Raw genomic sequence first — 57105 nt, 5'->3', positions numbered from 1 at the left:
CCTCGGCGCCGGCCTCGGCGCCCGCCTCGGCAGCGGCCTCGTCGGCAGCGTCGTCGTCAGCGGTGCCACGCGGGGTGACGATCTGGACGACGAGCGCCTCGGCGTCGGTCTCGAGCTCGGCACCGGCCGGCAGCTCGAGCTGCGAGGCCAGGACCTGCGCGCCGTCCTCGAGGCCCTCGACGTCCACGGTCACGTGCTCCGGGATGTCGGTCGCCTCGACGAGGAGCGAGACGGAGGAGAGGTCCTGGACGTGGATCGTGCCGGAGAAGGACTCGCCCTCGACGACGACGGGCACGTCGACGGTGACCTTCTCGCCACGACGCACGACGACGAGGTCGATGTGCTCGATGATCTGGCGCACCGGGTCGCGCTGGACGTCCTTGACGAGGGCGAGCTGGGCCGCACCCTCGATGTCGAGGTCGACGACCGCGTTCGCGGTACGGACGAGCAGCATCGTCTCGTGGCCCGGGAGGGTGATGTGCTGCGGCTCGGTGCCGTGGCCGTAGACGACCGCGGGGATCTTGTCAGCGGCGCGGAGCTTGCGCGCAGCGCCCTTGCCGAACTTGGTGCGGGTCTCCGCTGCGAGCTTGGTGTAGTCGGCCATGGTGCCTCCTGGTGTCGGGGTCGACGCCGGGGTGCCGGCATCGGGGGGTCTGTGGTGTTGCAACTCGAACGCGTGCACGCGTGAGGAACGCTCCCAGGACTGGGCCGGGTCTCCCTACCGCGTCGATCACGGCCGCGCGCTGCGCGGCCCTCGCCGAAGTCGGTTTGCGAGTCTAGCAGGGGCTGCCGGGCGTGTCGCGCCGAGTGCCGCCCGCGGTCGGACGGGAGGGCCGTGGCGCCGCCGCCACGGGCTACGGACCGAGCGGGTTCAGCGACCGACGTCCCGGCGGTGGCGCTGCGCGGCGCGCAGGAGGTCCCGCGCGCGGTCGCTCGCCTCCTCTGCCTCGTCGCGCGCGTGTTCGGCACGCTCGACGTCGGCGTTCGCCTCGGCGAGCTGCCGTTCGAGGTCGGCACGGCGGTCCTCGGCGGCCTCGAGCTCCTGCTCCGCGGCGTCCAGGGCCGCATCGGCATCGCGGGACTCCGCGCGCGCCGTGGCCTCGGCTTCGCGAGCGGCGCGGCGCTCGGCAGCCGGGTCGACGCGCGGTTCGGGTTCCGGCTGGGGCTCCGGCTCCGGCTCCGGCTCCGGCTCCGGACGGGAGGCACGGCTCCCCTTCCGCGGTCCCCTCGCGCTGGTGATCGGGATGGGTTCTGCGTCGGTGCCGGACCACGCGTCGGGGACCGCATCCGGGTCGGCGAGCGCCCCGTCGAGGTCGACGTCGTCGAACCCGGCGCTCTCGAGTGGTCGGAGGAGCAGCCCGGAGCGGACGGCCGCGCCCGCGTGCTCGTCGGCCATCGCGGCCTCGATCGTCGCGCGGACCTGGTCGAGGACGGCGGACGTCAGCGGGTGCCCGGCGTCGGACGCCAGGTCGGCCCCGGCCTGTGCCAGCGCCGCGACGACCTCGGACCGCTGCTGTCGGAGTCGTCGGATCTCGTCGGGGTCCGCGTCCACCTGGGCCTGCCGGATCGCGGGCCCGAGCTCGACCGCCTCGTCGAGTGCCCCGTCGTGGGCGAGCAGGTCGATCGCCCACGCCGCGGGCGCGGGCTTCCGCAGACCACCGATCCGGGTTGCGAGCGCACGGTCGTCCTTCCGCACCGCACGCTGCCGCGCGGTGCGTTCCCGCACGAAGTCCGCGGGCGCGACGAGGAGCAGTTCCCTCGCCACGTCCGCGAACTCCATGCCCCCAGCATGCCCGTGCTGCGGAGTGGGACTACCAGTCGTGCACGGTCCCGTCGGCCAGGCGGTTGAACGGCAGGTAGGCCTGCTCGTACGGGTACTTCCCCGCCTCGTCGACGTCGAGCGTCACCCCGAGGCCCGGCTCGTCGCCCGGGTGCAGGTACCCGTCCGTGAAGGTGAAGGTCTGCCGGAACACCCGGTTCGTCCGCGGCCCGTGCTGCATGTACTCCTGGATGCCGAAGTTGTGGATCGCCATGCCGAGGTGCATCTGCGCCGCGAGCCCCACGGGCGAGATGTCGGTCGGCCCGTGGAACCCGGACCTGACCTGGTACAGCGCTGCGTAGTCCATCGTCTTGCGCAGCGGGGTGACGCCGCCCATGTGGGTCACGGCACCGCGCACGTAGTCGATGAGCTGGTCGCGGATGATGTCCTTGAAGTCCCAGATGGTGTTGAACACCTCGCCGATCGCGAGCGGCGTCGTGGTGTGCTGCCGGACGAGCTTGAGCGCCTCCTGGTTCTCGGCGGGGGTGCAGTCCTCGAGCCAGAACAGGTCGTACGGCTCCAGGCTCTTGCCGAGCTTGGCGGCCTGCAGCGGGGTCATCCGGTGGTGGCCGTCGTGCAGGAGCGGCAGCTCGGGGCCGAACTCGTTGCGGACGGCCTCGAACACGGTCGGCACGTGTCGCAGGTAGGCCCGGGTGTCCCAGTCCTCCATCGCCGGGAACGCTCCGCGCTGCGCGGGCTCGAAGTCGTACCGGACGCCGGCGTTGCCCTCGGTCGTCCTGTTCGACGCGATGCCGTAGATGCTCTCGAGCCCGGGGACGCCCGTCTGCACGCGGATGGACCGGTAGCCCTCGGCCTGGTGCTCGCGGATCGAGTCGAACAGCTCCGGGAGCTCCTTGCCCGAGGCGTGCCCGTACGCCATGAGCCCCGTGCGCGACGCACCGCCGAGCAGCTGGTAGAGCGGCATCCCGGCGACCTTGGCCTTGATGTCCCAGAGGGCCATGTCGACGGCGGCGATCGCGGCCATCGTGACGGGGCCCCGACGCCAGTACGACGAGCGGTACAGGAACTGCCAGGCGTCCTCGATGCGGCTGGCATCGCGGCCCGCGAGCAGCGGCACGACGTGCTCGGACAGGTAGGCGGCCACGGCGAGCTCGCGGCCGTTCAGGGTCGCGTCGCCGAGACCGGTGACGCCGTCGACGGTCGTGACCTTCAGGGTGACGAAGTTCCGGTCCGGGCTCGTGACGATGACCTCGGCCCGGTCGATGAGCTGCCCGCGGTCGGTCGACGCCCAGGTGTCGGGGCGACCGGCCGTCGGGTCCGTCGCCGCTCCGCCGTCGGCCGCCCCGGGGACGGGGGCGGCCGGGTTCGTGGTGCCGGTGTCGGTCATGCGTGGACTCCTTCGTCGACGGTGCCGCGTGCGGGTGCCGCGGCGGTGCGGATGCGCTCGGCGGCCGCGGTGACGGCGGCCACCACGGGGGTGGTGTCGAGGTCGGGCGCGACGACCCCCAGGACGTCGTGCACGTCCGAGTCTGGCCCGGGCGCTCCGGTGTCGTCCACCAGCTCGGGCTGCGTGGTGCAGTGCAGCCACCAGGCGGCGAGCAGGGTCGCGGCTCCCGGACCGACGCCCGCCTCCGGGTCCCGCTCGAGTCGCCGACGCAGGACGTCGACGACGCGGACGGGCAGCTTCTGCGAGCCGCCTGCGGCGATCTGCCGCAGGGTGTGCCGGATGCGCGGGTTCGCGAAGCGCTCGACGAGCGCGGCCCGCGCAGCGGTGACCTCGTCGGCGGGCAGCGGGAGCTCGGCGGCGGCCTCGTCCCAGAGCTGCTCCACGGCACTCCTGCACCGCGGGTCGTCCATCGCGGACGCGACGGTCTCGTGGCCGAGCAGCAGCCCGAGGTACGCCAGGAGCGAGTGCGACCCGTTGAGCAGCCAGAGCTTCCGCTGCTCGTAGGGGGTGACGTCGGGCACGAGCCGGACGCCGGCCGTCTCCCACGCGGGACGGTCGATGCCGTCGAAGACGTCCTCGAGCACCCACTCGGCGAAGGGCTCCGTGACCACCGGCACGCGGTCGCCGTCGAGCGCCCCGGGCAGGTCCCTGATCTCCTCGAGGTCGGAAGCGGTGGTGGCGGGTGTGATCCGGTCGACCATCGACGACGGGAAGGCGACCGTCGACGCGATCCACGACCGGAGCGCCGGGTCGTCCGTCGCCCCGAGCACGGCGTCGCGGAGCACCTCGCCGTTGTGCGTCAGGTTGTCGAGCGACACCAGCGCGATCCGGCCGCCGCCGGCGGCCCGGCGGGCGGCGAGCCCGTCGACGAGACGGGCCGGGATGGCCGAGTCGGCCCGGTAGCCGGCCTCGGTGACCGTCAGCGTGATGATGGTCGTCCCCGGGGACGCGACCACGCGCCTCCAGGCCGTGTCGTCGCTGCCGGGGTGGGCGGCCACGATCGTGTCGACCACCTCGGCGGTGTCGCCGTCGGCTGCGCGGGTCACCAGCGTGTAGCGGCAGTCCTGTGCGGCGAGCGCCTCCGCCGCCGCAGCGGACCGACCGGTGAACGCGGTGATCCCCCACACTTCGCCGCTCGCGCGGAGCGTGTACCAGGCGAGGTGGGCGCGTGCGAAGGCCCCCACGCCGAGGTGGACGACGCCGGGACGACGGCTCATGCCGTCACCGGGACCAGGGAGCGCAGGTAGGCCAGGTTGTCGGCGGTGCGCTCGGCGAGCGGCATGTCGGTGGAGAAGTCCTCGATGGTGACCCAGCCGTCGTAGCCGTGCTGCCGCAGGGCGTCGAGGTACTCGGACACGGACGCCTGGCCGTCGCGGAGCGGGGCCCACTCGTTCCGCCAGATCCGGCTGCCGTCGGCACGGGTCTCGCCGGTGTCGACCCAGCGGGCGTTCTTGACGTGCGCGTGCGCGAGGTACGGCCCGAGGAGCTCGAACGCGGCGAGGTGGTCCTCCTGCCCCTCGATGACGAGGTTGCCGAGGTCGTGGATGACGCCGACGTGCTCGGGGTCGAGGCCGTCCACCAGCCGGAGTGCGGCGGACGCCGACGGCGTGATCGTCATGTGGTGCAGCTCGACGAGCGCCTTGACGCCGAGGTCGGCCGCACGCGCCGCCGCCCACTCGAGGTCGGCGCGCGTGCGGTCGAAGAGCTCGCCGTACGTGGCACCCGTCCGCTCCCGCTCGCGCCGGTACCAGGGCATGGTCAGACGCACCTGGCGCGCGCCGAGTTCGCTCGTCACCCGGAGCATCGTCTCGACGCCCTCGTGGTCGGACACCGGCTGGTACCCACCGATGCCCGAGTACTCGAGGCCGGCTGCCTCGGTGGTGCGGGCGATCTCGCCGACCCGGTCCGCGATGCCGGTGAACTGCCACGTCGAGCGGTTGCCGGCCCAGAAGCCGGAGGAGCCGTCCTCGGTGCGGTCGTCGACGATGCGCCACTCGATGCCGTCCCAGCCCTGCTCGGCCAGGGTCGTGGCTGCCTGCGTCGGGGTCCAGTCGGGCGTCGACGCGGTGAACACGGAGAACCTCACCGGACTGCTCCTTCCCGGGGAGCGACGACGGGTTCGACGTCGTCGTACCGCCCCTCGATGACGTCGTCGATCCGCACCGGCTGCCCGAGCGTCGCGCTGACGTACAGCCCGCGGACGGTGGCGAGCGACACGAGGGCGTCGTCGACGGTGACGCCGGGGTCGCGGCCCTCGCGGATCGCGGCGACGATGTCCGTGTACTGGCGGGCGTGCCCGGCAGCGAAGTGGTCGGGCTCGGCCGGGCCGCCGACGACGTGCTCCGGCGGGACGACGTCGTGCTTCTGGTCGACGGCGTCGGCGACCGCGGTGGCGTTCGCCGTGGTCGACGCGGACTCGAGCGTCGCCGTGTCCGGGGCGACGTGGAAGTACGCGAGCCGGTCGTCGTCGACGATCGCCGACCCGTGGGTGCCGTACACCGCGTAGCGCGCGGAGAGTCCCGGGTAGGCGGCGGTCGTGCAGTGGATCACCCCGAGGGCGCCGTTCCGGAACCGCACGGTGGCGACCGCCGTGTCCTCGACCTCGATGCGGTCGTGCGCGAGGAGCCCGACCTGCGCCGAGATCTCCTCCGGCCGGCCGAGCGCCCAGACGAGCAGGTCGACGGTGTGCACGCCCTGGTTCATCACCGCACCGCCACCGTCGAGCGACCAGGTGCCGCGCCAGTCGCCCGAGTCGTAGTAGCCCTGCGAGCGGTACCAGGCGACGCTCGCGACGCCGGAGGTCACGGTGCCGAAGCCGCCGCCGCGCGCGGCTCCCGCGACCGCGACCGAGGCCGGGTCGAAGCGGTGCTGGCTGATCACGCTCGTGACGAGTCCCCGTGACCGGGCGTCGGCGGCGAGCGCCGCGATCTGGCGGGCCCGGGGCATCGTGGTGTCGAGCGGCTTCTCGATGACGACGTGCTTGCCCGCGGCGAGCGCCGCCTCGGCCAACTGGACGTGCATGCCGGACGGGGAGCAGATCGCGACGACGTCGATGTCGGTCTGCGCGATGGCGTCCTCGATGGTCGCGGTGGTGATCGGCCGGTCGGCGCCCGTCGCCTCGACCTCGTCGGCCGCGCCCGTGGCGGCTGCGGGGACGGCGTCGACGAGGGCGACGACCTCCAGGTCCGGGTGCTGCACGGCGACGCGGGCGTGGTGGCGTCCGATGACGCCGGCGCCGACGACCGCCAAGCGGAGCGGACGGGAGGGCTCGGGTGGAGTGGTCATCGCAGGGTGACTCCGATCTGGTCGGTGAGGGAGCGGAAGGCGCGGCCGGCACGGCCGAAGGCGGCGGGTCCGGAGAACCCGCCGAGGCTGTTCACGTCGGTCAGGTGCGGCTCGAGCGAGGCGTACCCGGAGTACCCGGCGTCGCGGAGGGCGGTGAGCGTCTCCAGCAACTCGCCGTCGCCCTCCCCCGCCGGCACGACGGATGCGTCGGCGGCCAGGGCGTCCTTGACCTGCAGGTAGTCGACGTACGGCGCGAGCTGTTCCCAGCCGTCGGTGAAGGGTCGGACGCCGCACTGCACGTAGTTCGCGTTGTCCCACGCGAGCCGGAGCGACGACGACCCGACGCTCTCGACGATGTCGAGCACGCGCTCGGGCACGTCGCCGTAGATGTCCTTCTCGTTCTCGTGCAGCAGGGTGACGCCCTCGCGCTCGGCGAGGTCGGCGAGCGCGCGCATCCGGACCATGACGACGTCGCGCACCTCGTCCGCGGTGCGGCCGTCGAAGTAGAACGAGAAGATCCGGATGTTCGTCGTCCCGAGGGCGTGCGCGGCCGCGATCGCGCGGCCGAGCCGCTCCACCTCGTGCTCGACGGGCCGGTCGACGACGACCTTGCCGATCGGCGAGGCGATGGCGGAGACGGTCTGCCCGCGCTCCTCGAACACACGGTGGAGGCCGGCGAGCTGGTCGTCGTCGAGGTCGACGACGTTCACGCCCCAGGCGCTCCGCACCTCGATCGCGCTGGCGCCGAGCGCCTGCAGCACGGCGACCTGGACCGCCGGGTCGGCGTCGATCTCGTCACCGAAGCCGGAGAGTTCCCACGTTGGCTGGGTCATTGCGTTCCTTCCTGTGTCGGACGGGAGGCGCGTGGCGGGGCCGAGGCGCGCCTCCCGTCCGTCGTGTGGTTGCGTGCGCTCCTCGGCGGAGCCGGCGGACTCGTCACTTGACGGAGCCGGCGGTCAGGCCGCCGACCAGGTAGCGCTGGAAGATCAGGTAGAGCGCGACGACCGGCACCGCGCAGACGATCGAGGCGGCCATCATCTGGCCGTAGATCGGCACGGCGCCGCCCTCCTGCGTGGTGCCGAGCACCTGCAGCACCACCGCGACGGTGCGGGTGTTCGGGGTCGTCATGATCGTGCTGAAGAGCACGTCGTTCCAGCCGAGCAGGAAGGCGAAGATCGCGGACACGACGATGCCGGGCCACGAGAGCGGCAGGACGACGCTCCGCAGGATGCGGGTGCTCGAGGCGCCGTCGATGCGGGCCGCCTCCTCGAGCTCCTTCGGCAGGCCGCGCAGGTACGTCACCATCACCCAGGTCGAGAACGGCAGGGCGAACGTCAGGTAGGTGACGAACAGGCCCCAGCGGGTGCCGATGACCTGCACGCCGGTCGCGCTCGCGATGTTGGCGAAGACGACGAACACGGGCAGCAGCAGGAGCGTCCCCGGGATCGACTGCAGGGCGAGGAGCCCGCGGAGGATCGTCAGGCGGCCGAGGAACCGGAAGCGGACGAGCACGTACGCGGTGGACACGGCGAGCGCGGCACTGGCGACGGCGACGGCGCCGGCGGTGAGCAGCGAGTTCACCAGGCCCTGCCCGAGCGCGACCGTGTCCCAGATGGCGACGTAGTTCGACAGCGTGAACTCGGACGGGAAGTACTCGCCACGGGCGACTGCGACGTCCGAGTTCACCGAGCCGAACAGGATGTAGAGCACCGGCGCGGCGATGAAGGCGATGAGGACGGCGATGACCGTGACCAGCAGCCACCGCGGCAGGAGCCGGGTGACGTCGGTGTCGTAGGGCCGCCTCGGGCGCTTCGCGCCACCGGCGGTGATGCTCTCGGTGAGGGTCGCGGTGGGGCGGGTGCGGGTCTGGCTGAACACGCTCATGCGCGGGCTCCCTCCATGTCGGCGGCGGCCGGGGCGGTGAGCAGCGCGCGGTCGGCGCGGCGCTGCTTGCGGGTGGGCCCCGCGTCGTCACCGGTGTCGAGCTGCACGGCCCGCAGGTAGACGAACAGCGGGATCGCGACGATCACCAGCGAGCAGATCGCCATCGCCGCGGACAGGCCGAAGCGGAAGGACTGGAAGCTCGCGATGTAGGTCAGCACGGGCATCACCTCGACGCTCGACGGGAGCGGGATGCCGAACAGCACGAACGGCAGCGTGAAGTTGTTGATGTTGTGCAGGATCGAGATGATGACCGCCAGGCTCAGCGGTCCGCGCAGGTACGGGAAGACGATGTAGCGGAGCTTCGCCCACCACGTCACCCCGTCGAGTGCCGCTGCCTCGTGCACCTCGTTGTCGACCGCCTGGAGCCCGGCCAGGGACAGCAGGTAGACGAACGGCCAGCTCGTCCACACCATGACCCCGGCGAGCGCCCAGTACGACGCGGAGCCGTTCAGCCACAGGACGTCGGTGCCGAGCACGGTGTTCACCACGCCCTGCGGCTGCAGCATCGTCCGGAAGAACGTGCCGACGACGAAGGCCGGCAACACGTACGGGATCAGGTAGATCGACCGGACGAGCCCGCGGCCGGGGAACCGGTTCTGCGTCGAGATCGCCGCGGCGACCCCGATCGGCACGGTCACGGCGGTGACGAGCACCGAGAGGGACACCGAGATCCAGATCGAGTCGAGCAGCGGCGAGTCGGTGAAGGCCTCTGCGAAGTTCGCGAACCCGACGAAGGGGGCGCTGAACCACTGGCGCAGCGTGTACTGGTCGAGGTCGAGCATCGCGATGTACACACCGACGAGCAGCGGCACGACGATGACGGCGAGCATGAGGACGCCGCCGGGCAGGAGCATCCAGAGCGGCCGCTCGCGTTTGTACAACGGGGTCTTCCCGTGCGGGCGGACCTCGCGCGCGGTCTCCTGGCGGGGCCGGGCCTGCGTGGTGGTCATCACAGCCCTCCGTTCTTCTGACGGTCGAGTGTTGCCTGGGCGTCCCGCTGCGCCGCTGCGAGGCGCTTCCGGAGCTGGTCGTCGCTGACCTCGCCGCGCTTCAGCGACGGGATCGACTGCACGACGACGTCGACGAGCGAGAGCTGCACGTCGGACCACGCGCCGGTGAAGGCGGTGGGCTTCGACAGTTCGCCGGCGCGGACGATGGGTGCGAGGTCGGGGTTCTGCTCGGCGATGCGGTCGGCCGCGGTGGTGTTCGTCGGCAGCTGCCCGAACAGTTCGAAGTACCGTTCCTGGGCTTCCGGCGAGGACACCTGCCGCACGAACGCGAACGACAGGTCCTGCTTCGACCCGTAGTCGGCGACGACGAGGTTGTCGCCGGACAGGATGCTCGCCGCCTCGATGCCGTCGGCGGGACGCTCGGTGGCGCCCGGTGGCACGGTCGGCAGCAGGGCGTACTCGTACTTCCCGTCGACGGCGGAGCCCTGCAGCGAGTTGAGCGACGTCGTCGTGGTCATCGGGAAGAACGCGGCCTTGCCGTCGGCGAACTGCGCGAGCGCCTGCGCGTTGTTCCAGCCGATCGCGGCGGGGTCGACCACCCCGTCCTTCGTCACCCAGTCGAAGTACGTGCGGTACGCGTTCTCGACCGCGGGGGCGTCGAGTTCGGCCCTGCTGCCGTCGACGATGGTGTTGCCGGCGTTCTGCGCCATGCCCCAGACGAACTTCCACGGGTCGAAGCCGTCGGCGTAGGCGACGGCCATGCCGTAGGTGCCGTCACCGGTGGTCTTCCGGGCGTCCTCGGTGAGCTCGTCCCAGGTGGTGGGGAGTTCGGTGATGCCGGCGCGTTCCAGGAGCTCGGTGTTCACCGCCATCACGAACGGCCGGCTGGCGAACGGGATCCCGATCTGCTCCGTGGTGCTCGGGCCGGAGATGCCGAGGGAGGCCGGGGCGAACTGGTCCTTGCCGCCGACCGCGCCCCACTGCTCCGGGCCCATCTCGACGAAGGCGCCGGTGGCGTACGCGGTGGGGGTGAACGTCGTGCCGATGGCGTACACGTCGGGGCCCTGCCCCGAGATGACGCTCGTCTGGATCGCGGTGAGTTCCTCCTGCGCCGAGGAGTACGTCTCCCACTGGATGTCGGCACCCGTGGTCCGCTCGAACTCGGCGGCGGTCTCGCGCTGCCACTGCGCGCGTTCCTCTGGGTAGGTCGTGTCCGCGGCCATCATCACGCGGAGGGTGTCCGGGTCGTCGCCGCTGCCGTCCACGATCGCGCACCCCTGCAGCGAGAGGGCGGCGACGGCGACGACGGCGGCACCGACCAGGACGCGGGTCCTGCGTCTTGCTGTGCTCATGCGGGGGTTTCCTCCTCGACACCTGCACCGGGCGACTCTGCCCGGGACGTCGGCTGCGCTGCCGGCGTGGCACCCACTGTCCCGTCCGTGGCAACAACCGGCAACCGGTTGCCAGTTGTTGCCATCGCGGCCTAGCTTCGGCTCGTGAGCAGCGCAGACACCGACACCGCCCGGCGGGTGACGATCCGGGACATCGCCGACGCGACCGGGGTCGCACCCTCGACCGTGTCGCGCGCGCTGTCCCTGCCCGACCGGGTGAACCGTGCGACGCAGGAGCGCATCCAGCAGGCCGCACGCGAGCTCGGCTACGTGCCCAACTCGCAGGCGCGAGCGCTGACGTCGGGACGGACCCGGGCGGTCGCCGTCCTGGTGTCCGACATCACGAACCCGTTCTACTTCGACGTCATCCGGGGCACGCAACACCAGCTGTCGGCCGCCGGGTGGACGCAGCTGCTCGTCGACACCGAGGAGTCCGCCGACGCCGAGATGGCCGCGCTCAGCGCCGTCGCCGGGAAGGCCGACGGTGCGGTGCTCACGGCGTCCCGCCTGTCGGACACGCAGATCGCCCGGTTCGCGGAGCGCACGCCGCTCGTGGTCGTGAACCGGCGACCGACCGGTGTGCCCTCGGTGCTCATCGACACCCCCGGCGGGGTCGAGCAGGCGGTGCAGCACCTGGTGTCCCTCGGCCACCGTGACGTGCTCTACGTCGCCGGACCGGACAGCTCCTGGTCGAACGAGCGTCGCTGGCGCGCACTCGTGCGGGTCGCGAAGCGGCTGGGCGTCCGCGTCGCGCGGATCGGTCCGCACGCGCCGTTCGTCGACTCGGGTGCGGCCGCGGCCGACGCCGCCGTGCACGCCGGTGCCACCGCGTGCATCGCGTTCAACGACCTCATCGCGATCGGCATGCTCACGAGGCTGCGGGAGCGGGGTGTCCGCGTCCCCGAGGAGATGAGCGTCGTGGGGTGCGACGACATCTTCGGTGCCGACTTCTGCAACCCGCCGCTCACCACCATGACCTCGCCCATCGAGCGGGCCGGCCGGGTCGCGATCCGGATGCTGCTCGGACGGCTCGGCGCGATCCCCGCCGACGAACCACCCGGCGAGCACATGTCGGGCGCCGTCGCGCTGCCCACCCACCTGACCGTCCGCGAGTCCACCGGACCGGCACCGGTCCGCCCCGCCTGAAGGAGTCGACGATGACCCCCACCACCACGACCACCGCACTGGCATCGCACCCCGACCGGCTGTTCCCGGCCGACCCCGGTACGCGTGCGGTCGCCAGGACCGTCTACGAGGCGGTCCGTGACGCACCGATCATCTCCCCCCACGGGCACGTCGACGCGGTGCGCATCGCGGACGACCAGCCGTTCCCGGACCCTGCCGCCCTCCTCGTCACCCCGGACCACTACGTCCTGCGGCTCCTGCACGCCAACGGGGTGGGACTGCACGAGCTGGGTCGGGCCGACCTGTCGGGGACGCACCCCGTGCCTCCCGGCCGCGAGGTCTGGCGGCGACTCGCGGAGCACTGGGCGGACTTCGCCGCGACGCCCGTCCGCTACTGGTTCGAGACGGAGCTGCACGACGTGTTCGGCCTGACGGAGCAGCCCTCGGCCGCGAACGCGGACGAGCAGTACGACCGGATCGCCACGCTGCTGACCACCCCGGCGCTCCGACCGCGCGCGTTGTTCGACGCCTTCGGCATCGAGGTGCTCGCCACCACGGACGGCCCGACGGACGACCTCGCGGCGCACGCGCGCCTCGCCGCCGACCCGACGTTCACCGGCCGGGTGCTGCCCACCTTCCGCGCGGATGCCGTGTTCGACCCGTCACGTCCGGACTGGAGGGACGTGGTCGCCTCGATCGGCGCGGCCGCCGGCATCGACACCGGGACCCACGACGGCCTGCTGGCGGCGTTGCGGAACCGGCGCCGGTACTTCATCGAGCACGGCGCGACCGCCACCGACACGGGCGTCCTCGACGCTGGATCGATGCCGCTGTCGGCGGCCGAGCGTTCCCGCATCCACGCGGCGGCGCTGCAGGGCCCGTCGGGCATCACCGCGGCGGAGGCCGTCGCGTACCGCCACGACATGCTCTACCGGTGGGCCGAGATGAGCGTCGAGGACGGCCTCGTCATGCAGCTGCACCCCGGGGTGCTCCGGAACCACCACGCCCCCACCCTCGAGCGCTTCGGCCCGGACACGGGGCACGACCTGCCCGCGGTCGGGGCGTTCACCGAGCCGCTCCGTCCGCTGCTCGAGGCCTTCGGCACCGCGCCCGGGTTCCACCTCGTGCTCTTCACGGTGGACGAGACCGTGTTCTCGCGGGAGATCGGACCGCTCGCCGGCTTCTACCCTGCCGTGTACGCGGGAGCCCCGTGGTGGTTCATCGACACCCCCGCTGCGATCGGCCGGTACCGGTCGGCGGTCACGGACTCGGCGGGGTTCACGAAGACCTCGGGCTTCATCGACGACACCCGGGCGTACTGCTCGATCCCCGCGCGGCACGACATGGCGCGGCGTGCAGATGCGGCGTACCTGGCGTCGCTCGTGGTGACGCACCAGCTGTCGGAGGAGGACGCGGTGCACACGGCGCGGCGGATCGTGTCGGACATCCCGCGGGCGACGTTCAAGCTCTGACCGGCATGATGCACATGTGACATGCAGAATGTTCGGCGGCGGGGCCGAGGTCGAGTCAGGGTGGGGCGTTCGTCGAACCCGATCCCTGACCGAGGAGCGCCATGTCACGTCGTCCGTCGTCCGCACGTCATCCCTCGTCCGCTCGTCATCCCTCGTCCGCTCGTCGTCGCTCGTCCGGTCGCGCCGTCGCTGCCCTGGGTGCGGTGGCGCTCGCCGTCCCGGCCGTCCTGCTCGGCCCGTCCGGCACCGCCGCTGCCGCGACCTCGCCGGCGGCCGTGGTCGCCCTGGCCGTCGAGGTCGCCGCCGACGGCCGCGATCCGTTCACTCCGGACGACGGCCCCGGGGCCGACCGGGGTCCCGCGAACGGCGTGGTCCGGACCCGCGACGCCGTGACGTACCGGGTCACCGTGACCGCCGGCGACGGGACCGCGCACCACGAGCGCTTCTTCCTCGACGCCCCGGCGGGCACGAGCTGGGCCGGCGTCCCGCTCGCGTGCAACGGCGCAGGGTCGGTGGTCGAGGGCCGGCGGCTCACCTGCGACCTCGGGGACGTCCCCTCGGGGCACGCCGTCGCCGTGCCGGTCGTGCTGGACGTCTCCGGGGACCTGCGGAACGGCGACCGCATCGCCGTGACCGGCACCGCGACCGCAGACGACGCCGAACCGACCGCACCGGTCACCTCGGCGACGACGGTCGTGTCGGCCGCACCGCGGTACAACCTCAGCAAGGCCGTGGTCGGTTCGACCCTGCGCACCGACGTGCCGGGGCCGGACGGCGTCCCCGGCGTCCAGCTGTTCTACCCGATGACGGTCGACTGGCAGTCCCCCGTGCCCGGGCAGGGACTGCTCGGGTTCGAACGGAGCACGGGTGACATGCACTTCACCGACGACCTGTCCCACCTGCTCGGCGATCGACCGTCGGGCGCGGTGCTCTGGAACGGCGGTCGACCCACCTGCGGCCGGAACGGCGAGGACGGCGTGCAGTTCGGCGGCCTCCCGGGCGGCCGCGGGGGTGGCGAGCGGGCCGTGGCCGACTCGGGCAGGATCACCTGCACGCAGGCAGCGCCGGGCGGCGAGGTCGACGTGACCATCGCCGGCGCCGTGACGGACGCCGCGCGCATGCCCGGTCGGAACATCGGCGGCGGCCCGATCAGCGGCGGCGCGAAGCCGTACGTCGTGAGCGGCTGGATCGCCCTGTGGATGCCCACCCCGTCGGTGCCGACGTCCCTCGAGTCGGTGAACACCTTCACGCCGCTGCAGACGACCTCGGTCAGCGGAACCCCGAACTTCCCCGACGGCTCGGAACCGACGGCGGACAACAGCGCCCGGCGGAACCTCGTCGAACTCGGACCGGGCAGCGCGGGGAAGCGACTCCGGCGCCTCGGCAGCGACGGCACCAGCGTGACCGCGGGATCGGCGAAGGAGGGCGACCCCTGGGCCACGGGCGGCACGCGGCTCCGCAGTGACGTCACCTTGTCGAACACCGGGCTCGCACCCTTCCGCGGCGCGGCCCTCTGCGACACGTTCGACCGCCGGACGCAGCGCCTGACGGCGGTCGGCGGTCGGGCTCCCGCGTGGACGAGCGGTTTCGAGCACGCCCGGGTGCAGTACGCCGCGTACGACATGGCGTCGCCCGCCGCGGGCCAGGTCCGCACGTGCGACGACGGCGACGGACCCTGGTACGACGACCCGGCGGACGTCCCGGGCGGCGCAGCCGCGGTCGGAGCGATCCGTGTGACCGGCGACCTGCCCGGCGGAGCGTCCGGTGGTCTGTTCTCCACCGTGACGACGCAGCGGGCGCCCGACGGGACACGTGCGCGCGACTTCGGGCACGCTCGCTTCGGTGACCACCGACCGTCGTGGGTGCACGACCAGCAGGACCCCGACCTCGCTGCCGGCGGGCTGGCCGACAGCGTGGTGCTCACCGAGGACCTGGTCCGCGTCGGCAAGGCGGTCGTCGATCCCGGGCACGATGCCGCCGACACCCCCGACCGGACGAGCTCGGTCGTGCCGGGCAACACCGTCGACTACGCGCTCCGACCGACCCTGACGAACGGCTTCGCCGACGGTCGTCCGACCACCGTCACCGTCCGCGACGTCCTGCCCGCACACACGTCGTACGTCGAGGACAGCGCCTCGGTGGCACCGGAGGTCGACGCGGTGCAGGGCGCCGACGGCAAGGAGCACCAGCGCCTGACCTGGACGCTGCACGACGTCGAACCGAACACCCGCATCGCCCCGATCACGTACGCCGCACGGGTCGACCGTTCGGCTCCGGCCGGCCCGATCACCAACACGGCGACCGTCGAGTCGCCGGCCGACCGGTCCGACGAACGCTGGCGGACCGCGGAGCGCGGCCTCGAGGTCGTCACCACCGGCGGGGTCGGGGTCGAGAAGCGCACGCCGCGTCCCGTCGTCGTCGTCGGCGACCACCCAGAGTGGGACCTCGACGTCACGAACACCGACGACACCCCGATCGGCGACCTCGACCTGATCGACGTGCTGCCGTACCGAGGTGACACACGAGGCTCGGACTTCCACGGAAGCCTCGGTCTCGCGGAGCCGGTCGACACCGACCCCGCCGGGGACGAGGTCGTGCGTTACACCGACGCCGATCCCGCCGATGTCTCCCTGGACGGCGCAGACCCGAGCAACCAGCCCGGCGGAGCGACCCGCTGGTGCGCCGAGGACGAGTTCAGGGTGAACGGCTGCCCGGACGCACTCGCGCAGGTGACCGCGGTCCGGGTCGAACGGCAGACCCCGGTCCCGGCCGGTGACACGGTCACGCACCGGCTCACCCTCGCGACGAGCGGGGAGCAGGACGGCGACCGCTACGTGAACCGCTTCGGACTCAGGACGGCCGACCTGGCGCTGCCGGTGCAGTCGAACCCGTCGACCGTCCGGGTCGTCGCCGGGGCGATCGGCGACCGGGTGTGGGACGACCGGGACGACGACGGCCTGCAGGACGACGACGAGCCCGGTGTCGGCGGCGTCCCCGTCGCCCTGACGGGGACGGACGACCACGGCGACGCGGTCGGACACCGCACGATCACCGACGACCACGGCGGGTACCACTTCGACGGGCTGCGGCCGGGCGACTACCGCGTGCGCTTCTCGGCGCCGGACGGGACGCACTTCACCGAGGAGCACGTCGGCGACGACCCGGCGATCGACTCCGACGCCGGACCGGACGGTCAGACCGCGCCGGTCACGATCGACAGGGTCGCGAGTGCGACCGGTGCACTCGAGGGGGTGCGCCGCGACACGACCGTCGACGCCGGTCTGGTCGCGGCGGGCGCCGGAGAGGGCGGCGACGACGGTGGGGACCCCGGTGAAGACCACGGTGAAGACCCCGGAGCCGGCGGCGGTCCCGGCGGGCCCGGGAGCCCCGAGGACGGTGCCGGCGAGCGTCCGGGGGCCGGAGGTGGTGCCGGTGCCGATGCGGGCGATGGTCCGTCGCGTGGTGGTGGTCACGAGCGTGCCGGTGCAGCCCACGAGACAGCCGGGCGACTCGCGTACACCGGGACGGCCATCGTTACAGCGGTGGCACTGGCGCTCGCGCTCCTTCTGCCCGGGCTGAGCCTGCTCGTCAGCCGACGACGTTCCCGACGGACGTTGGACTGACGCTCGGTCCGGCGACCCGTGCGGCGGGGTCGTGGCACCTCCGGGCGCCTCGGCCCTGCCGTCCGCAGGAGCGGGAGTCGGGCGGTGGCGGCAGGTCGGAGGCCGTCGGTAGCGTCGAGCCGTGGAACAGCCCCCGGCGAGCGCCCCGAGCGGACCAGCGGACGACGTCGACCGTGTCGTCGCGGCCTACGACGACCGGGCGGACGAGTACGCCGAGGTCCTCGGGTCGATGGGCGCCGTGCACCCCGAGGACCGGGCCCTCGTCGAGGCGTGGGCGGACGCGACGCCCGGGCCGCTGCTCGACGTCGGCTGTGGCCCCGGACACTGGACCGCGCACCTTCATCGCCGTGGCCACAGCGTCATCGGTGTCGAGCCCGTCCCGCGGTTCGTCGAGCTCGCTCGTGCTGCCGCTCCGGAGGTCGACTTCCGGTCCGGGACGATGGAAGTGACCGGACTGCCCGACGGTGGTGTCGGCGGTGTCCTCTCCTGGTACTCCCTCGTGCACCACCATCCAGACCGGGTGCTGGCCGCGCTCACCGAGGTCCACCGCGTCCTGGCCCCCGGCGGCGGGCTCCTCGTCGGGTTCTTCGAGGGTCCGACGCTCGAGTCGTTCGACCACGCGGTGACGACCGCCCACCACTGGCCCGTCGAGCGGATGGTCGCTGTGCTGGAGGACGCGGGCTTCGCGGTCGACGCCGTGCACCGACGGACCGACGACGGAGCGCGCCCACACGCGGCCGTCGTCGCGTACCGAGCGTGATCACGGCTGCCACCCTGGTGTGACCAGTCCGGTCTCGTACGCGAAGACCACCAGCTGCGCGCGGTCGCGGGCACCGAGCTTGATCATGGCGCGCGAGACGTGCGTCTTCGTGGTCATCGGACTGACGAAGAGCCGTTCGGCGATCTCCGTGTTGGTGAGGCCGAGGGCGACGAGTTGCATCACCTGTCGCTCGCGTTCGGTGAGCACGTCGAGGGCCGGGGCCAGTGCGGACGGCTTCGCGTGCGTCGCGTACGCGGCGACCAGGGATCGCGTCGGTCCCGGCGAGAGCAGCGACTCGCCGGCGTGCACGGTGCGGACGGCGCGCAGGAGTTCGGCGGGCTCGGTGTCCTTCACGAGGAACCCGGCCGCACCGCCGCGGATCGCCTCGAACACGTACGAGTCCTCCTCGAAGGTCGTGAGGATCACCACGTGCACGCCGTCGAGGTCCGGGTCAGCCGAGATGCGCTGCGTCGCGACGAGTCCGTCCGTCCCCGGCATGCGGATGTCCATCAGGACGACGTCGGGGTGCTCTCGTCGCACGGTCGCGACGGCCTCGTCGCCGTCGCCGGCCTCGCCAACCACCGTCATCCCCGGTTCGGCGTCGATCAGGGCGCGGAGCCCGGCACGGATGAGCACCTGGTCGTCCACGAGGACGACGCGGATGCTGTCGTCGCTGGTCGTCACGACGGCTCCTCGATCTCGGCCGGACGGGGCGTCGGTCCGGAGGCGCTCGCGGTGTTCGGTAGCCGAGCGGTCACTCGCCAGCCCCCGTCCGACGTGGGCCCGGCCGAGAGGGTGCCGCCGACCGCCGAGGCCCGCTCGCGCATCCCGATGAGGCCGTTGCCCGACGGCCCGAGCAGCGGCGCGGTCAGGACGTCGGTGGCGTCGTGGTCCGGGGACGGGGCGTCCTCCACGGACAGCTCGAGGACGTCCGGTCCGACCCGCACCGCGATGCGCGCCCGGTGCGCGGGACCGTGCTTCATCACGTTCGTCACCGACTCCTGCACGATGCGGAAGGCCGTTCGGTCGCTGGTCCGGTCCAGCAGCGCGAGGTCGCCGTCGACCCGCGCGGTGACGTCGACCCCGGCTGCGCGTGCCCGCTCGACGAGGTCCGCCAGGCGGTCGAGGCCGGGGACGGAGTTGCGGTCAGCGGAGCTCGGCTCCGCCGCACTGCCAGTGGAGCCGACGTCGGGCACTCCACCACCGGGCGGTTCGTTCCTCGGTCCGTCCGTCCCGGCGGCGTCGAGGTCCTGAGGTCCGTCGACCGATCGGAGGACACCGAGGATGGTCCTGAGCTCGACCAGGGCCTCGCGGCTCGTGTCACGGATGTCCGCGAGTGAGCCGCGCGTCTGTTCGGGGAGCTCGGACCCCAGGTGGAGCGCGACGCCCGCCTGCAGGTTGATGAGCGACATGCTGTGCGCGACGGAGTCGTGGAGTTCCCGGGCGATGCGCACGCGCTCGTCACGCGCACGTTCCTGCTCCGCAGCGGCCCGTCGGCGCCGTCGTTCGGCGACGCGCTCGAGACGGACCCGGACGAGCTCGGCGACCGACAGCGTCACGGCTGCCCACGCGACGGCCAGGAAGACCGCGTCGAGGTTCCGATCCGGCGCACGGCCGAGGAACCCGTCGGCGGTCGGCAGCACCGCGACCGCCAGCCCGAGCGCGACGCCCGCCGCGGCCCGGCTTCCGCTGAGCCACGCGTTCACCGCGGCCATCGTCAGCGCGGCCACGAACGGCCCCCGCGGACTGACCAGCAGGGCGTAGCCGATCGTCGTGACGAGCGTCACGGCGAGGACCCCCGTCGGCCACCGCCAGCGCCAGGACAGGACGACCACTCCGGTGACGAGCAGCACGATCGCGAGCGGACCCGGGTGCGCGGGGTCCATGATCGAGGAACCCAGGACGTGGGACGCCCAGGGCGGGCCGCCGCGAGAGCCGGCGGCGGCGTCCGACGCACCGGTCGGGAAGCGTGCCGCGAGCAGTGTCCCGACGATCTGCACCAGTGCGACCGGCAGCACCCGACCGAACCGGGCGAAGCGGCGGACGCCGTCTCGCTGGTCGCCGGTCGCCTCGGCGGAGGCGGTGGGAGTGCGGTGCATGTGTCCGAGCCTAGGGTTGCCCCGATGCCACGGCGTCGGGCCGTGGCAGGAGCTGTGGACTACTCCCCGGGGAGTAGCCGGCTGTGCAGGAAGGGCGACGGTACTGCCGCGGGAGCAGGCCGGAGTCGGCCTCCGTGGTGGACGCGGGACGCGCCTCCAGGCCGGACGCTGGGACGGTCGCCCGACCGGGCGACGCGACCCGCCCAGGAGGCCATCGTGCACACCGCTCTCTCGACCATCGCCGCCGCCGGCCCGTACGGGCACGGCGGCCCGCCCTTCTTCCTGTTCCCGGCGTTCTTCCTGCTCGTGCTCCTGGCGGTCGCCGTGGTGTTCGGTGTCCTGCGCCGCGGCAGCTGGCGTGCACGGTCCGACGCCCGGGCAGTCCTCGCCGACCGCTTCGCGCGTGGCGACATCGAGGCGGACGAGTACCGCTCGCGTCTCGCGGAGCTCAGCCGGAAGTGACCGACAGCGCCGACGTGATCGTCGCCACGGTGTCGTCGACCGATCCCTCGATCGACACCGCGACGGCGGTCTCGTCGGGCTGCGGCCGCTCGAGGGTCGCGAACTGCGAGTCGAGCAGCGACGACGGCATGTACTCGTGGTGGCGGTGCGCCTGACGATCGGCGATGAGCTCGTACGACCCGTCGAGGAACGCGATCACCAGGTCGGGCGCCGCGCTGCGGAGCCGGTCGCGGTACACCCGCTTCAGCGCGGAGTTCGCCATCACGCACCGGTGGCCCGACGCCTGCACCTCGGCGATCCGGGCCGCGCACGCGTCCAACCAGGGCCAGCGGTCCTCGTCGGTCAGGGGCGTGCCATGGCGCATCTTCTCCTTGTTGGCGGCCGGGTGCAGGTCGTCGGCGTCCACGAACGTGCTCGGCCGGCCCTGCTCGGCGAGCGCGTCGGCCAGTGCCTGGCCGATCGTGGACTTGCCGGAGCCGGAGACCCCCATCACGAGCACGGGCGGGAGGACGTCGCGGTCGGTCATCCCTCCACAGTACGGGTCGTCCGCTTCCCGTCCCCAGTTGCCGAAAGGCCTGTGCCGACCCAAGGTGTCGGTCGTACCGTGGGCCTCGACACGTCAGGACGAAGGAGACTCAGGTGGCGGACAACGAGCAGCACGACGACGGCGGCACGGCGAACATCGGTGTGGTCGGCCTGGCCGTGATGGGGTCGAACCTGGCCCGCAACCTCGCCTCGCGCGAGGGCAACACAGTCGCGGTCTACAACCGCACCTACGCACGCACCCAGGAGCTCCTCGACGAGCACGGCGACATGGGGTTCATCGCGTCCGAGGACATCGACGGCTTCGTCGCGTCCCTGTCGAAGCCGCGCACCGCGATCATCATGGTGCAGGCCGGCAAGGGCACCGATGCCGTCATCGAGCAGCTCGCCGAGCGGTTCGAGGAGGGCGACATCATCGTCGACGGCGGCAACGCCAACTTCCACGACACCATCCGCCGCGAGCACGACCTGCGCGAGAAGGGGCTGAACTTCGTCGGCACGGGCATCTCCGGCGGCGAGGAGGGCGCACTCAAGGGCCCGTCGATCATGCCCGGCGGCTCGGACGAGGCGTGGGAGACCCTCGGGCCGATCCTGAAGTCGATCGCCGCGGTCGCCGAGGGCGAACCGTGCGTGACCCACATCGGCACCGACGGCGCGGGCCACTTCGTCAAGATGGTCCACAACGGCATCGAGTACGCGGACATGCAGTTGATCGCCGAGTCCTACGACCTGCTGCGCCGCGCCGGCGGGCACTCGGTCGACGAGCTCGTGCAGATCTACGAGCAGTGGAACGAGGGTGACCTCGAGTCCTACCTGATCGAGATCACCGGCGAGGTCCTCAAGCAGCAGGACGCCGACACCGGCAAGCCGCTCGTCGACGTCATCCGCGACGAGGCCGGGTCCAAGGGCACGGGCGTGTGGACCGTGCAGAACGCGGTCGGACTCGGCATCCCCGTCTCCGGCATCGGTGAAGCGGTCTTCGCCCGCGCGGTGTCCTCGAAGCCGTCGCAGCGCGCCGCTGTGCAGCGCTCGGTGCAGAGCCGACCGGACGTGGTCGACGTCCCCGACACGTTCGAGGACGACGTCCGCGCCGCGCTCTACGCGTCGAAGGTGGTCGCGTACGCGCAGGGCTTCGACCTCATCATCGCCGGGGCGAAGGAGTACGACTGGGACATCGACCTCGGCGCGGTCGCGAAGATCTGGCGCGGCGGCTGCATCATCCGTGCCCAGTTCCTCAATCGCATCGTCGAGGCGTACGACAAGAACCCCGCGCTCGAGAGCCTGCTGGTCGACCCGTACTTCGCGGACGCCGTCGCCGAGGGTGAAGCAGCCTGGCGTCGCATCGTCGGCATCGCTGCCGCGTCGGGCATCCCCGCCCCCGGGTTCTCGTCCGCGCTGGCGTACTTCGACTCACTCGCGTCGGACCGGCTGCCGGCATCGCTGATCCAGGGTCAGCGGGACTTCTTCGGCGCGCACACGTACCAGCGCGTCGACAAGGACGGCACCTTCCACACCCTGTGGTCCGAGGACGGGCGCCGCGAGGTCGAGCAGGAACCCTCCACGCACTGACCCGACCACGCAGCAGGCCCCGTCGGACGACGGGGCCTGCTGCGCACGCTGCGGCCACCGCGCCCGCTGGCGCATGCGAGGGTGGGCGGTCACTGCCCGGCAGGTCAGGCGACGATGCGCTCCCGCGCGAGATCGGCGACGAGCCGATCGAGTCGGAGCCCCCGCCCGAGCAGCCGTCCAGATCCGGGTGACGAGCGGACGAAGAACGTCGCGACGGCAGCGGTGTCGTCCGGCCGGACGTAGTGCATGGCAACGGCACCCGCGTTCCGCTCCCCCAGGACGTCCTCGACCCCGACGTGCACCATCCGGCTCCAGCGGATCACGAGCAGCCGCGTCGCGCGACGCTCCTCGAGCTCCCAGAGCGATGCCTCGGTGGCGCCGAACGCCCAGGTCACCCGCTCACCCAGGGTGACCTCAGGCCGGGCACGCTGCACGTCCTGGCGCAGTTCCGGCGTCGGTGCCGCCGGGACCAACCAGACGGTGGGGTCGATGCGTCGGATCGCCAGTGCGAGCGCTTCGTCGGCACGACGACGACGGATGGCCCGGGCACGGACGACGGCGACGACGACCCCGACCACGCCCGAGGAGATCGCGACGAGCTCGGCGACGCCGAAGAACGTCAGGTCGGTCTGCGGTGCTGCCGTCACGACCACGATGCGGCTGACGACGAGCGCGGTCCAGACACCGACGATGCTCCACCGCACGACCGCGAACCGGTGACCAGCGCTCACCTGTGTCCGCCTCCGGTGCGTGCGCCGGCGGCGCGGCACGCGGTCTGGTCGGTCCAACACGCTCCTGATCCTCGCACGGCTCCGGTCGGCGCCGCTGTCCCGGAGCAGTGAACGGTCGACGAACCCGCCGCGGTGACGACTCCTGCACAGCATCCAGCGAGCGAAGGCCGTCCACCGCCTTCCGCCTGTCAGCGCATCCGCGGGGGTGTCGACCTACGCTGCACGGGTGAGCACGACAGCGGCACCGACCACCGAGCAGGCACCGGCCCCGACACCCGTCCGGCGCCCGGCCCTGCTCGCGGCCGTCTGCGGCGTGATCGCGGTCGCCGCGTTCCTGGCGGTCGCCGAGTTCGGAGCGCTGCTGCTCGGCGGCGCGGGCAGCCCGCTGGTGGCCGTCGGGTCCGCAGTGATCGACCTCGCTCCACCTGCGGCGAAGGACCTGATGGTCGGACTCTTCGGTACCGGGGACAAGATCGCACTCTTCGTGCTCATGGCCGTCATCACGGGTGCGGTGAGTGCCGGCGCGGGGGTGCTCGAACGGGCCCGGCCGCCGTTCGGCGTGCTCCTGCTCGCCATCGGTGCGCTCCTCGCGCTGGTCGCCGTCAGCACCCGCTCCGGCAGCGGCACGTGGGACGGAGCGCCGACCGTCCTCGGCATCACGGCCGCGATCGTCGTGCTCCGCGTGCTCCTGCGCCGGCTCCGTCGGTGGGAGGCCGCGGCGGCCGTACCGTCGGCGTCGCCCCGCCCCGCTGCGACCGAGCGGCGCGCCTTCCTCGTCTGGAGCGCGACGACCACCGTGGCGGCGATCGTCGTGGGAGGAGCGTCGCGGGCCGGCACGGCAGCGGTGCAGGCCGCCGCAGCCGCACGGCGGGCCGTCCGACTGCCCCGCGCGGCGACGACGGCGCCGGCCGTCCCTGCGGGCGCGTCCCTCGACGTCGACGGGCTCACGCCCTACGTCACCCCGAATGCCGACTTCTACCGGATCGACACGGCGCTGCGGGTTCCGTCCGTCGACCCCGCCGACTGGTCGCTCCGCATCCACGGCGCGGTCGACCGCGAGGTCGAACTGACCTGGGACGAGCTGCTCGCACTCCCGCTGCAGGAGCACATGGCCACGCTCAGCTGCGTGTCGAACGAGGTCGGCGGTGACCTGATCGGCAACGCACTGTGGCTGGGCTACCCGATCCGCGACCTGCTCGCGCGTGCGGGGGTGCAGGACGGCGCCGACATGGTGCTGTCCCGCAGCATCGACGGGTTCTCCGCCGGCACGCCGCTCGACGTGCTGCAGGACGAGGGCACGGCCGCGCTGCTCGCGGTCGGCATGAACGGCGAACCGCTCCCGGCCGAGCACGGGTTCCCGGTGCGGATGGTGGTCCCCGGGCTGTTCGGGTACGTCTCCGCGACGAAGTGGGTGACCGAGCTCGAGGTCACCCGCTTCGCGGACGCGCAGGGCTACTGGACGCCCCGAGGCTGGTCCGAGCGCGGGCCGGTGAAGCTGGAGTCGCGCATCGACACCCCACGCGGCGGTGCCTCGCTGACCGCCGGAGAGCCGGTCGCCGTCGCCGGTGTCGCATGGCAGCCGCACACCGGGGTGAAGGCCGTGCAGGTCCGCATCGACGACGGCGCATGGCAGGAAGCCGCGCTCGCGGACTCCGTCTCGGCCGACACCTGGCGGCAGTGGGTGTACCGCTGGACGCCGGACGCGGGCCCGCACACGATCCGGGTCCGGGCGGTCAGCGCCGACGGCCAGGTGCAGACGAGCGTCGAGCGTCCTCCGGCACCGAACGGGGCGACCGGGTGGCACACGGTGCAGGTCAGCGCCCGCTGACCCCGTCGCCGTCGCCGTCGCCGCCGGTGTCGGATGTCCCGACGTCCGTGACGAGGTCCATGCCCGGTCCGTCCTCGTGCCGACGCGCGAAGCCACGCTGCTCGTAGAAGGGCGCACGGCCCCGAGCAGCGAAGAGCTGCACGTCCTCGACCCCACGGCGTCGCGACTCGTCGACGAGCCGCGCGAGCACCGCACCGCCGATGCCCTGGCCACGAGCGGCTTCCGACACGATCATCTCGGTCACGAAGGCGTGCAGGGCGCCGTCGCTGATCAGGCGTCCGACCCCGACCAGACGACCCGAGTCGTCCCGCGCGCTGCACACCACCCAGCTGCCGGCCAGTGCCCGGTCGAACCGTTCGAGGTCCCACGCACCCCAGCCGGTCTCGTCGTACAGGGCCTGGAACTCCGCTGCGGTCGGTGGTGCGAACGAGTACTCCACGCCGTGACGGTACCGCGGCCCGGGCGTCAGGCGGGCAGCTCCGCGACGATGCAGGAGCCCTCGACCTGCTCGTCGGACTCCACGGTCACGATGAACCCGGCACCCTCGAACGCCGCAGCGGACACCGGCGCCTGCGCCGACGACACCTCGATGACGACCGCGCCGCCCGGGCACAGCCACTCCCCCGCTCCCGAGGCCACGCGACGGTGCACGTCGAGCCCGTCCGGTCCACCGTCCAACGCGACGAGCCGCTCGTGCTCCCGCGCCTCGGTCGGCATGGTCGCCAGCGCGTCCGACGGCACGTACGGCGCGTTCACCGCGATGACGTCGACCACGCCGCGGAACCGCTCGGGCAGCGGTGCGAAGAGGTCACCCAGGACGACGATGCCCCGGTCGCCGATGTTCTCCGCCGCGACGTCGACGGCGTCCGGGTCGATGTCGGCGGCGACCAGGTCGAGCGCACCGACGCGGCCGAGCAACGCCACCGAGATCGCGCCGACCCCGCAGCACAGGTCGACGACCCGGTCGTAGCGCTGCAGACGTCGCGCAGCCTGCTCGACGACGACCGTGGTCCGGGTGCGCGGGACGAACACGCCCGGTGCGACCCGGACGCGGTGCCCGTCGAACGCGGCCCAGCCGAGCACGACCTCGAGCGGCTCGCCGGCGAGCCGGCGCTGCACCAGGCCGCGCAGCTTCACGGGGTCACCGTCGCCCGCCTCGAGCAGCAGGTCCGCCTCGTCCTCGGCGAACACACTGCCCGCGGATCGCAGACGAGCAGCCAGGGCGGCGCGCGCCGGGTGGACGGGAGGCACGGCTCAGCCCGCCTGCCGGGTCACGCCCGACGGGCGACCGGTCCGGCTACGCAGCACCGTCGAACATCGACGTGACCGACCCGTCGTCGAACACCTCGTGGATCGCTCGGGCGATGAGCGGGGCGATCGGCAGGACCTCGAGACGGTCCCAGCGCTTCTCCTCGGGCAGCGGCAGCGTGTCGGTGACGACGACGCGGTCGATGAACTCGCTCTGCAGGAGCTCGGTGGCCGGGTCGGAGAACACCGCGTGGGTCGCCGCGACGACGACACCGGTCGCGCCGTTGGCCTTGAGCGCCTCAGCCGCCTTCGCGATGGTCCGCCCGGTGTCGATGAGGTCGTCGACGAGCAGGCACACGCGGCCGGAGACGTCACCGACGATCTCGTGCACGGAGACCTGGTTCGGGACGAGCGGGTCGCGGCGCTTGTGGATGATCGCGAGCGGCGCGCCGAGCTTCTCGGACCAGATGTCGGCGACGCGCACACGGCCCATGTCGGGCGACACGACGGTCAGGGTCTCCGGGTCGAGGATCTGCTGGAAGCGCTCGAGCAGGACGGGCATGGCGAACAGGTGGTCGACCGGCCCGTCGAAGAAGCCCTGGATCTGTGCGGCGTGCAGGTCGACGCTCATGATGCGGTGCGCGCCTGCCGCCTTGAAGAGGTCGGCGACGAGTCGGGCCGAGATCGGCTCGCGGCCGCGGCCCTTCTTGTCCTGGCGCGCGTACGGGTAGAACGGCGCCACGACGGTGATGCGCTTCGCCGAGGCACGCTTCAGGGCGTCGACTATGATGAGCTGCTCCATGAGCCACTCGTTGATCGGCGCGGTGTGCGACTGGATGACGAAGGCGTCGCAGCCGCGCACGGACTCGTCGAAGCGGGCGTAGAGCTCACCGTTCGCAAAGGTCCGTGCGTCGGTGGGGACCAGGTCCACACCGAGCTCCTCGGCGATCTGTGCCGAGAGCTCCGGGTGGGCCCGACCCGACACGAGGACGAGTCGTTTCTGGCCGGTCGTCTTGATTCCGGACAAGTGCGGTGCTCACTCCCTGACCCGCTCGGGGCCTCGTTGTTCGACCCGACCGCCGTCAGATCTGTTCGCCGTGCGCGCGCCGAGCCGCCTCGGCCGCCGGCGAACCGGGCCGGTGTTCCTCGACCCATCCGTCGGTGTTGCGCTGCGGGGCGTAGCTGATCGCCAGCGACCCGGCCGGTACGTCCTTGCGGACGGTCGTACCCGCGCCGGTGTACGCCCCGTCCCCAATCCTAACCGGGGCGACGAACACGTTGTGCGAGCCGGTGCGGACGTGCGAACCGACCTCGGTGCGGTGCTTGTGCACGCCGTCGTAGTTCGCGGTGATGGTGTTCGCGCCGATGTTCGAGTCCTCGCCGACCTCGGCGTCACCGATGTAGGACAGGTGCGGCACCTTGCTGCCGCGGCCGATGACGGCGTTCTTCGTCTCGACGAACGTGCCGATCTTGCCCCGCTCGCCCAGGATCGTGCCCGGTCGCAGGTAGGCGAAGGGACCGACCGAGGCGCCGTCCCCGATGACGGCGAGGGTCGCGTCCACCCGGTTCACCACCGCGCCGGCACCGACCTCGGTGTCGCGCAGCGTGGTGTCCGGCCCGACCACGGCGCCGGCGGCGATGGCCGTGGCGCCGACGAGCTGCGTGCCGGGGAGGATCTCGGCGTCCGCCTCGATGGTGACGTCGAGGTCGATCCAGGTGGTGGCCGGGTCCTGCACGGCGACGCCGGCGACCTGGTGGCGGCGGACGATGCGGGCGTTCAGCTCGCGGGCGGCGTCGGCGAGCTGCGCGCGGTCGTTGATGCCGGCCACGAGCCAGGGGTCGGTGAGCGTCACGACGTCGACCGCGCCGCCCCGTTCGATCACGAGTGCCGGCGCGTCGGTGATGTACTTCTCGCCCTGCGCGTTCGCGGTGGTGAGCGACGGCAGGACGGCACGCAGCTGCGTGACGTCGAAGGCGTAGATGCCGGCGTTGTACTCGGTGATGGTGCGCTGCTCGTCGGTGGCGTCCTTGTGCTCGACGATGCCGACGAAGGCGCCGGACGCGTCGCGGACCACGCGGCCGAGACCGGTCGGGTCGTCGGCGATCGCGCTGACCAGGGTCACGGCGTTGCCCACGTGGGCGTTCACCAGGGCGCGGAGCGACACGGCGTCGAGCAGCGGGACGTCGCCGGAGAGCACCACGACCGTGCCGTCGAAGTCGGCGGGCAGCGCCTGCACGGCGACCTCGACCGCACGACCGGTGCCGGGGACGTCGTCCTGGTCGACCACGATCGCCTCGGGGGCGCGCTCGGCGACCTCGGCGGCGACCCGGTCCCGCTCGTGCCGCACGACCACGGCGACGTGCTCGGGCTCGAGCGAGGCGGCCGTCCGCAGCACGTGCGCGACGAGGGGCAGGCCGGCGAGGCGGTGCAGCACCTTCGGGGTGGACGACTTCATGCGCGTGCCCTGCCCGGCGGCGAGGACGACGACGGCGATCCGCTGGTCGGTCATGCACCCATCCTGGCGCATGCGGTCCGAGCGGGTGCGCGGGCGCGTACCGGTGCGCACCGCCACGGCTACGCCGCCGCGGACTCCCGCTTGACGAAGGCCATGAGCACGAGGCCCGCGACGAGGACCACGACCACACCGATGATCCCGAACCGCGTCGAGCCCCCGATCGTCACGGCGATGCCGAAGAGCGCCGGCGCGAGGAACGACGCCGCCCGCCCGGTCGTGGCGTAGAGCCCGAACAGCTCGCCCTCCCGTCCCGGCGTGGCGAGCCGCGCCAGGTACGCCCGCGACGATGACTGCACCGGTCCGACGAAGATCGCCAGCGTGAGCCCGAGCACCCAGAACCCGGCGGTCGCGTTCCCGATGAGGAACACCCCGATGCCGGTGAGCGCGAGCCCGACGAGCGAGACCGTGATGACCGCCCGCGAGCCGAAGCGGTCGTCGAGCCGCCCGGAGGCGAACGTCGCGACACCGGCCACCACGTTGGCCGCGATCGCGAAGAGGATGACCTGCGACGGGCTGAACCCGAACACCTGCGCGGCGACGATGCCGCCGAACGTGAACACCGCGCCGACGCCGTCGCGGAACACGGCACTCGCGAGCAGGAAGACCAGCACGTTGCGGCGCTCCCGCCACAGCCGCGCGACGTGCCGCCCGAGGTCGCGGTAGGCCCCGAGCAGCCCGCCGGTGCGCGACCGGTCCGGTGCGGCCTCGGGCACGGTCAGGAAGAGCGGGACCGAACTGACCGCGAGCCACACCGCGGCGATGCCGATCGCGACGCGGACGTCCCAGGACCCGGCCGCCACGGTGGACGGGAGCTGCAGGAGCCCGGCGACCCCCGGGGTGCCGAAGTCCTGGATGCAGAGCAGGAGCAGGACGACGAGCAGCACGATCCCACCGAAGTAGCCGGCCGCCCAGCCGATCGCCGAGACCCGGCCCGTCTGCGGCCCGGACGCCACCTGCCCGAGCATGGCGTTGTAGCCGACGGTCGCGACCTCGTAGGCGATGGTCCCGATGCCGAGCAGCGCCGCGCCGAGCACCAGGTACGGCTGCTGCGGGGCGACGAACACCATCGCACCGATCGACAGGGCGACGCCGATCGTGCCGATGAGCACGGACCGTCGGCGGTGTCCGGACGAGTCGGCCAGTCGGCCCACCGCGGGTGCGACGAGCGCGACGACGATGCCCGCGAGGGTCAGCGCCGTCGAGACGGTGGCGGCGTTGTGCGCGAGCTCCCGCTCCACCGCACGCGCAGCGGCGGTCGACGAGCCCTCGGCCGCGACCAACTGCGGGTCGACGAACGCCCGGCTCGCCAGGTACGTGCTGAAGACGAACGTGGTGACCACGGCGGTGAACGCCGCGGACCCCCAGTCCCAGAGCGCCCAGGACACGAGTGCCCGCCGGTCGGTGCGCTGCGGCACTGCCGCCGCCGGTGTCGCGGTCATGGCCGAACCGTAGCGCGTCGCGGTGTCGGGGCGGTGGCGCCGTTCCGTCGGGCGCGCGCAGCCCCGGTCCGGCCGGGATCGACACGACCGTGCGCGCCGTGGTGGCGGGCCGCTGGCACGACCACGCGACGGACGGACGCGCCCCGCTCGGCGGCGACGCGCAGCGTCGCGCGGGGCGCGCCGACCGAGCCTGCGAGGGAGGGCGGGGCCGGCACCGCGCCTCCCGTCCGTCGATCGGTCGCCCGACGGGCGCGACCCACGTCGCCCACGTCAGCGCGCGTGGTCACTCGCCGGCGGGGACCCCGTTCGGGTAGACGACCGACTTGAGCGAGGCCGGGTCGGTGTCGCTCTCGAGGGCCTCGCGGACCTCGTCGAGCCCGAAGCGTCCGGTGACGAGCGCGTCGAGGTCGACCTGGCCCGACGCGACCAGACCGATCGCGACCGGCCACGTGTTCGTGTACCGGAAGATGCCGGTGACCGTCACCTCGAGGTTCTGGATGTGCTCGACGGGCAGCACCATCTCGGAGTTGCCGAGCCCGACGAGCACCGCGGCACCGGCCGGTCCGACCGCCTTGATGCCGTCCGACACGGCACGGGGTGCACCGCTGGCGTCGATGAACGCGTCCACCGGCACGATGTCCGACGTGACGTCGACGGCGACGGGGTCGACGACCTCGGTCGCGCCGAAGGACAGCGCGCGCTCCCGGCGCTCGGGGACGAGGTCGCTGACGACCACGCGCGTCGCGCCGAACGCGCGGGCGACCTGGGCGCAGATGACGCCGATCGGTCCGGCACCGGCGATGAGGACGCTGGAGCCGGGGACGATGCCGGCCTTGCGCGCCGCGGCGATGCCCACCGAGAGCGGCTCGAGCAGTGCGCCGGCCTCGAAGGACACGGTGTCGGGCAGGGTGTGCGCGAACTCGGCCTCGATGGTGACGTACTCCGCGAAGGCGCCGTCCACCGGGGGCGTCGCGTAGAAGCGCATGTGCGGGCAGAGGTTGTAGCGGCCGGCCAGGCACTGCGCGCAGCGGTGGCAGGGACGCTGGGGCTCGACGGCGACGCGCTCGCCGACCCGGGCGGGGTCGACGCCCTCGCCGACGGCGGCGATCGTGCCGGAGAGCTCGTGGCCGAGGACCAGGGGCTCCTCGACGACGAAGTCGCCGATGCGGCCGTGGCGGTAGTAGTGCACGTCGGAACCGCACACGCCGACGGCGGCGACGCGGACGAGCACGTCGCCGGGGGCGACCTCGGGGACCGGGCGGTCCTCGATCGTCAGGTCCTCGGTGCCGAGCAGGACGCTCGCGCGCTGGGTGTCGGGGGTGGTGCTCATGCGGATCTCGCTTCCTCGACCGCGTCGTCGCGGTCGGCTGTGGTGTGGTCGGGGTCGGTCGCGACAGTCGTGACGGCCGCGCCGGTCGTGGTCGGGAGTGCTCCGTCGCGGAGCAGGTCGGCGAACCCGAGCTCGGCGGCTCCGCGTACCAGGACGTCACGTCCGAGCTCCGCCGGCACGATGCGGAGCCGGTCCGTCATCGCCGCCATCGTCTGCGCACGGACGTCGTCCTCGACGCGGTCCCCGACGTGCCCGAGCAGCACCCCGAGGAACCCGCCGAGCACGACGACCTGAGGGTCGACGGTGTGGATCGCGTTCCGCAACGCGGTGGCGAGCGCGGTCACCTGCCGGTCCACGACCCGCTCCACGTCGTCGCGACCCTCGGCGAGCGCGGCGGCGAGGGCGTCGAGGTCGTCGGGCGCCGTGCCGGTGACGGTGGTCAGCGCCCCTCGGGAGGCCTCGGTCTCCAGACACCCCACCGCACCGCAGTGGCAACGGATGCCGTTCGCGGCGACGAAGGTGTGGCCGAGCTCACCCGCGTACCCGTCGGCACCGCTGAACGGTCGGCCGGCGCTGACGATCCCGCCACCGATGCCGCTCGCGCCACCGTTCAGGTACACCAGGTCGTCGACACCACGAGCACTGCCGTAGAGCCGCTCGGCCCAGGCGCCGAGGTTCGCGTCGTTCGCCGCACGCACCGGCAGGCCGAGGCGCTCGGCGAGCGGCCCGGCGAAGGGCTCGTCGCGCCAGCCGAGGTGCGGTGCGTCGCGGACGACCCCGTCCTCGACCCGGACGATGCCCGGCACGGCGACACCGACACCGACGAGCCGCAGTGCCGGATCGGCGCGCTCCGTCAGCGTGCCGAGGACGCGGGCGACGGCGTCGATCGCGGCGGCCGCACCGGGGACGCTGGGCTGGCGCTCGACGAGGCGGTCGCGCACGGTGCCGTCGAGCGCGACGAGGGCCACCGCGACGGCATCGATCTCGACGGTCACCGCGGCGGCCACGACGTCGCTCGACGCCCGGACGACGGCGCTCGGCCGACCGACCCCGGCAGGACGTTCCGCACCGGCGCCCGGGAGCTCCTCGTGCACGAGCCCCTGCTCGACGAGTTCCCCGACGAGCGCCAGGACCGTCGAGCGGTTCAGCCCTGTCCGACGGGTGAGCTCGGCGCGGGTGACCGGACCGCCCTCGTGCACGATGCGGAGGACGCGCGCGACGTTGCCGGGCGTGGTCGTGGCCGTGCGGGCCATGGGTCCTCCTCGTGGTGGGTGGTGGGTTCGGGGCGTACGGAGTTTCCCAGAACGCCTGCGATGGGAGGCGGGACCGGGCGTACCCGGCGATTCCGGAAGGCCAGGTACGCCCGTTCCGGCCCGGCACGCCCGGAAGCGCGGGGCTCGCGCGGGCGCAGACGCGGTCGCGGGCGCGGGCGCCGGCGTGGGCGCCGGTCAGCGCGCGCGCTCAGCGCGAGCGGGAGAACGCGGCGTCGAAGGCCGCGTCGGGCGGCGCGATCGTGCCGAGCTTCCGGACGAAGGCCAGCGCCTCCGGGCCGCCGACGAGTCGGTCCATGCCGGCGTCCTCCCACTCGACGCTCGTCGGTCCGTCGTACCCGATGTGGTTGAGCACGCGGAACACCCGCTCCCACGGCACGTCGCCGTGCCCCGCGGACACGAAGTCCCACCCACGGCGGGGGTCGCCCCACGGCAGGTGGGAGCCGAGTCGACCGTTGCGGCCGTCGAGCTGCTTGACCGACTCCTTGCAGTGCACGTGGTACACCCGGTCGGCGAAGTCGAGCAGGAACGCGGCGGGGTCGAGGTCCTGCCACACGAAGTGCGACGGGTCGAAGTTGAACCCGAACGACGGCCGGTCCCGGAACACCTCCAGTGCCCGCGCAGCCGTCCAGTAGTCGTAGGCGATCTCGGACGGGTGCACCTCGAGCGCGAAGCGCACGCCGACCTCCTCGAACACGTCGAGGATCGGCGACCAGCGGTCGTGGAAGTCCTGGTACCCGGCCTCGATCATCGCCGGCGGCACCGGCGGGAACCCGGCGACGGTCTTCCAGATCGAGGACCCCGAGAAGCCGGTGACGGTCGACACCCCGAGCGCCGCGGCCGCACGGGCGGTCCACTGCAGTTCCTCGGCCGCCCGCTGCCGGACACCCTCGGGGTCGCCGTCGCCCCACACGTGCGGTGCGAGGATGTCCTCGTGCCGCTGGTCGATCGGGTCGTCGCACACGGCCTGCCCGGTCAGGTGGTTCGCGATCGTCCAGACCTGCAGCCCGTTCCGCTCGAGGACCGCCTTCCGGTCCGCCACGTACTCCGGGTCCGTCGCGGCGCGTCGGACGTCCAGGTGGTCACCCCAACAGGCGATCTCCAGCCCGTCGTAGCCCCACTCGCCCGCCAGGCGTGCGACCTCCTCGAAGGGCAGGTCCGCCCACTGCCCGGTGAACAGCGTGACCGGCCTGGAGGCGCGGCGCACCTCGGTCTCGCCGGTTCCGTCCGTCGTCGTCATCGTCGTCGTCCTTCCTCGCCTGTCGTGTCGTGTCGGGTCGTGCTGCTGCCGAGTCTGGCTCACCAGGACCCGGGTGTGGCGCCTGCCGGCACGGTGTCGGGGCGCTCGACGCGCGAACGGACCTCGACCACCGTGTGCTCGCGGGCCGCGGTGGAGACGGCCTCCATCACCTCGAGCACGTGGAACGCGAGGTCCCCCGACGCCCGGTGCGGGCGGTCCGTCGCGATCGCGTGTGCCATGTCGGCGAGGCCGTAGCCGCGTCCGGCGTCCTCGTACCCGGCGCTCGTCGGCAGGTCGCGCCACTCGCGGGTCGAGGCGTCGGCGATCGAGACCGTGTCGGAGAACCGGTTCGGGTCGGGCACGCCGAGCGAGCCCGCGGTCCCGTACACCTCGAACAGCGGCGCCCGGGTCGCCCAGACCTCGAACGACACCGTGACCGTCGAGACGACGCCGTTCGCGTGCTCGAGCACGGCGACGACGTGCGTGTCGATGTCGACCCGGAGCGGGCTGCCTGCCGCCGGCCCCGTCCCGATGGTCCGCTCGCGGTCGGACCGGGTCGAGGCACCGCTGACCCGGACGACCGGGCCGAAGAACGACACGAGGCTCGTCAGGTAGTACGGCCCCATGTCGAGCAGCGGGCCGCCGCCGGGCTGGTAGTAGAACGCGGGCGCCGGGTGCCACAGCTCGTGCCCGGGTGCCGACCACGACACCGCGGCCCCGACCGGGGTGCCGATCGCACCGCTGTCGAGCGCCTGGCGGGCGGTCTGGATCCCGGTCCCGAGCACGGTGTCCGGCGCGCTGCCGACCCGTAGGCCCGCGCGGCGGGAGAGGTCGAGCACGGGCTGCGCCTCGGCCGTCGACATCGCCAGCGGCTTCTCGCCGTACACGTGCTTGCCGGCCTCGAGTGCCCGCGTGGCGATCTCGGCGTGCGCGGCCGGGATCGTCAGGTTGAGCACGACGTCGACGTCGTCCGCGGCGATGAGCTCGTCGACGCTCGTCCCCCGCACGCCCTGGGTCTCGCCCACGGCACGCGCCCGGTCGACGTCGATGTCCGCGACGGCGGTGAGCTCGAGCCCGGGCAGCGCCGGGAAGTGCTCGAAGTACTGCTGGCTGATGACGCCGACGCCGACGACCCCAACCCGCAACGGTCGGTCGTTCACCGGGCTGCCCACAGGAGTCCCCTCTCGATGATCGTGCGGAGCGGCTGCGACGCGACGACCTCGAGCCGGTGCCCGGGCGCCGAGACGAACACGCGCCCCTGCCCCCACTGCCGGGTCCAGATCGCGGGCGCGGTGACCGGGCGGTTCCAGGCGTCGAAGTCCCGGGCCTCCTGCGTCGTCGTCGCCAGCACGTCGTTGTACTCGTCGGAGAGCACCCAGTACTGCTCGGTCACGAGGTCGAAGTCCTCGATGCCCTGCGTGATCGGGTGCTCGTGCCCCGCGTCGGTGATGTGCACCGTGTACGGGATGTAGTTGTCGGACTGCTCGCCGGTGCGCTCCGACGGGTGCTTGCCCGCGTGGTGCGCGAACTGCCCGCCGATCATGTGCAGGTAGTCGGCGGTGTTCCGGAACGCGTCCGCGATCCCGCCGTGCCAGCCGGCCAGGCCGGCGCCGCCGAGCACCGCCTTCTGCAGCCCGGCGAACTCGTCGTCCGCGATGGTCGACATCGTCACGACCTGGACGATGAGGTCGACGTCGGCCATGGCCGACTCGTCGGCGTACACGGCGGTGCCTTCTTCGACGCGGACGTCGAAGCCGTTGTCGCGGAGGAACGGGACGAACAGGTCGGTGGTCTCGACGGGCATGTGCCCGTCCCAGCCACCGCGGACGACGAGGGCGTTCTTCCCGCCGGTCATCGGATCACCGTCCAGGCGCTGCCGTCGGCGGCGCTGCGCTCGACCGCGTCGAGGACGCGCTGCACGTGCAGGCCGGCCGCGAACGACGGTTGCGGGTCGGTGCCGGCGACGATCGCCTGCACGAAGTCGGCGACCTGGTGGCTGAAGGTGTGCTCGTACCCGATGAGGTGCCCGGTCGGCCACCACGCGGCCATCCACGGGTGCTCGGGCTCGGTCACGAGGATGCGGCGGAAGCCCTGCTCCCCCGCGGGCGCGGACGACTCGTACAACCGCAGCTCGTTCATCGACTCGAGGTCGAACTGGATCGCCCCCTCGGACCCGCTGACCTCGAGCGTCAGGCCGTTCTTCCGGCCGGTCGCGTAGCGCGTGGCCTCGAAGGAGCCGATCGCGCCCTCGGCAGCGCCACCGGTGAGCCGACCGAGGAAGAACGCGGCGTCGTCGACGGTGACCTGCCCGCGCTCGCTCGACGCGGTGCCGGAGAGCCCGACGCCCTCGGCCATCAGCGGGCGCTCGTGCACGAAGGTCTCGAGCGTGCCGGACACGGTGGACAGCTGTGCGCCGGTGACGTGCTCGACGAGGTCGATCGCGTGCGCACCGATGTCACCGAGCGAGCCGGAGCCGGCGAGCGCCTTGTCCAGGCGCCACGTCATCGGGCCGTCCTCGTCGGCCAACCAGTCCTGCAGGTAGAGCGCGCGGACCTGGCGGACGGTCCCGATCCTCCCGTCCGCGACCAGCTGGCGGGCGAACGCGATCGCCGGGACGCGGCGGTAGCTGAAGCCGACCATCGCGCGGACGCCGCGAGCGGCGGCGGCCTCGGCGGCGGCGGTCATCGCCTCGGCCTCGTCCACGGTGTTGGCGAGGGGCTTCTCGCAGAGGACGTGCTTGCCGGCCTCGAGTGCGGCGATCGCGACCTCGACGTGCGAGGACCCGGGCGACACCACGTCGACGACGTCGATGTCGGGGTCGGCCACGACCTGCCGCCAGTCGGTCGATGCGGCCTGCCAGCCGTACTTCGCACGCGCGGCCTCGGTGCGCTCGGCGTCGCGGCCGACGACCACGGCCATCTCGGGTTCGACGCCGAGGTCGAAGAACCGCGGGGCGGTCCGCCACGCCTGGGAGTGCGCCGCTCCCATGAAGCCGTGCCCGACCATGGCGACGCGCAGTCGTCCCGGTCCGTGTCCGTCCTGTGCCATCCACTCGCTCCTTTGCGATCCGGTGTTGCCAGGATCCACCCTACCGCTTATGTTGGGCGCGGCAACATTTTGTTTCGACGACGAACGGTGATCCACCATGGCAACGACGCCCACCCGCGACGACAAGTTCTCCTTCGGTCTCTGGACCATCGGCTACAACGGCTCCGACCCGTTCGGCGGCCCGACCCGTCCCGCGCTGGACGTGGTCGAGGCGGTCGAGAAGCTCGACGAGCTCGGCGCCTACGGCCTGACCTTCCACGACGACGACCTGTTCGCCTTCGGCTCGACCGACGCCGAGCGCCAGGCGCAGATCGACCGCCTCAAGGGTGCGCTCGACTCCACCGGCATCATCGTGCCGATGGTCACGACGAACCTGTTCTCGGCGCCGGTCTTCAAGGACGGCGGCTTCACCTCGAACGACCGGAACGTCCGTCGCTTCGCGCTCCGCAAGGTCCTCCGCAACCTCGACCTCGCGGCCGAGCTCGGCGCGAAGACGTTCGTCATGTGGGGTGGCCGCGAGGGCTCCGAGTACGACTCCGCCAAGGACGTGCAGGCAGCGCTCGAGCGCTACCGCGAGGCCGTCAACCTGCTCGCCCAGTACGTCACCGACAAGGGCTACGACATCCGCTTCGCCATCGAGCCGAAGCCGAACGAGCCCCGCGGCGACATCCTCCTGCCGACCCTCGGCCACGCGATCGCCTTCACCGAGACGCTCGAGCGCCCGGAGCTGTTCGGCATCAACCCCGAGGTCGGCCACGAGCAGATGGCGGGCCTGAACTTCACGGCCGGCATCGCCCAGGCGCTCTACCAGGGCAAGCTCTTCCACATCGACCTCAACGGGCAGCGCGGCATCAAGTACGACCAGGACCTCGTCTTCGGTCACGGCGACCTGCAGAACGCGTTCTCGCTCGTCGACCTGCTCGAGCACGGTGCCCCGCAGGGTGGCCCGGCGTACGACGGCCCCCGTCACTTCGACTACAAGCCGAGCCGCACCGAGGACATCACGGGCGTCTGGGACTCGGCGAAGGCGAACATGCGCATGTACCTGCTCCTCAAGGAGCGCGCGCAGGCGTTCCGCGCCGACCCCGAGGTGCAGGAGGCCCTGTCCGCCGCGAAGGTCGACGAGCTGAGCACCCCGACGCTGAACAGCGGTGAGTCGTACGACGACTTCCTCGCCGACCGCTCGGCGTACGAGGACTTCGACGCCGACGCGTACTTCGGCGGCAAGGGCTTCGGCTTCGTGCGCCTGCAGCAGCTCGCGATCGAGCACCTCATGGGCGCTCGTTGAGCCAGCAGCTCGTCGCCGGGGTCGACTCCTCGACCCAGTCCTGCAAGGTCACCATCCGTGACGCAGGCACCGGTGCGGTCGTCCGGGAGGGGCGCGCGTCCCACCCGGACGGCACGTCCGTCGACCCCCGCCACTGGTGGGACGCGCTCGGCTCCGCGATCGCGGACGCCGGCGGGTTCGACGACGTCGCCGCCGTCGCGATCGCCGGGCAGCAGCACGGCATGGTCGCGCTCGACGCCGACGGTCGCGTGGTCCGCGACGCGCTCCTCTGGAACGACGTCCGCAGCGCCGACGCGGCCGCGCAGATGGTCGAGGAGCTCGGCCGGGAGGCGTGGGTCGCCCGCACGGGACTGGTCCCGGTGGCATCGTTCACCGGCACCAAGCTGCGGTGGCTGCGCGACGCCGAGCCCGAGAACGCGGCGCGCGTCGCCGCCGTCGCGCTCCCCCACGACTGGCTGTCGTGGCGGTTGCGCGGGTACGGCCCGGCCGACGAGAGTCCGCTCGGCCCCGACCTCGACGCCCTGGCGACCGACGGCTCGGACGCCAGCGGCACCGGCTACTGGGACCCGGTGCGCCGGGAGTACGACGCGGAGCTGTTCGAGCAGGCGCTCGGGAAGCCGATGCGTCCCGCTCAGACCGGGGACGACGACGCGGTCGTCGTCCCGCGGGTCGTGGCTCCCGACGAGGCGATGGGCACGCTCGACGTTGACGTCGACCTGCCGGGCGGCGCGGTCGCCCGTGCCGGACTCGTCGTCGGCGCGGGCCTCGGCGACAACGCCGGCGCTGCGCTCGGCCTCGGGCTCGGCCCGGGCGACGTCGCGGTGTCCCTCGGCACGAGCGGGACGGTCTTCGGGGTCACCGACACTGAGGTGACGGACCCGAGCGGGACCGTGGCGGGCTTCGCCGACGGGACCGGGTCGCGCCTCCCGATCGTGACGACGCTCAACGCGGCCCGCGTGCTCGAGGTGATCGGCGGACTCCTCGCCGTCGACCACGACGAGCTCGGCACGCTCGCACTGCAGGCACCGGCGGGAGCGGACGGGCTCGTGCTCGTGCCGTACTTCGTCGGTGAGCGGACCCCGAACCGGCCGGACGCGACCGCGTCGCTCGTGGGCATGACCCCCGCGACGACGGACCGGGCTCACCTCGCCCGCGCCGCCGTCGAGGGCATGCTGTGCGCCCTGGCCGACGGGCTCGCCGCGGTCGAGGACACCGGCGTGCACGTGTCGCGACTGCTGCTCATCGGCGGCGCCGCGCGGAACGAGGCCGTCCGGGCCGTCGCCGCGCAGGTGTTCGGCCGCGACGTGTCGATCCCGGAGCCCGGCGAGTACGTCGCGTCGGGCGCCGCTCGGCAAGCCGCGTGGGTGCTGACCGGGAGCCTGCCGTCGTGGGAGGTCTCCGCGACGGTCGTGCCCGCGGACCCGCACCCCCAGGTGCTCGAGCAGTACCGCGCCGCCGCACGCTGACGCGCGGAGCACCGCCACACCCGCGGACCTGATGGAATCGGGCGTACCTGGTCGGAACATCGGACCAGGTACGCCCGATCCGTCTCGGTACGCCCGGAACAACCCACCACCACTGAGGACTCCCGATGCCGCTCACCGACCTGCCCCTGGACCAGCTCCGCGCGTACCGCCCGTCCGTGCGGCAGCCCGACGACATCGACGCCTTCTGGGCGGACACGATCGCCGAGGCACGGGCGGCCGGCGCCGGGACGGAGCCCGTGCTCGTCGCCGCCACGACCCCGGTCAGCGCACTCGACGTGCAGGACCTGACGTTCCCGGGCTTCGGCGGCGACCCCGTCCGCGCCTGGGTCTCGCGCCCGGCCGGGTCGACGGGCGACCTGCCCGTCGTGGTCGAGTTCATCGGGTACGGCGGCGGTCGGGGCCTGCCCGGCGAGCGGGTCTCGTGGGCCCTCGCCGGGTACGTGCACGTCGTGATGGACACCCGCGGGCAGGGCAGCGGCTGGGGCACCGGTGGCGACACCCCGGACCCGCACGGCTCCGGCCCGAACGGCGGCGGCTGGATGGCGAGCGGCATCAGCTCGCCCGCCGAGCACTACTACCGACGCGTCTACACGGATGCCGTCCGACTCGTCGACGCGGTCCGCACGTTGCCCGGTGTCGACCGGGACCGCATCGCGCTGACCGGCGGCAGCCAGGGCGGGGGCATCGCGATCGCCGCGGCCGCCCTGGTCGAGGCGCACACCGCACCGCTCGTCGCCGTGCTGCCCGACGTCGCCTTCCTGTCCGACTGGGAGCACGGCACCGACGTCGCGGTCGGCGGCCCGTACCGGGAACTCGCCCAGTACCTCGCCGTGCACCGGGACGCGGTCGAGACCGTGTGGGACACCGCGGCCTACTTCGACGGCGTGAACCTCGCTGCTCGGATCACGGCCCCGGCGCTGTTCTCGGTCGCGCTGATGGACGACGTGGTGCCCCCGCGCACGACCTTCGCGGCGTACAACGCGCTCGCGTCGGCGGACAAGCACATCGAGGTCTACCCGTACAACGGCCACGAGGGCGGCGGGTACCGGCACTGGGAACGACAGGCGGTCTTCCTCACCCAGCGGCTGCGTTGAGTGCGTGACTCGTTGAAGTTATCAGCGCGCGGGTGCCGTTGATAAAGTTAACGCACGCGCTCCCCGGTGACGAACCCGTTCCAGCCCGGCTCCGACGTCGTCCCGGACGTCTGGGCGGGACGGGTCGAGCAGCTCTCCGACTGGCGGGACGTCGTTCGCCCGCGTCGGCACGCCGGACTCTACGAGACCGGTCGCCCGTTCCTCTTCCAGCTCGCCGGCCAACGAGCCTGGAACGCGGGCACCTCGCTGGTGATCACGGACGACGACGTCCGCAGGGGTTGGCAGGGGGCGGAGAGCGAGGCCTCGGCGCACGTCGAGCGCATCCTCAACCGACTGCCGTCGCGCGAACGTGAGTTCGTGGAGGCGATGGCGGCACTCACTCCCTCCGAGCGGACGCTGACCACCATCGCCGACCGGATGGGCCTGCCCTCGGCCGCCAACGTGGGGCCGTTCTCCCAGCGGCTGGACACCGTGCGGGGCATCATCGTCCGCGGCAAGCCCTACTCGTTCCGCAACCGTGCCGTCGAGGCGTACCTGTCCACGGACTGGCCGCACGTGCGCTGAGTGACCCCGGAGGCGGTGCTCGAGGCCGCGACGCGCACTGCACCGCTGGTTCTCCGGCGGAGGGCGCAGACTGGCTCCCGCATGCGCAGCGAACCCCGTCCCCCGACCGCCGTCGACCACCACGGCACCGTGGTCGACGACGCCGTCGAGGTCTTCGAGGGCATCTACAGCAGCCAGGACATCAACATCGGCGAGGCCGCGACCGAGGGGTTCTCCTACCGGTACCGCGCGGTCGGCGACGGGCAGGTCACCACCGCGACGTCGGCGGTCGCCGCACGGCGGTGGGGCCACATCGACCCCGAGCGGCAGTACATGCTCGCGTGGGCGACCGGGCCCGGTGTCGTCCTCGACACGGACCGCGCGGATCCCGTCGTCATGCAGCCGAACGTGCCCGTCATGTACCCGTCCGGCAGGACGTTCGCGTTCGACGCCGCCCCGGCCGTGCAGCACTTCGTCCGCTTCGACGGGACGTACCTCGAGTCCCTCAGTGCGGCCGTGCGCGGGGACCTGCCCGGTCCGCTCGACCTGCGGACCACCGCGGACCCCGCCGCCCTCGCGACACTCCGGCGCACGATCGCGAGCGCTGCGACGACCCTGTGGGACCCGTCCGCACCTGCCGGCACGCGCTCGCTGCAGGGCCGGCGGGTCGCCGAGGCCGTGCTCGAGGCGTTCGACGCGACACCGCACTCGGGCATCACCGCCGCCGGACGGGGGTCGGTCCGCGTGGCCCAGGAGTGGATCGCAGCGAACGCCCACCGTCCGCTGACCACCGCGGACGTCTGCCGTGCCACCGGGCTCAGCGCGCGGGGACTGCAGGCGGCGTTCCACCGGGCGGGTGCGACGAGCCCGATGCAGTTCCTCCGTGACGTGCGGCTGCACCGGGTCCGGTCGGCACTCGAGACCGGGGACCCGAGGTCGACGACGGTCGCCGAGGTCGCCCGTTCCTGGGGCTTCGCGCACCTCGGACGGTTCGCCGGCACCTACGCATCGGCCTTCGGCGAGCGGCCATCGGTCACGCTGCAGCGTCGGCGGACCGTTCAGTCGCCGAGCAGCGCACCCACCGCGTCGACGACGACCTGACGCCGACGCGGGGCGGTCACCGCGGCAACGGGGCCGGCGGCCTCGGCGGGCAACGCCGTCCAGAAGCCGGCCAGGTGCACCACGAGCCCGAGGAGCACCGCCGGTCGGAAGCGTCGGGGCAGGACCCCCGCGCGCTGGGCACGCTCGACCTCGGCGACAGCGTCGACGTGCCGCTCGACCAGCGCTCCGAGCGCGACGTCGGGCCGCTCGAGCCGGTGCCACGCCGCGAGCCGCTGCACCCACGGCCGTTCGACCGCGACGTCGTGCAGCCGACCGGCCCACCCCGCCAGGTCCGCGGTGTCGAGCGGCGCGGCGTCGAGCGCCGACGTGAGCTCGTGGACGAGGAGGGCGTCGAAGAGCCCGTCCTTGCCGCCGAAGTAGTGGAAGACCTGGGCCTTGTTGCTGCCGGCGGCCGCGGCCAGGCGCTCGACGCGGGCACCGGCCAGGCCGTTGGCGACGAACTCGTCACGCGCCGCAGCGAGCAGGGTCGCGCGCATCGCGTCGGCAGCAGGGGGCGTGAAGCGGGGCATGCCCGACACCGTACCGATCCGCGGACCGCTCGCGGTGGCGACGCGGCGACCGGACGACGGACGGGAGGCCCGTGGCGGCGTCGCCACGGGCCTCCCGTCCGGCAGGTGGTCGGGTCGACTACTCGGCCGACTCGTCCTCCTCCGGGTTGAAGTGCGAGTCGTCACCGACGAAGCCGGCGGCGACGCCCTCCGGGTGCGCGGGGATCGTCCCGTCCTCGCCCAGGCCGTCGGGCTTCTCGGTGCCCTCGGGGTCGTTGGTGGTGTCGCGGGGGTCGTGTGCGTCGGACATGACGTGCTCCTTCACGGTCTGGTGCCGACCACGCTACGCACGCTCCCCCGGTGTTCCCGGTGCGGTGACGGATCGCGGACCTCCCGCTGCGGGCCGCGCCCGTGTAGCCTCTCGAGCACCGGGACCAGGGGGACGCCATGGGGGACTTCGACGACGACCGACCGTGGGGCGACGACGGGTTCGAGCACCCGCGCCGTGGCTGGTCCGCCACCGCGGTGCGCATCGTGACGCGGTCCGTGACGGCGGTCCTCGCCGCGGTGGACGGCCAGCAGTGGCCGCGGCAGCTGCCGCTCGATCCGCCTCCCGGCCGGGACGACCACCGGCCCTGACGACGACCGTTGCGGGTCAGGCACGGACGAGGACGACGACGGTGACGTCGTCCTCGGCCCGTTCGGCCGCCCGCAGGCGCACCGTCTCGAGGAACGCCTCGAGGTGCCGGGCGCGGCCGAGCGTGCGCGCGAGGTCGAGCAGGGTGTCGATGGTGCCGTCGCCGAGGTCGAGCGCGCCGTCGGTCGCGACGACGAGGGCGTCCCCCGGCTCGAGCACGAGGGTCGTCGTCGAGCGCGGCAGCCCCTCGTGCTGCAGCCCGAGCGGCAGCCCGTGCGAGCGGAGGGTGCGCGGTGGCCCCTCGGCCGGCACGTGCACCGCGAGCCCGTGTCCGGCGTCGAGGATCTCGACGGTGCCGGTGTCGGGCGCCAGTCGTGCGTGGAAGAGCGTGGCGAACGCGCTCGCCCGCACCAGGTCCTCGCTCAGGGCCGGTTCCGCCGCGGCCACCGCCGCGCCCGGGTCGAGGGACCGGTGCTGGCGCAGCGCCGCGCGGATGCCCGCGGCGAGCAGGGCCGCCGGCTGCTCCTTCCCCATGACGTCGGCGAGCGTGAACACGAGCTCGCCGTCGACGGTCGACCAGTCGTGCAGGTCACCGCTCAGGTCCCCGTAGGGAACGGTGAGCGCGGCGATCCGGTACCCGTCGAGGGTGGTTGCAGGCGGGGCGAGCGCCGTCGCCACCTCGAGGAGGCGGTCGTGGTGCAGCCCCTGGCCGAGGGCACGTTCGGCCCAGCGTCCGAGGTCGATGAGCGCCGCCGTGTCCTGCGGCGAGAAGTCACGCGGTCGGGTGTCCATCAGGCAGAGGGTCCCCACGGGCTCGCCGCCGGCGATCGTCAGCGGGACACCGGCGTAGAAGCGGATCCCGCGGTTCACGACCCCCGGCAGACCGGACGTCCTGGAGTCGGCCGCCGTGTCCGGCACGATCATCGGCTCCGTCTGCCGGACGGTGAGCTGGCAGAACGACCACCCGATCGGGCCGGACAGGATCTCGTCGGGCACGTTCGGGGTGAGCGTGCGCAGCAGGTCCTCGTCGAGCACGTTGACGTAGGACAGGGGGACGTCGAAGACCTCGCGGGCGACGCGGACGATCCGCTCGAACCGTTCCGACGGCGCGGCGTCGACGACGTCCAGCGCGGCGACGAGCGCAGCGCGCACACTCCCCCGGTCCCCCGTGCTCATCCGGTCCGTCCCCCTCCTGGTCCACCGATCCGCTGCTGCGTGGTGGAGCAGCCTGGTGCGGTCCGTGGAAGACCCGTTCCACGGTACCCGCCACGAGCCGGGCGCACCCGGACGCCGCCGCGGAGCACCCTGATCCAGGTGTTCCGCGGCGGCGTCGGGTGCCAGGAGCGGATAGTCAGTCCACCGACCAGGTGACGGTCCGACGGTCGGCCGTCGTGACCGCGTGCACGGCACCCGTCACCTGCACGACCGCACGCGACGTGGCCGAGCCGGGGAACTCGTGCCGGACCGGCCCGTCACCGGACGCGACGATCCCACCCGTCTGCAGCGGGCCTCCCGGCCGGGACGCCGCGGCGTCGGACGCGACCCACACCTCGACGTCACCCGGCTCGACCACCTTCCGCACGGCACGGTCGGTGAAGGCGAAGCGCTGCACCGGCACGTCGAACCGGACCCGGGCGGACGCACCCGCCGCGAGCGCCACGCGTGCGTACCCGAGCAGCTGCGCGACGGGCCGCGTGACCGAGGCCTGCAGGTCGTGGCCGTACAGCTGCACGACCTCGGCACCGTCGCGGGTGCCGGTGTTCCGCACCGTGACGGAGGCACTGAAGGCACCGTCGGTGGCGACGGTCTCGTCGACCACCAGGTCCTCGTACGCGAACGACGTGTACGTCAGACCGAAGCCGAACGGCCGGACCGGCGTGGAGTCGGTCGCCGTGACGTCGGACGGACCGCCGAGCCGCGGGTGCAGGTACGAGTACGGCTGCGCCCCGGCCGACCGCGGCAGCGACACCGGGAGACGGCCCGACGGCGCGGTGGCACCGGTGAGCACGTCGGCGATCGCGGGTCCGCCCTCCTCCCCGGGGAAGAAGGCCTGCACCACGGCGGCGGGCTTCGGCTGGTCGCCGTCGAGCGCCCAGCCGATCGCGTACGGACGTCCGGTCGACAGCACGACCACGGTCGGCGTACCGGTCGCGACGACGGCCTCGACGAGCTCCCGCTGCACGCCCGGCAGGTCGAGCGACTCGGAGTCGTTGCCCTCGCCGACCGTGCCGCGACCGAAGAGCCCCGCCTGGTCACCGACCACGACGACGGCGACGGACGCGTCCCGCGCGACGGCGACGGCCTCGGCGAAGCCGGAGCGGTCGTCGCCCTCGACCTCGGCGCCGCGGGCGTACCGCACGGCGTCGGTGCCCAGGGCATCCTGCAGGCCCTCGAGCACGGTGGGGATCGCGAAGCCGAGCGGCAGGCCGGGGTGGGTCGCGAGGACGTGGTTCGCGAACGAGTAGCAGCCCTGCAGGGCCTCGGCGCGGTGGGCGTTCGGGCCGATCACCGCGATCGGGCCCTGCAGGACGGCGCCCGGGGTCTGGTGGTCGCCGGCAGCGCCCGCCGCACCGGCGGCGGAACCGTCACGGGGTGCGCCGAGCGGCAGCACGCCGTCGTTGGACAGCAGGACGAGCGACTCCGCCGCCAGCCGCCGTGCGAGCGCACGGTGCTCCGGTGAGTCGAGGTCGACCCCCGTCGGGGGCTCGTCCTCGAAGACGTCCGGGTCGAGCAGCCCGAGGCGCTCCTTCTGCCGGAGGACACGGAGCACGGCCCGGTCGACGAACGCCTCGTCGACCTCGCCGTTCCGCACCCGCTCGACGAGCGGTGCGAGGTAGGCGTCACCGGTCGGGAGCTCGACGTCGATGCCGGCCTCGAGCGCCATCGCGGCGGCCTCGCCGCGGTCGCGGGCGACGCCGTGCATCACCTCGAGGAAGGCCACCGAGAAGTAGTCCGCCACGACGGTGCCGTCGAACCCGAGCCGGTCGCGCAACAGGTCGGTGAGCAGCGACGCGTCGGCCGCGACGGGCACACCGTCGACCTCGGCGTACGAGTTCATGACGCTCCGCGCGCCACCGTCGAGCAGGGCCATCTCGAACGGCGGCAGGAAGACGTCGGCGACCTCCCGCGGCCCGGCGTGGACCGGCGCGTGGTTCCGTCCGGCCCGCGAGGCCGAGTAGCCGAGGAAGTGCTTCAGGGTCGCGTCGACGCCCGCGCTCTGCACGCCGCGCACGTACGCGGTGCCGACGGTGCCGACGAGGTACGGGTCCTCGCCGATGCACTCGTCGACGCGTCCCCAGCGGGGGTCGCGCACGACGTCGAGCACGGGGGCGAGGCCCTGGTGGACACCGAGCTCGCGCATCGAGCGGCCGATGACCGCGCCGACCTGCTCGACGAGCTCCGGGTCGAAGGACGCTCCCCACGCCAGTGGCGTCGGGAAGGTCGCCGCCTTCCACGCGGCGAGCCCGGTCAGGCACTCCTCGTGCACGAGGGCGGGGATGCCGAGGCGGGTCTCGCGCTTCAGCCGGCGCTGCTCCGCCCACAGCCAGGCGGCGCGCTCGTCCGGCTCGACCGGCCGGGTGCCGTACACACGGGTGTACTGCCCCAGGCCGTGTCGCGTGACGTCGGCGAGCGTGCCGCCGTCCTGCGCGCCGGCCATCTCGCCCTGCATCGGCGCGACGACGCCGTTCTGGTCGAGCCAGTAGCCGACGAGCTGCGCCGTCTTCTCCTCGAGCGTCATCGCGGCGAGCAGCGCGGTCACCCGGTCGGACGCGGTCGCGTCGTCCACGTGGGCGGTGGCGGCCGGGAGGCGCGTGGCGGCGTCGCCACGCGCCTCCCGTTCGTCGACGGGATGCGTGGTCGTGTCGAGGGTGGTCACCCCTTCACCGCCCCGGTCAGGCCGCCGACGATGCGCTTCTGGAAGATCGTGAAGAACACCAGGGCGGGGATCATCGACATCGAGGTGAACGCGAGGACCCTCGCGGTGTCGACGGAGTACTGCGACGAGAACGCCTGGACCCCGAGCGGGAGCGTGTACGACGCCTCGTTGTTGAGGATGAACAGCGGCAGGATGTAGCTGTTCCAGCTGCCGATGAAGGCGAGGATGCCCACCGTGACGACGCCCGGCAGCGACAGCGGGACGATCATGCGGAAGAAGAAGCCGAGGCGGCTCGCACCGTCGATGGACGCTGCCTCCTCGAGCTCGTCCGGGATCGCCCGCAGGAACGGGACCAGGATGATGACGGTCGTCGGCAGGGCGAAGGCGATCTGCGGCAGGATCACGCCCGCCAGGCTGTTCGTGAGCCCGAGGTCCTTCACGAGCAGGTAGAGCGGCGTGATGGCGACCGTGATCGGGAACATCAGGCCCGCGGCGAACAGGGCGTAGACGGCACCGCGCCCCTTGAACGAGTAGCGGGCGAGCACGAAGCTGACCATGAGGCCGAGCACGACGACGCCGAGCGTGGTCGTGACCGCGCTGATCGTCGAGTTGCCGAGCTGCTGCCAGAAGATGCCGCTCGACAGCACCGAGCCGTAGTTGCCGAACTGGAACGGCGCCGGCAGACCCGCCGGGCTCGTCGTGATCTGCGAGTTCGTCCGGAACCCGCCCAGCACGATGTAGAGCACCGGGGCGAGGTTCGCGGCGACGAACAGGATCGCGACGACGTACGTCAGAGGGCTCGCCTGGCCGAGGGCGGCCCCGGACTTCCTCGCCCGGGCACCGCGGCGACCGGGTGCGACGAGGTTGGTGGTGGCACTCGTGATCGCCATCAGTGCTTCCTCTCGGTGAGTGCGCCGGCGGTGTCCCGACGGAGCACGAAGTGCTGGTAGACCAGGGCGACGGCGAGCGAGATCAGGAACATGACCACCGCGACGGCGCTGCCGAAGCCGTAGTTGCCCGAGGTCCGGCCGTTCGCGACCATGTACGTCGCCATGGTCGAGGTGCCCGCGGTCGAGGAGATGTACTGGCCCCAGATGATGTAGACGAGGTCGAACAGCTGCAGCGAGCCGATGATCGACAGGAACGCCCAGATGCGGATGGTCGGGCCGAGCAGCGGCAGGGTGATGCGCCGCTGGATCTGCCAGTAGCTCGCACCGTCGATCGCCGCCGCCTCGAAGAGCTCCTCGGGGATGCTCTGCAGGCCGGCCAGGAACAGGATCACCGCGAAGCCGATGTACTTCCACGAGATGATCGCGAGCAGGCTCCAGATGGCGATGTCCGGGTTGGACAGCCAGTCCTGGCGGAGCCCACCGAGCCCGATGCTCTGGAACAGGTCGTTCACGGCACCGTTCGACTGCAGCATGAGGCTCCAGCCGGTACCGACGATGACCTCGGAGATCACGTAGGGCACGAAGACCAGCACCCGGACGAGTCCGCGGCCGCGCATCTTCTGGTTGAGCAGGAGCGCGACCACGATCGCGATCGGGCCCTGCAGCACGAGCGACATCACGACGATGAAGCCGTTGTGCATGAGGACGGAGTGGAACGCCTCGTCCTGGAAGATGATCAGGTAGTTCTGCAGCCCGACGAAGTTCGTCGGCGGGCCGTATCCCTGCCACTTGTAGAAGCCGTAGTAGGCAGCCAGTGCCACGGGCAGGATGACGAAGGTCACGAAGACGATCACCGCGGGCCCGGCGAGGACCGCGATCTCGACGCGCTTGCGCCAGTCGGCGACGCGCTGGGCGGTCCGCCGGGCGGGGAGCGGCGTACCGCTCCCCGCCGGGGACGTCCCGGGAGCTGTGCCCGACGCCTTCGCCGGGGTCGTGCCGAGGGAGGTGTCGAGCGCCATGATCAGCCCTTGGCCGCGGCCTGGTTGGTGGTCTCGACGATGTCCTTCGCGCTGCCCTTGCCGGCGAGCAGGTCGACGACGCTGGTGTTCAGCGCGTTGCCGACGTTCTGGCCGTACAGGGTGTCGAGGTACTGCGAGACGAACGGGGCCTCCTGGTAGGCGGCGAGGGCCGACTTCAGGTAGTCCTCCTGGACGACCGACTGGGCGTCCTTGTTCACCGGGATCGCGTTGAAGGCCTTGTAGTACGCCTCCTGGTTGTCCTTCTGCACGATGAAGTTGAGGAAGTCCGTGCAGGCCTTCTTCGGGGCCTGTGCCGAGCAGGAGTTGCCGTCGACACCGCCCATCATCGACTTCGGGTCGCCCTTGGCGCCCTCGACGGCCGGGAACGGGAACCATCCGAGGTCCTCGAGCGGCTTGGCGTCCGGGGTGAGCGACGCGATCACGCCGGGGTTCCAGGCACCCATGAGTTCCATGGCCGCCTTGTGGTTGGCGAGGAGACCGGCGGAGCTGCCGGCGCCCTGCTGCGCGGCGGTGGTGAGGAAGCCGCTGTTGAAGGGCTCGGTCCCGTTGAAGTCCTCGAGCTGCTCGCCGGCCTTCGTCCAGCAGGCGTCATCGAACTCCAGCGACTTCGCCGCATCGTTCAGCGTCTTCTCGCTGCACTCGCGGAGCGCGAAGTTGTAGTACCAGTGCGCGGCGGGCCAGGCGTCCTTGGCGCCGACGGCCACGGGGTCGATGTCCTTCGCCTTGAGCTTGGTGACCGCCTCGTTCAGCTCGTCCATGGTGGTCGGCGGCTGCTCGATGCCGGCTTCCTCGAAGAGGTCCTTCGAGTACCAGATGCCCTCGGGGAGCACGGCGCCCGGCATGGCGTAGGTCCCGCCGTCCTTCTCGTAGCCGGCGAAGGTGCCCTTGCTGATCGACTGCTTCGCGTCGTCACTGATCGAGTCGGAGATGTCCATCAGCTGACCGGCAGCGATCATCGCGTCCATCTTGCCGCCGCCGCGCTGCAGGAAGATGTCGGGGCCGTCGCCGGAGTTCAGCGCGGTCTGGAGCTTGCCGTCCAGGTCCTCGTTCTGGATCGCCTGCGCCTTGATCGTGACGTTCGGGTACTTCTCCTCGAACGCCTTCACGGTGTCGTCCCAGTACGCCTTGCCCGGGCCGGTGGTCGAGTTGTGCCACAGGGTCATCGTGACCTTGCCGCCGTCCTCCGACGGGTCGCTGCCGCCGGCTGAACAACCCGCCAGCGTGAGAGCGGTGGCCCCGACCAGCGCGATGGCTGCCGCGGCACGGATCTTCCTCGTCATCGTGGAACTCCTCGGTGTCGTCGTTGACGTTCGCGGCAGTCGATGCCGCTGCGGAAGAGCGTGTCAGGGTCGCGTCCCGTTTGTCAATCGTTATCGATAACGTTTTCTAACCGTGATCAGCGGGCTGGCGGAACGCGTCCGCGGCGGTACGGTGTGGACATGGAGACCGCCGTCGACCACACGCCCGGACCGGGGCGGGTCACGATCGCGGACGTCGCGCGCGCCGCCGGCGTCTCGATCCCCACGGTGTCCAAGGTGGTCAACAACCGCGACGGCGTGGCCCCTGCCACCATGCTCCGGGTGCAGGAGGTGGTCGAGCGCCTGGGCTACGAGACGTCCCTGGTCGCCCGGAGCCTGCGGAGCTCCCGGACGAACGTGATCGGGATCCTGGTGCCCGAGTTCGAACCGTTCTCGACCGAGCTGCTCCGCGGTGTGTCCGCCGCGACGACCGGCACCGGGTACGAGCTGCTGGCCTACGCCGGACTCGAGGCCGGCACGGGACGCCCCGGCTGGGAACGGCGCTCGCTGTCGCGCCTGTCCGGGACGCTCATCGACGGCGCGATCGTCGTGACCCCCTCGGCGGCCCTCTCCGGGGCGTCGATCCCGGTCGTCGCCATCGACCCGCACACGGGACCCGAGGGCCACGCGACCGTCGACACCGACAACGCCGCCGGTGCGCGCGATGCCGTGGAGCACCTGCTCGGGCTCGGGCACACCCGGATCGCCCACCTGCAGGGGCGCGGTGACCTGGCGTCGTCGCAGCTGCGCGAGGCGGGCTACCGCGACGCCCTGGCGTCCGCCGGCATCGCGGTGGACGAGTGCCTGGTGCGCGCCGGTGACTACCAGGAGGAGCGGTCCGCCGTCGTGGCGCGCGAGCTCCTGACGCTGCCCGATCGTCCGACGGCCGTCTTCGCCGCGAACGACTCGTCGGCGATCGGTGTGCTCCACGCCGCCGAGGCGCTCGGGATCCGGGTCCCGGAGGACCTGTCGGTGGTCGGCTTCGACGACGTGCCGCAGGCGTCGACCACGACCCCGCCGCTCACGACCGTGGCGCAGCCGCTGGCCGAGCTCGGAGCAAGCGCGGTCGCGATGCTCATGGGCATGCTCCGCGGCGAGCCGACGAGCGACCACGTGCGACTGCGCTCGACGCTGCACGTGCGGAGCAGCACGGCGTCGGTCCCGGCCGCCTGACCTCGGGGCGGGGCCGGGCGTCAGCGCCGCAGCGTCTGCTTCGGGTACTCGCCGAACCGCTCGGCGTAGGACGCCGAGAAGCGTCCGAGGTGCGCGAAGCCCCACCGCCGTGCGACCTCGCCCACCGCACCGGCCTGCGGCCCCGCCTCGAGCAGCTCCTCGTGCACGCGGTCGAGCCGCACTCGGCGCAGGTACGTCAGCGGCGAGACGTCGAACACCCGCCGGAACGACTCCTGCACCGAGCGGACGCTGAGGCCGGCCGCCTCGGACAGGTCCACGATCGTCACCTGCTCGGCGGCGTGGGCGTGGATGTACTCCACCGCGGCGCGCAGCCGGGCGTTGCGGGGCTGCGCGAGCACGTCGGGCAGGTCGTCGGTCTGCGGCGGGAACAGGTCGAGGAACACCTCGGCGGCGGTCACCTTGGCGTCCTGCCAGGCGTCCGAGTCCGGGCCGCCGACCCGCAGCGCACGGGACAGCGCCGTGAGCGCCCCCTGCCAGCGGTGGGCGATCGCGTCCTCGGCACCGCGCCGCGTGTCGAACCGCAACGGACGTTCGCCGAGGTCGGTGCGCATGGCTGCGATCCGGCGCACGAACGCGCGGTCGAAGTGCACGAGTCGCTGGTCGTAGTCCGCGGTGACGAAGCTGTACTCCTCGTCGGCGGGGAACATCACCGGGACGTCCAGCAGCATCGGCCAGCGCTCCCCGCGCATCTCGAGCTCACCGGTGCCCGTGCTGATCCAGGTGACGACGTAGTCCACCGAACCGGCGGGCATCCACCCGCGGATCTCGCCGTGCATCTGCGACCGGCGGATCGTCACCTCGCTGTCGCCGATCGCCGTGTACCGGTAGTCGAACCGGCCGCTCGTCGGCGCGGCGGACCAGCGCTCCCCCGCGTAGATGCCGCCGAGGTCACGGACGGCCGTCTCCGGGCGCGTGCCGGCGACCTCGAACCGCACCGGCGCGATGGTCTCCTCGGCGCCGAAGGCTTCGATCAACGGGTCAGCCACGTCGTGCCCCTTCGCGGCGGCCTGTCCACATGACGCCATCACTCTCGTTATCCGGATACGGTTCTGGGGTGGACGCGGCGTAGTGTCGCGCACGACCGAGACGCACCGAGGGGGCGATCACGTGAGCGAGATCGACCTGACCGCTGCGCTCACGCGGCTCGAGGCAGCGATGAGCGCCCTGCGGGGGCGCCTGCGCGAACGCCTGTCGGTGTCCGGTTCCGACCTGACGGTCCTGCAGTTCGTCGCGCGCGCGGCGGCCGCGGACCGTCGCGTCCGCGTGAAGGACCTGGTGTCGCACCTCGGGCTGACGAGCCCGGCGGTCACCGGGACGGTCGACCGGCTCGAGCGCGCGGGCCACCTCTGCCGGGTGCCGAACCCCGACGACGGGCGCAGTCGCTTCATCGAGCTCACCCCGGAGACGCAGCGCGCCTACGCCGCTGCGATGGACAGCACGAACGAGCATCTGCACGATCTCCTGTCCTCCTTCTCCGAGCGCGAGCGGACCCGGTTCGTCCGCGTGATCGAGCGTGTGATCGAGGCGCTCGAGTACGGCGCACCGACGCCCTGACGGCAGGTTACGGGCGCTCGGAGACCCCTCCGGAGCATTTGTCCAACAAGCGCAGTTAGGTCACTTCTCGACCTATCTTGCCGGACGCGAGGACGATCTGCCCGTACCGTCGCCGATGGGTACCCCCACTCGGGGGTGTGCATCAGGGAAACGGGGAGGAACCATGGGTTCGTACCAGTCCGAGCCGGGCATCGACCCGGTGCGCATCGAGACGTTCCGTCGGATGCGCAAGCGTTGGAAGTACGGCGAGCTGCAGGACGCGAACGGCCTGTACGCCGACTTCTTCACCGACACCGCCCGCGACTCGCGTCGCTGACGACACGGCGCCGTCAGCCGACCAGTGACGGACGGGAGGCCCGTGGCGGGATCGCCACGGGCCTCCCGTCCGTCACCGGTCCCGTCCGTCGTCGCGCGGCAGCCGAGCGTCGCCCGCCCGCTCCCCGGCACGGCGGGCGTCACCCCTTGACGGCGCCCGAGGTCAGGCCGGACACGATCGACCGGCGGAAGACCAGCACGAGGATGACGATCGGGATCGTCGCCGCCACGCTCGCCGCGAAGATCTGCGCGAACGGCACGGTGAACTGGGTCCCGAACAGTGCGATGCCGACGGGGATGGTGCGGAACGAGTTCTCGCTGTTGAACGTCAGCGCCATGAGGAACTCGCTCCACGAGGCCGTGAAGGTGAACACCCCCACGGTGAAGAGCCCGGGCTTGGCCATCGGCAGGATGACCGACAGGACGGTCCGCCAGGCCCCCGCACCGTCGATCTCGGACGCCTCCTCGATCGTCGACGGGATCCCCTGCAGGTAGTTGCGCATGATCCAGATGGCGAACGGCAGGTTGAAGGCGACGTACGGCACGATCAGCCCCGGGTACGAGTTGAGCAGTCCGAGGTTGCGTTCGAGCAGGTACAGCGGCGTCAGGACCGCGATGGCCGGGAAGACCGAGAGCATGAGCAGCGAGGTCATGATCGCCGTCCGGCCCCGGATCCACCGTCCGGCGAGCGCGTAGCCGGCCAGGAAGGACAGCGCCAGCACGATGACCGTGGTCGACACCGAGACGACGACGCTGTTGATCATGTACTGCCCGAGCGCGTTGTCGCGGAACGCCACGACGAAGTTGTCGAACGTCAGCGAGCGGGGCACGATCGTCGGCGGTGACTGGGCGATCTCGGACGACGGCTTGAGCGACGTCGACACCAACCAGTAGAGCGGCAGCGCCGTGAGCACCGCGATGACCACCCCGCTGACGTTGACGGTGTTGACCCACCTGCGCCAGCCCTTGCGCACCTTCTGTCGGGGCATCAGGCATCCCCTCCCTTCGCCTGGTTCCGGAACGCCCGGAGGAACAGCAGGCAGCCGACGGCGACGATGACCGCCGTGCTGGTCGCGATCGCCGCGCCCGGTCCGATGTTGATGTCCTGGAAGAGCACCTTGTAGCCCATGATCGCGAGCGACTGGGTGGCGGTGCCCGGACCGCCGTTCGTCAGCACGAACGGCAGGTCAAAGACGCCGAACGCCTGCAGGATGCGGAACAGCACCGCGATCGTCAGGGTCGGGGTGAGCTGCGGGAGCACGACGCGCCAGAACGTCTGCCACGTGCTCGCACCGTCGAGTTCGGCTGCCTCGTAGTGGTCCTCGGAGATCTGCACCAGGCCGGCGAGCAGGATGATCGCCACGAACGGCGTGGTCTTCCAGATGTCCGCCACCATGAGTCCGGTGATCGCCGGGACCGGTTCGCCGAGGATCACCGGGGCGTCGCCGAACAGCCCGAAGAACCACGTCGCGACGCCGTACGTCGAGTCGTAGATGTACTTCCAGAGCTGCGCGTTGACGATCGTCACGAGCGACCACGGCACCAGGAGCAGTGCGAGCATCCACCCGCGGGTGACCCCGAGCCGCTCGAGCACCAGGGCGACGAGCATGCCGAGCACGAGTTCGACGAAGACCGTGACGACCGTGTACAGGACGGTGAACCCGAGCGCGCGGTACCAGTCGGCGCTCTGCAGCAGCGCCGCGTAGTTGCCGAGGCCGAAGCCCTGGATCGTGAACCCGTCGTAGCCGATCTCGACGTCTGCGAAGCTCAGGACGATCGAGTACACGACCGGGAAGATCGTGACCGCCGCCACGACCAGGAGCGCCGGGGCCGCGAAGCCCCACGCTCCCCGCGCACGGATCCGCTCCATGCGCGACCGCCCCGTGGTCGGGCGGTACCCGTCGCGGCGACCCGCGCCTCCCGAGCCGGACCCGGCGGCCGCTGCCGGCGGGCGGGTCTCGGTCCCGGCGCTCACAGCGCCTCCCCCTGCAGGGCCAGTGAGATGGCCGACGCCATCGCGCTGGTGCCGCCGTCGACCGAGGCCTGGCCGCCGAGGATGCTGTTGCCGTTCTGGTAGACGCCCTGCGAGACCTTCGGGTAGTACGCCGTCGAGGTCGGGCGGGGCACGAGCGTGATGCCGGCCGCGGTGTCGTACGTCGGCCGGTTCTGCCGCTTGGCGTCCTGGCTGACCAGGCTCGCGCTGCGTGCGGGAAGGACGCCGCCCTCGCGGGTGAGGAACTGCTGCGCCGTCTCGCTCGACATCCAGGCCGCGAACGTCAGGGCCGCGGCGGGCTGCTGCGTGTGCGGGTTGATGTAGTTCCCCCACCCGCCGATCGTCGAGTGGTTGTCCTGCATGCCGTCGAACGTCGGGCGGGCGGCGAGGCCGACCTTGCCGGCGACCGCCGAGTCCGGGCTGTTCGCGATGCCCCACGCGTAGGACCAGTTCCGCAGGAAGGCCGCACGCCCGCCCGAGAAGGCGTCGTTCGTGTCCTGCTCCTGGTACGTCAGGGTCGCTCGCGGGCTGGCGCCGTCGGTGATGAGCGAGCGCATGAACTCGAAGGCGCGCTTCGTCTCCGAGCTCGTCGTCGCGGGGGCCGTCAGGTCGTCGTTGAGGAGCGACCCGCCGGCGTCGGCCACGAACTCGGTGACGTTGCAGGTGAGGCCCTCGTACACGTCGCCCTGGAAGGCCAGGCCGTAGTCGACGTCGCCGGTGTCGACGAGCTTCGCCGCGGTGTCCTTGACCTCCTCCCACGAGCGCGGGACCTGGAAGCCGTGCTTGTCGAGCAGGTCCTTGCGGTACAGGAAGAACGACTCGTCGATGTAGAGCGGGAACATGTAGTAGGTCCCGTCGACGCTGGCGGCCAGCCGGAGGCCCTCGGGGAACTGCTCGAAGAAGTCCTCGCCGACCAGCTGGTTGACCGGGGTCGCCAGCTTGTTCTTCGCGAACTGCCCGGGCCACGCGACGTCGCCGAGGTACACGTCCGGCGTCGGGCTGCCCGCGGCGATCTGCGTCGTCAGGCTGGTGCGGTTCGTGTCCGTGTCGCTCGGCGCGCTCACGATCCGGACCCGGATGTTCGGGTGTTCCTTCTGGAACTCCGCGATGAGCCGGCGGCGGAGGTCCCCGCCGTCCTTCGACGCGACCTGCCCGGCCCACCAGCTGATCGTGACGTCACCCTC

General features: G+C 72.4%; 52 protein-coding genes (2 of these 52 running past the window's edge). 16 read left to right on the top strand and 36 right to left on the bottom strand.

Annotated features, from left to right (window positions below):
• The 10 genes from DEJ22_RS03475 to DEJ22_RS03430 form a co-directional block, all read right to left on the bottom strand.
• A protein-coding gene (locus DEJ22_RS03475) for a 50S ribosomal protein L25/general stress protein Ctc (RefSeq protein WP_111226570.1) crosses the window boundary here: on the bottom strand, window positions 1–604 show its 5' portion. Its footprint begins 29 nt before the window's first position; the window shows 604 of its 633 coding nt (coding positions 1–604); its start codon is at window positions 602–604; the stop codon falls past the left edge of the window.
• A gap of 267 nt (window positions 605–871) precedes the next feature.
• Window positions 872–1780 (bottom strand): hypothetical protein, encoded by a 909-nt coding sequence (locus DEJ22_RS03470; RefSeq protein ID WP_111226571.1) that lies wholly within the window; start codon window positions 1778–1780, stop codon window positions 872–874.
• 31 nt (window positions 1781–1811) lie between these two features.
• Window positions 1812–3167 carry a D-mannonate dehydratase ManD gene (gene manD / locus DEJ22_RS03465; RefSeq protein ID WP_258379568.1) on the bottom strand — a complete coding sequence of 452 codons (1356 nt, stop codon included), beginning with the start codon at window positions 3165–3167 and terminating at the stop codon, window positions 1812–1814.
• The gene (locus tag DEJ22_RS03460) at window positions 3164–4444 is read right to left on the bottom strand and encodes a mannitol dehydrogenase family protein (RefSeq protein ID WP_111226572.1); all 1281 of its coding nucleotides are present in this window, start codon (window positions 4442–4444) and stop codon (window positions 3164–3166) included. Before DEJ22_RS03460 ends, manD begins: the two co-directional genes overlap by 4 nt.
• Complete coding sequence (locus DEJ22_RS03455; RefSeq protein WP_111226573.1) at window positions 4441–5313, bottom strand: sugar phosphate isomerase/epimerase family protein; 873 nt, start codon at window positions 5311–5313, stop codon at window positions 4441–4443. Before DEJ22_RS03455 ends, DEJ22_RS03460 begins: the two co-directional genes overlap by 4 nt.
• On the bottom strand, window positions 5310–6512 hold the full coding sequence (locus DEJ22_RS03450) for a Gfo/Idh/MocA family protein (protein ID WP_111226574.1): 1203 nt from the start codon (window positions 6510–6512) through the stop codon (window positions 5310–5312). Before DEJ22_RS03450 ends, DEJ22_RS03455 begins: the two co-directional genes overlap by 4 nt.
• Window positions 6509–7345 carry a sugar phosphate isomerase/epimerase family protein gene (locus DEJ22_RS03445; RefSeq protein ID WP_111226575.1) on the bottom strand — a complete coding sequence of 279 codons (837 nt, stop codon included), beginning with the start codon at window positions 7343–7345 and terminating at the stop codon, window positions 6509–6511. Before DEJ22_RS03445 ends, DEJ22_RS03450 begins: the two co-directional genes overlap by 4 nt.
• A gap of 103 nt (window positions 7346–7448) precedes the next feature.
• Window positions 7449–8396, bottom strand: a complete 948-nt coding sequence (locus tag DEJ22_RS03440; RefSeq protein WP_258379569.1) for a carbohydrate ABC transporter permease — start codon at window positions 8394–8396, stop codon at window positions 7449–7451.
• Window positions 8393–9406: a carbohydrate ABC transporter permease gene (locus DEJ22_RS03435; RefSeq protein ID WP_111226576.1), complete on the bottom strand. Its 1014-nt coding sequence runs from the start codon at window positions 9404–9406 to the stop codon at window positions 8393–8395. Before DEJ22_RS03435 ends, DEJ22_RS03440 begins: the two co-directional genes overlap by 4 nt.
• Entirely contained in the window at window positions 9406–10758 is a 1353-nt protein-coding gene (locus DEJ22_RS03430) for an ABC transporter substrate-binding protein (RefSeq protein WP_111226577.1), read from the bottom strand. The genes DEJ22_RS03435 and DEJ22_RS03430 overlap by 1 nt, the downstream gene beginning before the upstream one ends.
• A 144-nt stretch (window positions 10759–10902) precedes the next feature.
• On the opposite strand from DEJ22_RS03430, the gene DEJ22_RS03425 reads away from it, so the two are divergent.
• The 4 genes from DEJ22_RS03425 (at window position 10903) to DEJ22_RS03410 (ending at window position 17777) form a co-directional block, all read left to right on the top strand.
• A complete protein-coding gene (locus DEJ22_RS03425; RefSeq protein ID WP_111226578.1) occupies window positions 10903–11943 on the top strand; it encodes a LacI family DNA-binding transcriptional regulator in 1041 nt (346 codons plus the stop codon).
• An 11-nt stretch (window positions 11944–11954) separates the two neighbouring features.
• Window positions 11955–13394, top strand: a complete 1440-nt coding sequence (gene uxaC, locus DEJ22_RS03420; RefSeq protein WP_111226579.1) for a glucuronate isomerase — start codon at window positions 11955–11957, stop codon at window positions 13392–13394.
• Between the two features lie 203 nt (window positions 13395–13597).
• Window positions 13598–17017 (top strand): SdrD B-like domain-containing protein, encoded by a 3420-nt coding sequence (locus DEJ22_RS03415; RefSeq protein ID WP_111226580.1) that lies wholly within the window; start codon window positions 13598–13600, stop codon window positions 17015–17017.
• A gap of 121 nt (window positions 17018–17138) precedes the next feature.
• A complete protein-coding gene (locus tag DEJ22_RS03410; RefSeq protein WP_258379570.1) occupies window positions 17139–17777 on the top strand; it encodes a class I SAM-dependent methyltransferase in 639 nt (212 codons plus the stop codon).
• Here DEJ22_RS03410 and DEJ22_RS03405 read toward each other — a convergent pair whose 3' ends face one another.
• Both DEJ22_RS03405 and DEJ22_RS03400 read right to left on the bottom strand, forming a co-directional pair.
• The gene (locus DEJ22_RS03405) at window positions 17778–18461 is read right to left on the bottom strand and encodes a response regulator transcription factor (RefSeq protein WP_258379571.1); all 684 of its coding nucleotides are present in this window, start codon (window positions 18459–18461) and stop codon (window positions 17778–17780) included.
• Complete coding sequence (locus DEJ22_RS03400) at window positions 18458–19876, bottom strand: sensor histidine kinase (protein WP_111226581.1); 1419 nt, start codon at window positions 19874–19876, stop codon at window positions 18458–18460. The genes DEJ22_RS03405 and DEJ22_RS03400 overlap by 4 nt, the downstream gene beginning before the upstream one ends.
• A 216-nt stretch (window positions 19877–20092) precedes the next feature.
• Here DEJ22_RS03400 and DEJ22_RS03395 point away from each other — a divergent pair, with 216 nt between their 5' ends.
• On the top strand, window positions 20093–20338 hold the full coding sequence (locus tag DEJ22_RS03395) for an SHOCT domain-containing protein (RefSeq protein WP_258379572.1): 246 nt from the start codon (window positions 20093–20095) through the stop codon (window positions 20336–20338).
• Here the strand turns inward: DEJ22_RS03395 and DEJ22_RS03390 are convergent.
• Window positions 20325–20864: a gluconokinase gene (locus tag DEJ22_RS03390; protein WP_111226582.1), complete on the bottom strand. Its 540-nt coding sequence runs from the start codon at window positions 20862–20864 to the stop codon at window positions 20325–20327. The genes DEJ22_RS03395 and DEJ22_RS03390 overlap by 14 nt on opposite strands.
• 113 nt (window positions 20865–20977) lie before the next feature.
• On the opposite strand from DEJ22_RS03390, the gene gnd reads away from it, so the two are divergent.
• Window positions 20978–22450, top strand: coding sequence for an NADP-dependent phosphogluconate dehydrogenase (gene gnd, locus DEJ22_RS03385; RefSeq protein WP_111226583.1), 1473 nt, complete (start codon window positions 20978–20980; stop codon window positions 22448–22450).
• A gap of 104 nt (window positions 22451–22554) precedes the next feature.
• Here the strand turns inward: gnd and DEJ22_RS03380 are convergent, their stop codons facing one another.
• A complete protein-coding gene (locus tag DEJ22_RS03380; RefSeq protein WP_111226584.1) occupies window positions 22555–23181 on the bottom strand; it encodes a hypothetical protein in 627 nt (208 codons plus the stop codon).
• Between the two features lie 226 nt (window positions 23182–23407).
• Between DEJ22_RS03380 and DEJ22_RS03375 the strand changes: the two genes are divergently transcribed.
• Complete coding sequence (locus DEJ22_RS03375) at window positions 23408–25009, top strand: molybdopterin-dependent oxidoreductase (protein WP_111226923.1); 1602 nt, start codon at window positions 23408–23410, stop codon at window positions 25007–25009.
• On the opposite strand, the gene DEJ22_RS03370 is transcribed toward DEJ22_RS03375, so the two are convergent.
• The 11 genes from DEJ22_RS03370 to DEJ22_RS03320 form a co-directional block, all read right to left on the bottom strand.
• Entirely contained in the window at window positions 24996–25448 is a 453-nt protein-coding gene (locus tag DEJ22_RS03370; protein ID WP_111226585.1) for a GNAT family N-acetyltransferase, read from the bottom strand. The two genes, DEJ22_RS03375 and DEJ22_RS03370, sit on opposite strands and share 14 nt — an antisense overlap.
• Before the next feature lie 26 nt (window positions 25449–25474).
• Window positions 25475–26260, bottom strand: a complete 786-nt coding sequence (locus DEJ22_RS03365; protein ID WP_111226586.1) for a putative protein N(5)-glutamine methyltransferase — start codon at window positions 26258–26260, stop codon at window positions 25475–25477.
• Between the two features lie 46 nt (window positions 26261–26306).
• Window positions 26307–27284 carry a ribose-phosphate diphosphokinase gene (locus DEJ22_RS03360; protein ID WP_111226587.1) on the bottom strand — a complete coding sequence of 326 codons (978 nt, stop codon included), beginning with the start codon at window positions 27282–27284 and terminating at the stop codon, window positions 26307–26309.
• Between the two features lie 55 nt (window positions 27285–27339).
• On the bottom strand, window positions 27340–28767 hold the full coding sequence (gene glmU, locus DEJ22_RS03355) for a bifunctional UDP-N-acetylglucosamine diphosphorylase/glucosamine-1-phosphate N-acetyltransferase GlmU (RefSeq protein ID WP_111226588.1): 1428 nt from the start codon (window positions 28765–28767) through the stop codon (window positions 27340–27342).
• 65 nt (window positions 28768–28832) lie between these two features.
• Window positions 28833–30212: an MFS transporter gene (locus DEJ22_RS03350; RefSeq protein WP_111226589.1), complete on the bottom strand. Its 1380-nt coding sequence runs from the start codon at window positions 30210–30212 to the stop codon at window positions 28833–28835.
• 283 nt (window positions 30213–30495) lie between these two features.
• Window positions 30496–31542 (bottom strand): NAD(P)-dependent alcohol dehydrogenase, encoded by a 1047-nt coding sequence (locus tag DEJ22_RS03345; protein WP_111226591.1) that lies wholly within the window; start codon window positions 31540–31542, stop codon window positions 30496–30498.
• Complete coding sequence (locus DEJ22_RS03340; RefSeq protein WP_111226592.1) at window positions 31539–32795, bottom strand: ROK family transcriptional regulator; 1257 nt, start codon at window positions 32793–32795, stop codon at window positions 31539–31541. The genes DEJ22_RS03345 and DEJ22_RS03340 overlap by 4 nt, the downstream gene beginning before the upstream one ends.
• A gap of 208 nt (window positions 32796–33003) precedes the next feature.
• Window positions 33004–34053 carry a sugar phosphate isomerase/epimerase family protein gene (locus tag DEJ22_RS03335; RefSeq protein WP_111226593.1) on the bottom strand — a complete coding sequence of 350 codons (1050 nt, stop codon included), beginning with the start codon at window positions 34051–34053 and terminating at the stop codon, window positions 33004–33006.
• 59 nt (window positions 34054–34112) lie between these two features.
• Window positions 34113–35225 (bottom strand): Gfo/Idh/MocA family protein, encoded by a 1113-nt coding sequence (locus tag DEJ22_RS03330; protein ID WP_258379573.1) that lies wholly within the window; start codon window positions 35223–35225, stop codon window positions 34113–34115.
• Window positions 35210–35908: a ThuA domain-containing protein gene (locus DEJ22_RS03325; protein ID WP_111226594.1), complete on the bottom strand. Its 699-nt coding sequence runs from the start codon at window positions 35906–35908 to the stop codon at window positions 35210–35212. The genes DEJ22_RS03330 and DEJ22_RS03325 overlap by 16 nt, the downstream gene beginning before the upstream one ends.
• A complete protein-coding gene (locus tag DEJ22_RS03320; protein WP_258379574.1) occupies window positions 35905–37101 on the bottom strand; it encodes a Gfo/Idh/MocA family protein in 1197 nt (398 codons plus the stop codon). The genes DEJ22_RS03325 and DEJ22_RS03320 overlap by 4 nt, the downstream gene beginning before the upstream one ends.
• A gap of 97 nt (window positions 37102–37198) precedes the next feature.
• Between DEJ22_RS03320 and xylA the strand changes: the two genes are divergently transcribed.
• The 5 genes from xylA (at window position 37199) to DEJ22_RS03295 (ending at window position 42614) form a co-directional block, all read left to right on the top strand.
• Window positions 37199–38389: a xylose isomerase gene (xylA, locus tag DEJ22_RS03315; RefSeq protein WP_111226595.1), complete on the top strand. Its 1191-nt coding sequence runs from the start codon at window positions 37199–37201 to the stop codon at window positions 38387–38389.
• The gene (gene xylB / locus DEJ22_RS03310; protein ID WP_111226596.1) at window positions 38386–39855 is read left to right on the top strand and encodes a xylulokinase; all 1470 of its coding nucleotides are present in this window, start codon (window positions 38386–38388) and stop codon (window positions 39853–39855) included. The genes xylA and xylB overlap by 4 nt, the downstream gene beginning before the upstream one ends.
• A 125-nt stretch (window positions 39856–39980) precedes the next feature.
• The gene (locus tag DEJ22_RS03305) at window positions 39981–40970 is read left to right on the top strand and encodes an acetylxylan esterase (RefSeq protein ID WP_111226597.1); all 990 of its coding nucleotides are present in this window, start codon (window positions 39981–39983) and stop codon (window positions 40968–40970) included.
• 66 nt (window positions 40971–41036) lie between these two features.
• Window positions 41037–41534, top strand: a complete 498-nt coding sequence (locus DEJ22_RS03300) for a hypothetical protein (RefSeq protein ID WP_111226598.1) — start codon at window positions 41037–41039, stop codon at window positions 41532–41534.
• Window positions 41535–41615: 81 nt separating this feature from the next.
• The gene (locus DEJ22_RS03295) at window positions 41616–42614 is read left to right on the top strand and encodes a helix-turn-helix domain-containing protein (RefSeq protein ID WP_111226599.1); all 999 of its coding nucleotides are present in this window, start codon (window positions 41616–41618) and stop codon (window positions 42612–42614) included.
• On the opposite strand, the gene DEJ22_RS03290 is transcribed toward DEJ22_RS03295, so the two are convergent.
• Both DEJ22_RS03290 and DEJ22_RS03285 read right to left on the bottom strand, forming a co-directional pair.
• Window positions 42572–43144 (bottom strand): TetR/AcrR family transcriptional regulator, encoded by a 573-nt coding sequence (locus tag DEJ22_RS03290; RefSeq protein WP_146241707.1) that lies wholly within the window; start codon window positions 43142–43144, stop codon window positions 42572–42574. The two genes, DEJ22_RS03295 and DEJ22_RS03290, sit on opposite strands and share 43 nt — an antisense overlap.
• A gap of 118 nt (window positions 43145–43262) precedes the next feature.
• Window positions 43263–43433, bottom strand: coding sequence for a hypothetical protein (locus DEJ22_RS03285; RefSeq protein WP_181430709.1), 171 nt, complete (start codon window positions 43431–43433; stop codon window positions 43263–43265).
• Between the two features lie 137 nt (window positions 43434–43570).
• Between DEJ22_RS03285 and DEJ22_RS03280 the strand changes: the two genes are divergently transcribed.
• Window positions 43571–43762: a hypothetical protein gene (locus DEJ22_RS03280; RefSeq protein ID WP_111226602.1), complete on the top strand. Its 192-nt coding sequence runs from the start codon at window positions 43571–43573 to the stop codon at window positions 43760–43762.
• Between the two features lie 16 nt (window positions 43763–43778).
• Here DEJ22_RS03280 and DEJ22_RS03275 read toward each other — a convergent pair whose 3' ends face one another.
• The 5 genes from DEJ22_RS03275 to DEJ22_RS03255 form a co-directional block, all read right to left on the bottom strand.
• Window positions 43779–44936 carry a PP2C family protein-serine/threonine phosphatase gene (locus DEJ22_RS03275; RefSeq protein ID WP_111226603.1) on the bottom strand — a complete coding sequence of 386 codons (1158 nt, stop codon included), beginning with the start codon at window positions 44934–44936 and terminating at the stop codon, window positions 43779–43781.
• Window positions 44937–45111: 175 nt separating this feature from the next.
• The gene (locus tag DEJ22_RS03270) at window positions 45112–47499 is read right to left on the bottom strand and encodes a beta-xylosidase/alpha-l-arabinosidase (protein WP_111226926.1); all 2388 of its coding nucleotides are present in this window, start codon (window positions 47497–47499) and stop codon (window positions 45112–45114) included.
• Window positions 47500–47633: 134 nt separating this feature from the next.
• Window positions 47634–48527 (bottom strand): carbohydrate ABC transporter permease, encoded by an 894-nt coding sequence (locus tag DEJ22_RS03265; RefSeq protein ID WP_111226604.1) that lies wholly within the window; start codon window positions 48525–48527, stop codon window positions 47634–47636.
• Complete coding sequence (locus DEJ22_RS03260) at window positions 48527–49546, bottom strand: carbohydrate ABC transporter permease (protein WP_111226605.1); 1020 nt, start codon at window positions 49544–49546, stop codon at window positions 48527–48529. The genes DEJ22_RS03265 and DEJ22_RS03260 overlap by 1 nt, the downstream gene beginning before the upstream one ends.
• A gap of 2 nt (window positions 49547–49548) precedes the next feature.
• Entirely contained in the window at window positions 49549–50847 is a 1299-nt protein-coding gene (locus DEJ22_RS03255) for an ABC transporter substrate-binding protein (RefSeq protein WP_111226606.1), read from the bottom strand.
• A 159-nt stretch (window positions 50848–51006) separates the two neighbouring features.
• Here DEJ22_RS03255 and DEJ22_RS03250 point away from each other — a divergent pair, with 159 nt between their 5' ends.
• Window positions 51007–52038 carry a LacI family DNA-binding transcriptional regulator gene (locus tag DEJ22_RS03250; protein ID WP_111226607.1) on the top strand — a complete coding sequence of 344 codons (1032 nt, stop codon included), beginning with the start codon at window positions 51007–51009 and terminating at the stop codon, window positions 52036–52038.
• A 20-nt stretch (window positions 52039–52058) separates the two neighbouring features.
• Here the strand turns inward: DEJ22_RS03250 and DEJ22_RS03245 are convergent, their stop codons facing one another.
• The gene (locus tag DEJ22_RS03245) at window positions 52059–53045 is read right to left on the bottom strand and encodes an AraC family transcriptional regulator (RefSeq protein ID WP_181430710.1); all 987 of its coding nucleotides are present in this window, start codon (window positions 53043–53045) and stop codon (window positions 52059–52061) included.
• Between the two features lie 121 nt (window positions 53046–53166).
• Here DEJ22_RS03245 and DEJ22_RS03240 point away from each other — a divergent pair, with 121 nt between their 5' ends.
• Both DEJ22_RS03240 and DEJ22_RS03235 read left to right on the top strand, forming a co-directional pair.
• Window positions 53167–53613: a MarR family winged helix-turn-helix transcriptional regulator gene (locus tag DEJ22_RS03240; protein WP_181430711.1), complete on the top strand. Its 447-nt coding sequence runs from the start codon at window positions 53167–53169 to the stop codon at window positions 53611–53613.
• Window positions 53614–53776: 163 nt separating this feature from the next.
• Window positions 53777–53929: a hypothetical protein gene (locus DEJ22_RS03235; protein WP_181430712.1), complete on the top strand. Its 153-nt coding sequence runs from the start codon at window positions 53777–53779 to the stop codon at window positions 53927–53929.
• A 139-nt stretch (window positions 53930–54068) separates the two neighbouring features.
• Here the strand turns inward: DEJ22_RS03235 and DEJ22_RS03230 are convergent, their stop codons facing one another.
• The 3 genes in view from DEJ22_RS03230 to DEJ22_RS03220 are tightly spaced (each overlapping or abutting the next) and all read right to left on the bottom strand, a layout consistent with a single transcriptional unit that may run on beyond the window.
• On the bottom strand, window positions 54069–54917 hold the full coding sequence (locus DEJ22_RS03230; RefSeq protein WP_181430713.1) for a carbohydrate ABC transporter permease: 849 nt from the start codon (window positions 54915–54917) through the stop codon (window positions 54069–54071).
• The gene (locus DEJ22_RS03225; RefSeq protein WP_258379575.1) at window positions 54917–55903 is read right to left on the bottom strand and encodes a carbohydrate ABC transporter permease; all 987 of its coding nucleotides are present in this window, start codon (window positions 55901–55903) and stop codon (window positions 54917–54919) included. Before DEJ22_RS03225 ends, DEJ22_RS03230 begins: the two co-directional genes overlap by 1 nt.
• A protein-coding gene (locus DEJ22_RS03220; protein WP_111226609.1) for an ABC transporter substrate-binding protein crosses the window boundary here: on the bottom strand, window positions 55900–57105 show its 3' portion. It continues 114 nt past the right edge of the window; 1206 of the gene's 1320 nt are visible here — the last part of the coding sequence; its start codon lies off the right edge, out of view; its stop codon occupies window positions 55900–55902. Before DEJ22_RS03220 ends, DEJ22_RS03225 begins: the two co-directional genes overlap by 4 nt.

Source organism: Curtobacterium sp. MCSS17_007 (assembly GCF_003234175.2).
Taxonomy (GTDB): domain Bacteria; phylum Actinomycetota; class Actinomycetes; order Actinomycetales; family Microbacteriaceae; genus Curtobacterium.
Note: the sequence above shows the minus strand (reverse complement) of the source record. Positions and strands in the feature narration are given on the sequence as shown.

Coding starts and splice junctions, on each gene's coding strand:
- DEJ22_RS03285 (WP_181430709.1), bottom strand. CDS start 43,433: ATGTCCGACGCACACGACCCCCGCGACACCACCAACGACCCCGAGGGC.
- DEJ22_RS03290 (WP_146241707.1), bottom strand. CDS start 43,144: ATGCCCCGCTTCACGCCCCCTGCTGCCGACGCGATGCGCGCGACCCTG.
- uxaC (WP_111226579.1), top strand. CDS start 11,955: ATGACCCCCACCACCACGACCACCGCACTGGCATCGCACCCCGACCGG.
- DEJ22_RS03460 (WP_111226572.1), bottom strand. CDS start 4,444: ATGAGCCGTCGTCCCGGCGTCGTCCACCTCGGCGTGGGGGCCTTCGCA.
- DEJ22_RS03340 (WP_111226592.1), bottom strand. CDS start 32,795: ATGGCCCGCACGGCCACGACCACGCCCGGCAACGTCGCGCGCGTCCTC.
- DEJ22_RS03265 (WP_111226604.1), bottom strand. CDS start 48,527: ATGGCGATCACGAGTGCCACCACCAACCTCGTCGCACCCGGTCGCCGC.
- DEJ22_RS03275 (WP_111226603.1), bottom strand. CDS start 44,936: ATGAGCACGGGGGACCGGGGGAGTGTGCGCGCTGCGCTCGTCGCCGCG.
- glmU (WP_111226588.1), bottom strand. CDS start 28,767: ATGACCGACCAGCGGATCGCCGTCGTCGTCCTCGCCGCCGGGCAGGGC.
- DEJ22_RS03260 (WP_111226605.1), bottom strand. CDS start 49,546: ATGGCGCTCGACACCTCCCTCGGCACGACCCCGGCGAAGGCGTCGGGC.
- DEJ22_RS03280 (WP_111226602.1), top strand. CDS start 43,571: ATGGGGGACTTCGACGACGACCGACCGTGGGGCGACGACGGGTTCGAG.
- DEJ22_RS03470 (WP_111226571.1), bottom strand. CDS start 1,780: ATGGAGTTCGCGGACGTGGCGAGGGAACTGCTCCTCGTCGCGCCCGCG.
- DEJ22_RS03440 (WP_258379569.1), bottom strand. CDS start 8,396: ATGAGCGTGTTCAGCCAGACCCGCACCCGCCCCACCGCGACCCTCACC.
- DEJ22_RS03345 (WP_111226591.1), bottom strand. CDS start 31,542: ATGAGCACCACCCCCGACACCCAGCGCGCGAGCGTCCTGCTCGGCACC.
- manD (WP_258379568.1), bottom strand. CDS start 3,167: ATGACCGACACCGGCACCACGAACCCGGCCGCCCCCGTCCCCGGGGCG.
- DEJ22_RS03350 (WP_111226589.1), bottom strand. CDS start 30,212: ATGACCGCGACACCGGCGGCGGCAGTGCCGCAGCGCACCGACCGGCGG.
- DEJ22_RS03250 (WP_111226607.1), top strand. CDS start 51,007: ATGGAGACCGCCGTCGACCACACGCCCGGACCGGGGCGGGTCACGATC.
- DEJ22_RS03390 (WP_111226582.1), bottom strand. CDS start 20,864: ATGACCGACCGCGACGTCCTCCCGCCCGTGCTCGTGATGGGGGTCTCC.
- DEJ22_RS03320 (WP_258379574.1), bottom strand. CDS start 37,101: ATGGCACAGGACGGACACGGACCGGGACGACTGCGCGTCGCCATGGTC.
- DEJ22_RS03325 (WP_111226594.1), bottom strand. CDS start 35,908: ATGACCGGCGGGAAGAACGCCCTCGTCGTCCGCGGTGGCTGGGACGGG.
- DEJ22_RS03235 (WP_181430712.1), top strand. CDS start 53,777: ATGGGTTCGTACCAGTCCGAGCCGGGCATCGACCCGGTGCGCATCGAG.
- DEJ22_RS03430 (WP_111226577.1), bottom strand. CDS start 10,758: ATGAGCACAGCAAGACGCAGGACCCGCGTCCTGGTCGGTGCCGCCGTC.
- DEJ22_RS03270 (WP_111226926.1), bottom strand. CDS start 47,499: ATGACGCTCGAGGAGAAGACGGCGCAGCTCGTCGGCTACTGGCTCGAC.
- xylA (WP_111226595.1), top strand. CDS start 37,199: ATGGCAACGACGCCCACCCGCGACGACAAGTTCTCCTTCGGTCTCTGG.
- DEJ22_RS03295 (WP_111226599.1), top strand. CDS start 41,616: ATGCGCAGCGAACCCCGTCCCCCGACCGCCGTCGACCACCACGGCACC.
- DEJ22_RS03335 (WP_111226593.1), bottom strand. CDS start 34,053: ATGACGACGACGGACGGAACCGGCGAGACCGAGGTGCGCCGCGCCTCC.
- DEJ22_RS03305 (WP_111226597.1), top strand. CDS start 39,981: ATGCCGCTCACCGACCTGCCCCTGGACCAGCTCCGCGCGTACCGCCCG.
- DEJ22_RS03400 (WP_111226581.1), bottom strand. CDS start 19,876: ATGCACCGCACTCCCACCGCCTCCGCCGAGGCGACCGGCGACCAGCGA.
- DEJ22_RS03450 (WP_111226574.1), bottom strand. CDS start 6,512: ATGACCACTCCACCCGAGCCCTCCCGTCCGCTCCGCTTGGCGGTCGTC.
- DEJ22_RS03445 (WP_111226575.1), bottom strand. CDS start 7,345: ATGACCCAGCCAACGTGGGAACTCTCCGGCTTCGGTGACGAGATCGAC.
- DEJ22_RS03435 (WP_111226576.1), bottom strand. CDS start 9,406: ATGACCACCACGCAGGCCCGGCCCCGCCAGGAGACCGCGCGCGAGGTC.
- DEJ22_RS03255 (WP_111226606.1), bottom strand. CDS start 50,847: ATGACGAGGAAGATCCGTGCCGCGGCAGCCATCGCGCTGGTCGGGGCC.
- DEJ22_RS03230 (WP_181430713.1), bottom strand. CDS start 54,917: ATGCCCCGACAGAAGGTGCGCAAGGGCTGGCGCAGGTGGGTCAACACC.